We start from the raw sequence: 57671 nt of genomic DNA, 5'->3' as shown, positions 1-57671 counted from the left end.
CGATTTTTTCTACCGATATGCAATCCCCTCTGGGATTTTTTATTTTAAAATACCTTCAACGGCTTGGATTGTTGTAGCATGATAGCCAGATTTTGCTTTTTCAAAAACCTGTTTTGCCCAAACTTTTCCTTCTGGAGTTTTAACCATTTCTTTATAAAGCATCATTACAGATCCAGTTCTGCTGATTCCGATTAAGAATTGCTCAATCGCAGGATAAGCCGGTTTGTATTGGTGAATTAATGCTTGAACAAACCATTGACGTTTTATAATAAAGTTACCACCTTTTGTAAAGTTGAATTCTTTATCAATTGCGTCCATTTCTGCAGTTGTAATATCAGCTGGAAGATGGTCTATAAAATGCTGTTTTTCTGCTGTAGTTGTTATTTTTTTGCTTAAACCTGCAACTCCAGTTTCTCTCCAGCTTTTTTGGATAGCATCAATCGCATCAAAATCTGCTGAACTTACAGGAAGTATGTTTGATGGAATTCCCGGCTTGTAAATCCAGTCTTCTAATTTGATTTTGTCAGCTAATGCTTTATCGCCTTTAATAAGATTTTCGTTAATGTATTTTACAAAATCTTCTGTTGTAATGGATTGAAAAGCGTGAGAATCAAAATAGTTTTTGATAAACGGATCGAATTTCTCGCGACCAACAGCGTTTTCGATAACTCTTAAAAAAGCATACCCTTTTACATACGGGATTTGGCTGATTCCATCATCAGGATTTCTTCCTGTCAAGCTTACTTTTAATCTTGTATCTGGGCTTGTATTTCCGTATTCTGCTACATTATCAACTAATTCTTTGTTGGTGATAACATTTTGCATTTCAAATTCTTTCTTTCCGAAGATTGCTTCTCCAATTCTATGTTCTACATACGTTGTGAAGCCTTCATTCAGCCAAATGTCATCCCAAGTGGCATTGGTAACTAAATTTCCACTCCAGCTGTGTCCCAATTCGTGTGCTAATAAGCTTGTTAACGAACGATCTCCTGCAATTACACCAGGAGTTAAGAAAGTAAGGTTTGGATTCTCCATTCCGCCGTAAGGAAAACTTGGTGGTAAAACCAAAACGTCGTAACGTCCCCAACGGTATGGTCCGTATAATTTTTCAGCAGCATTCACCATGTTTCCAAGTTCAGCAAATTCCCAAGCCGATTTTTTCAGCATTGATGGTTCTGCGTAAACTCCGGTTCTTTTGTCGATAGCTTGAAATTCAATATCTCCAACGGCAATTGCCATTAAATAAGATGGAATTGCTTTGTCTTGTTTAAAAGTATACACTCCAGTATCGTTTTTCTTCTGCGGATTTACAGCGCTCATAACGGCTAATAAATCTTTAGGAACGGTAACTTTTGCATTATAAGTAAAACGAACGCCTGGTGAATCCTGACAAGGAATCCAAGTACGAGACCAAACGCTTTCTCCTTGTGAGAATAAAAATGGTTTCTTTTTATCGGCTGTTTGTTCTGGTTTCAACCATTGTAAAGCAACGGCTTCTTTAGTAGTGTTGTAGTAAATATTTACTTTAGTTGTATTCGGTTCAATGGTAATATGAAGTGGTTTACCGTGGAATTCAAGATCTTTTCCAAGTTCGAATTTGGTTTCTTTTTCGTCATCACCTAAAGTTACTTTTGTAATATCTAAAGTGTTTTCGTCGAAAATAATTTCATTTCCTTTGCTGATGTTGTCAATCGTCCAAGATGCTTTTCCTGAAATAGTTTGAGTGTTAAAATCAACTTTAATGTCAAGGTCAAGATGTTTTACGACAGCCAATTCTGGTTTAGAATAACTGTGTTCGTCGACAACAGCAGTTGTTTTTTCGGTTTGTTCTTTTTTCTGGCAGGCAATTGCTGTCAGAAATAAAGTGACAAGGATTAGTTTCTTCATATTATGAGGTGTTGAATTAGGGGATGAAAATTAAACAAAAAATCCCGTTTTGAACAAACAAAACGGGATTTTATTATGAATTACATTCGATCGGCTTTGTGTGTCTTTGACTTCGCTCAGACTGACAAAGCTGAATTATGCCAACATTGTAACTGGGCTTTCGATGTATTGTTTTAAAGTTTGTAAGAACTGAGCACCAGTTGCACCGTCAATTGTTCTGTGGTCGCAAGCCAATGATAACATCATGGTGTTTCCAACTACGATTTGACCGTTTTTAACTACTGGTTTCTCAACAATTGCACCTACAGAAAGGATTGCAGAGTTTGGTTGATTGATAATTGAATTAAATTCAGTAATACCAAACATTCCTAGGTTGGAAACTGTAAATGTGCTTCCTTCCATTTCTTGTGGTCCTAATTTTTTGTTTTTAGCTCTTCCAGCAAGATCTCTTACACTTCCGCCAATTTGAGATAAACTCATAGCATCTGTAAATTTCAATACAGGAACTACTAATCCGTCTTCAACCGCTACAGCAACACCAATATTTACGTGGTGGTTGATGATAATTGCATCTTCTTTCCAAGTAGAGTTGATTTTTGGGTGTTTTTTCAATGCTAACGCACAAGCTTTGATTACCATATCGTTGAATGATACTTTTGTATCTGGAACGCTATTGATAGCAGCTCTTGCCTGCATTGCTTCGTCCATGCTTACTTCAATCACTAAGTTGTAGTGAGGAGCAGTGAATAATGATTCAGATAAACGTTTAGCAATGATTTTACGCATTTGAGAGTTTTTGATCTCTTCTGTGTAAACTTCTCCTGCAGGAACAAATACTTTTGGTGCAGATGAAGGAGCAGCTTCTTGTTTAGCAGCAGGTGCTGAAGGAGCAGTTTGTGCTTGTGCAGATGGCGTAAAGTTTTCGATATCGCTTTTTACGATACGTCCGTTTTCACCAGAACCTTTAACTTGAGATAGTTGGATTCCTTTATCAGAAGCGATTTTTTTAGCTAATGGAGAAGCTAAAATTCTTCCGTTTGAAGTTTCAGCAACAGCTTCTGGTGCTTTTTCAGCAGCAGGAGCAGCTTTTTCTTCCGTTGCAGCAGGAGCACTTGCAGTTGAAGCGCCTCCAGCAGTATAGTTTTCAGCAATTCCAGAAATATCAGTTCCTGCAGGTCCTATGATCGCTAATAAGCTGTCAACAGGAGCAGTGCTTCCTTCTTGAATTCCTATGTATAATAATGTACCAGCATTGAAAGACTCAAACTCCATAGTAGCTTTGTCAGTTTCAATTTCCGCTAAAATATCGCCTTCAGCAACAGCATCGCCAACTTTTTTCAACCAAGTAGCTACGGTACCTTCAGTCATAGTATCACTCAAACGTGGCATAGTTACTACTACAACACCCTTTGGTAATTCAGTTGCTGCTTTTGCAGGAGCGGCAGTTTCAGTTTTTGCTTCGGCAGCAGGAGCATCCGCTTTTGGAGCTTCAGCAGCAGGAGCATCGCCACCGGCTAAAAGAGCAGAAATATCTTCTCCTTCGTTACCAATGATTGCTAATAATGAATCAACAGGGGCAGTTTCTCCAGCTTGAATTCCGATATGTAAAAGAGTTCCTTCGTTAAACGATTCGAACTCCATTGTTGCTTTGTCTGTTTCAATTTCAGCAAGGATATCTCCTTCGCTAACTTTGTCGCCTACTTTTTTTAACCAAGTCGCTACCGTTCCTTCCGTCATAGTATCGCTTAAGCGAGGCATTGTTACTTTAATCGCCATAATATATTATAATTTATGAGGTGTAAATGGATAGTCTTCTTGTGCGTATACTACATCGTATAATTGTTGTAAGTCTGGATATGGAGATTCTTCAGCGAATTTCGCACATTCTTCTACTAAGTCTTTAACTCTTTGGTCAATTACATCAATTTCTTCTTGTGTAGCATATTTTTGATCCAAGATTACATCAAGTACTTGAGTAATTGGGTCAATTTTTTTGTACTCTTCCACCTCTTCTTTTGAACGGTATAACTGTGCATCAGACATAGAGTGTCCTCTGTAACGGTATGTTTTCATTTCAAGGAAAGTTGGTCCGTCTCCACGACGAGCTCTTTCGATTGCTTCGTGCATAGCTTCAGCAACTTTTACAGGGTTCATTCCGTCAACTGGTCCGCAAGGCATTTCATAACCTAAACCTAATTTCCAGATGTCAGTGTGGTTTGCAGTTCTTTCTACAGAAGTTCCCATTGCATAACCGTTGTTTTCAACGATAAATACAACTGGTAATTTCCATAACATAGCCATGTTGAAAGCTTCGTGTAAAGAACCTTGTCTTGCAGCTCCATCACCAAAGTAGGTCATAGTAACTCCGCCAGTGTTGAAGTATTTATCTGCGAAAGCAATACCAGCTCCCACAGGAATTTGAGCACCTACAATTCCGTGTCCACCATAAAAACCGTGTTCTTTAGAGAAAATGTGCATCGAACCTCCCATGCCTTTAGAAGTTCCTGTTGCTTTTCCTAAAAGTTCAGCCATTACGTTTCTTGGATCAACCCCCATACCAATTGGTTGTACGTGGTTTCTGTAAGCAGTAATCATTTTATCTTTACTCAGGTCCATAGCGTGAAGAGCTCCCGCTAATACAGCTTCTTGGCCATTATATAGGTGTAAAAAACCTCTAACTTTTTGTTGAATGTATAATGCTGCAAGTTTGTCTTCAAACTTTCTCCAAAGTAGCATGTCTTCATACCACTTTAAATATACCTCTTTTGTAACTTCTTTCATCTGAATTCTTTCTTTTGCTAAAGTTGTTTGTGTTATCAATTGTTGCCTGTAACGCAAACTAGTTTCCTCCCACAAATTTGCGCCCGAAAGGTCGGGATGCAAAAATAAGACATTACATTTAAGAACTAAAATTTAAACGCTACTTTTTGGCTTTTTTTTACAAGAACTTTTTATCAAACATAAATGGGAGCAAATTTTTTAGGGATGCTGATTTGTAAACTTCACCAATTTCACCCATAAAATAAATTTCTATAGGGGTATCTTGCTTTATTTCGTATTCTGCAATTGACTGACGGCAAGAACCGCAAGGTGGAATAGGTGCTTTGGTTTGATTAGTATCTGAAGCTGCTGTGATAGCCATTTTAAGAATTTTGGATTCTGGATACATGCTTCCAGCGTAAAAAATGGCTGTTCTTTCTGCGCATAATCCTGAAGGATAGGCGGCGTTTTCCTGATTAGATCCTAAAATTACTTTCCCATTGTCTAGTAATAAAGCGGCTCCAACTTTAAATTGAGAATACGGAGCATACGCTTTTTTACGAATTTCAACAGCCTCGCTCATTAAATCCTGTATGTCTTGTGGAAGTTCATCTATGTTGTCATAAATAGTAAATGACGATGTGATGCTTATTTCTTTCATTTTTTTAGGGGAAAAAAAATCCAAATTCCTAAAGGATTAGAAATTTGGATTGTTATTATTTTTTATGTGTTTTCTTTAATAAGTCTCGTATTTGTCGCCAAAGTTAAAGGTTAAAGAGAAACGAAGTGTATTTTCTAAAGGATTTTTAACTTTTGATGCCGAGAATAAATACGAAACGTCTACTTTCATGATGTTATATTTAAATCCTGCTCCTAAAGAGAAAAATTGTTTTGCACCTTTCATTATACTTTCGTGATAATATCCTAATCGCATTGCAAATGAATCTTGGTACATGTATTCGGCAGCAGCACTATAAGTAACTTCTTTTAGTTCTTCACTGAAACCTCCCGGTGCATCTCCAAATGATTTGAAAATTCCTTGTACCCAGCCTGTATCTTTGTATTTTTTATAGTTGGCTGCATCAGCCTCTGATTGTGAAATATCTCCATCATCAGTAAAATCTCCATCTCCATTAGCGTCATAAGGAGTTCCAGGTCCCGGAGGAGTTGGAACTAAAAGTTTAGTAAGTTCTAAACTTACGCCTACCTTATTATAATCGTCTAAGATAAAATCAAATCCTCCGCCGACTCTTAAGTTGGCCGGAAGAAAGTTTGAGCTTAAGTCATCGTTATCATAACTGATTTTCGGACCTAAATTCTGAATGTTGAAACCACCTCTCCATCTTCCGTTGAAACTGCTGTAAGCAATTTCTTCTGATTGATAAAAACCAGCAATATCTACCGCAAATGAACTTGCAGCTGAAGCATCAACTTCTCCAGAAGGGATTTTTAAATTGGATCGGATATATCTGGCAGCAACAGCCATCGAGAATGTTTCGCTTAATTTTAGTGAATACGATCCGTCTAACGCTAATTCGTTTGGATTTACTTCTCTTGTTGCTTCGTTTGGATCTCCGGTTTCTCTTAATTCGATTCCTCCAAATCCAAAATAACGGAAGCTTCCTGCAAAGGCACTTCGGTCATTAATTTTGTTGTAATACGTTAACTGTCCTAACGAAATATCGTTGGCAAGATCAGTTAAGTAAGGAGTGTAACTGATTGAAAGTCCCTGCGCATCTTCGGCAAATGCGTATTTTGCAGGATTCCACTGTTGTGAAAAAACGTCTGATGAAGTTGCAACACCTTGGTCTCCTAAACCGGCGGCTCTCGCATCAGCTGCGACTAATAGAAATGGTACTCCTGTAGTAATCGGTCGCTCAATGTTTTGGGCCTTGGCGAAAGAAAAAACTAATAAACAAATTAGTAAAGGTGATATTTTTCTCATTTTTGGGACTAATGGTATTTATGTTACAAATATATATAATATTATAGAATGACAAGTTTTTCGTATTTTTCTGCTTTTTTATTTGTTAAATTCGATTTAACGGTAAGTTTATAAATATAAACTCCTTTACCAATCCGATCTCCAAAATCATCTTTTCCGTCCCATGTTATTTCTCGTGAAAGGAAACCTTCTGTGGTAATAATTTGATTTTTTGTCCATACTACTTTTCCGGTAATGGTCATAACCTGAACCTGAACATCTAAAGGTTCGTAAGGTCTGTTATGTGAAAACCAAAACTGCGTATAGGTCGAAAACGGATTTGGGTAATTAAGAACGTGTGTTAGTGTGAGCGCTTCATCGCCAACTACTATAAATTGAATTTCACTAGTCACAGGATTGTTATAAACATCCCACGCTGTAAAAGTTATGGTGTGAAGACCCGCAGCCAGATTTCGAAGAGGAAAGCGTAGATTACCATTGGTGTAATCATCCAGTTTTGTCTGATAATAATCGTTCAAAATGTACGGATTGCTTACGTCTCCATCTAAAACAGCTGTTATATCGTGACCTATTCCGCTGGCAGTATTTATACCGTTTTCATCTTCAAGAAATGCCAATAGAAAAGGGGAGGAATTGGTTATTCCGCCCGACACAAAAGTTTCATCATTCATATATAACTTCACTTTTGGACTTATATTGTCCTGAGGTGCATTTTCATTTATTCCTCCAATTTTTATAGTACTGTTGTAGCCAGATTGATTTTCTAAGGATTGGTTCTTTTTGGCATAGAAACTAATACGGCCGTTGTCAACCGGAATTCGGATATCTCTAGGTACAACAAAGCTAAATTCAAACTGACCGTTGGTTACAGAGGCATTTCCTCTGAAGATAGTCTCGCCAAGTGTTTTGAATGACATTGTAGGGCTATATCCATCATTGTTTAGGGTTGTAGAGGTGATCATTTTGTCGAAAATTGCGGTTGCAAGTTCTCCATTATAATTGCTTAAAAGCACATTGTTTTCATCTGTGATTTCTCCCGAAATTTTAATTTTTGCCAGTGATTTTAAATCTGGAATTGGCTGCGAAATCACAATATCGTTTACTTTCGTTAAATTAATTCGCGGTTTTGGAATTGCTAACATCAAAGCAGGATCTCCTATATATACTACAACGTTGCTTGATGAGCTCGGATTTTCGTTTTTAGAGATTCTAAGAGATTCGGCAATGCTGTTGTATTGGTTTGAGCCGTATGAAAGCAGGTTTTTGCTTAGGTTATCATTGAAATTTTCGGCATTAAACTGACCAATAGTACGAATTGTGGTTAACATGGAGATAGCGCCTCCTTTCGGATTCCAAAATGTATATTCTCCGGCTGTTGGTCTTGTTGGATCGTCAAATCTTGAAAATTCGCAGGTAATAGTTATGAATAAAGGGTATTTGTATTGATTATTCAGATTTTGGCCATCTGATTTTTCCCAGATTCGCTCGCTTGCCAATCCATCCTCGCCACCATGTCCTAAATAATTAAAAACTAAAGCTCCTTTTTCGAATGCTTCAAAAATATCTGTTCTGGCTTTAGGATAACGTGATCCGCCCGCAGATGCTTCTTGTGTATAAGAATCTAAAAGGATTTTCTCTACATTAAAAAAAGGTTTTTCTGTAGAAATTACATCGGCTAAGCTGTTTTGACGAGATTGCAGTGAAGCATCCGAACTTTGATCAGAGTCATCGCTGATTAAAACAAAATTGTTTCTCCAATTTCCGTGTGATTTAACATCGTGATATTCCAAAACTTTGTTGACCATTTCTTGGGCTTGTGCGTTATCTGAAACCAGCATTCGGCCTACTGCAATATCAATTCCGCCAAACGGATATGCTACAATTCCTTCATCAGCATCCATCAGTCCGAAGAAATCATCAGATGCAAACGACGCTTCTCCTGTTGAATTACTATTTAAGGACTGATATATAGGTACAATATTGGTGTTGTTTGAAATTCGGTTTTTATAATCATACGAAGCATCTCCAAATAAATTTACATATTTAATTCTTTTATCGGGAGAAGAAGCGTTGTCGTAAATGTATTTAATGAAGTTTCTAATAGCGGCAATGTCTTGTTTTCCAGAAGAAAATTCCTGATAGATGTTTTCTAAGGGAATAACTTTTACATTTAAATTTGAATTTGTACGATGAAAACCTGCTAATCTTTCTGCTTGGGAACTTAAAGATTTTGGCGTTATGATAACATAATCAATGTCTTGAAAGCTGTTTTGGTTGTTTCTAAAAATGGTTCCTTTAAGATTTTGATTGATAACTTTTGACTGGCTTTCTTTTAAAGGGGTGTAATAATCGGCGGGATCAATGGCTATGTATTTTCTAACTTCTCCTAAATTCGCCTTAAAACTAAACGATGCTTGATTAGTATTTTCTAGTTTCAATACATTATAAAGGTCTGTTATATCCCAAATTTGCGAAATACCTGTTGCATTCCCAATAGTATAATTAGCGATTCCGGTAACAGAACCTGCGTTGTTATATTGGAATTTAAATTGTTTTCCGGTTCCTAAAAGCTTGCGTTTGGCGGTCAGGTTAATGAAATCAAGATAGCCTTTCGATCCGGGCACACCGCTGTTATTGTAAACGAGTTTTATTTTTATATTGTCTGTTCCGGTAAATGTAGTATTTGCAGGAAGACTGGCATTAAAATATTTAATTTCTGAACTTGCTGACAGACTAGGAAAATTTAAAGTTCCGATGTTTTGCCCGTTTGCCGAAACAACAAATGAAGTCGTGGTAAACGCCGCCGAAGCTGCTGTTAATTCAATTTTTACCGGCATAGTAGTATCAAGATTTGGAAAGTTAAAAGAAAATTCCTGATCTTGGTTAATATCGAAAGCTTCACCAAGCCATTGACGTCCTAGATGAACCAGATTGTTTTGGTCTATTTCGTGATATTGATAGTCATCAAACGTGTTCAGCTCTAATGTACTGCTTCCTAAAGGCTGATTTAAATTCGAAATTCGTTTTCCATCATTTCCTGAAGCGGTGATATAATAATAGGATTTCGTGTCGTATAAGTTAATATTGGTTTGGTTTTCGGAACTCCAGTTTTCGATTCCTTCACCGTAAAACAAAATATAATCTTCATTGTTAAAAGTGCCGTCGCTTTCCCCAATAACCTGGATGGCATTTTCGGCTAAATCTTCAGGGTAATAAGCGTTGTTTGCTAATGGTAGCATTCGTCCGCCGTTTCCGTAGATTTTAATTTTTCTTGGATCGCTTTTGCTGGGATCAAATCCTAAACTTTGTAAAAACGAGCGCGAAATTTTATAAACCCCTGATTTTTCAATATAAAATCGATACCATTCTCCAGAAGCTAGAACGGAGTTTGAAATAACTGCAGCTTTTTGATAAGAAGATGAATTGTTGTTCCTAGCTGTTGAATTAGTGCTGATATTGTAGGAAAAAGATCGTATGCGTTTAAAGCTGTTTCCTTCTTTTATAATAGGATAAAGAAAAAGAAAAGATTGTTTGGAATCTCTTGAAATGGTTATTTGTATACTTTCGTTTGGTTTCTCAGGGATGTTTTCAGGTGCTAAATCTCCTAAATCTGTTCGTGAAACCGACTCGTAAATTACGTTGGAAATTTGCACTGAACTGCCGTTTGAAACGTTAGACTGATTCAGATTAAGGAGTAATGTTATGTTTTTTTTAGTAGTGTCGAAGCGAAAACTGTTTCCTGAAAAGTACGGAATAATGATTTTATTATCGCCGTAATTCATCTCTTTTTTATGCTGCCAATCGATCGTTAAGCTCCCATTTATCTGAGAAAAAGAGAGAATTGGGATTAATAATATACAGATAAAAAAGGTTTGTTTCATGGGTTGAAAAATCGAAATTTAATTAAAAAATAATTAGTAAGTAAAAATATAGTATTTCATGTTACAGTAAATAATAAAAAGTATATTTTTGCGTTCGTAACTATAGGTTATTTTCTGGTAAAAAACAGCTAAATAAAATTATGAGAACAGATGTTGCTAATTAAATGTTAATTATTATATTGCAGCACCTAAATTTATCACCTAAGAATGAGTATGAAAGTAAACAAAATTGTAGTCTTGCAATTAATGATGTCAATGGTATTGATGTTGGGCACGGCTAGTTGTAGCAAAAAATCGAGTTCCTCTCACGCTTCTAGAGCAACTGGCTGGGATGTAGACAGTCAGAATGGAACAGCTGCTAGAAATGCAGGAAAGAAACAACAGGCTGGTCCTGGATTAGTTTTTGTTGAAGGAGGTACGTTTACGATGGGTAAAGTACAGGATGATGTTATGCATGATTGGAATAACACACCAACTCAACAACACGTTCAGTCATTTTACATGGATGAAACTGAAGTTACGAACGGTATGTACTTAGAATACCTAGAGTGGTTAAAGAAAGTTTTTCCACCAACAGAAGAAAATTACAAGAATATTTACGAAGGAGCATCTCCTGATACATTAGTGTGGAGAAATCGTTTAGGGTATAATGAAACGATGACTAACAACTATTTAAGACATCCTTCTTATGCTAACTATCCAGTAGTTGGTGTTAACTGGATTCAGGCTGTTGAATTTAGTAAATGGAGAACAGACCGTGTAAACGAGGCTGTTTTAGAGAAAAACGGATATTTACAAAAAGGTGCTAAAACAAATGATGTGAATGCTGAAAATGCATTTAACACTGAAGCATATTTAATGTCTCCAAGTACATCACGTGGTGGAAGCGAAGAAATTGTATTAAAGAAAAATCCAGGTGGAAGAAAACCAAAAGCTGGAAAAGATGGTGTAGTTCCTGAAGCTCAAAATGTTTATGCACAGCGTTCTTCTGGTGTTATTTTACCAGAGTACAGACTTCCTACTGAAGCAGAATGGGAATATGCAGCTGCTGCTGATGTTGGACAAAGAGAATACAACATTTATAAAGGACAAAAGAAATATCCTTGGTCTGGAGATTATACTCGTTCAGCTAAACGTAAAAACAGAGGTGATCAATTGGCTAACTTTAAACAAGGAAATGGAGATTACGGTGGAATTGCAGGATGGTCTGATGATGGTGCCGATATTACAAACGCTGTGAAAAGCTATGCTCCAAATGATTTCGGATTATATGATATGGCAGGTAACGTTGCAGAATGGGTTGCTGACGTTTACAGACCAGTTATCGATAATGAAGCAAATGATTTCAACTATTTCAGAGGAAATCAATATGCTAAAAATAAAATTGGTAAAGACGGTAAAGTTGAAATCGTTACAACATCAAATATCAAATACGATACTTTAAGTAACGGTAAAGTTATTGCAAGAAACCTTCCTGGAGAAATCGCTCAGGTTCCGGTTGACGAGCAAGAAACGTATTTGAGACAAAACTTCAGCACTAGTGATAATATCAACTACAGAGATGGTGATAAACAATCTTCAAGATATTTTGACTTTGGTGATTCTGAATCAGGTCCAAAAGCAGATCAAACAATGTACAACTCTCCTAAACACAATGTTACAACTGACAGTTTAGGTAAGATGATTAGAAAATATGATAACTCTAGTAAACGTACTACTTTAATCGATGATAAAGTAAGAGTTTACAAAGGAGGTTCTTGGAGAGATAGAGCTTACTGGTTAGATCCAGCTCAAAGAAGATACTTCCCTCAAGATATGGCAACTGATTACATTGGTTTCAGATGTGCAATGTCTAGAGTAGGTGCTAAAACTGAAAGAAAGAAATCACCAAGAAATTAAGATTTAGAAATTTCATTTAAAAAATTCCAAATTCCAAAACTGTATAATTTCAGTTCGGAATTTGGAATTTTTTTATTGCTTTTTTCTATTTTTATGGTCTATAAAAATTTATTAAATGAATATTCAGGAAATTCATAAGTTGTTCTTACAATGTACATCACTTTCAATCGATACTCGTAAAATTGAAAAGGATTCTATGTTTTTTGCTATAAAAGGCGAAAATTTTGATGCCAATACTTTTGCTCAGCAGGCACTTGATTTGGGTGCGTTATATGTTATTATTGACAATAAATCATATTGGATAGACGAAAGAACTATTGTAGTTGAAAACAGCTTAGAAACCCTTCAGGAACTAGCTAAGTTTCACCGTGCTTATTTAAAACTTCCAATTGTAGCTTTAACAGGTAGTAACGGAAAAACAACAACCAAAGAACTTATAAATGTAGTTTTATCCCAAAAGTTTAAAACTAAAGCGACAATAGGAAACTTAAACAATCATATTGGCGTACCGCTTACATTACTTTCGTTTAACAGCGAAACAGAAATTGGTATTGTTGAAATGGGAGCTAATCATAAAAAAGAAATAGAATTTTTATGTGAAATTGCGCAGCCGGATTATGGTTATATTACCAATTTTGGAAAAGCGCACTTAGAAGGTTTCGGCGGAGTAGAAGGAGTAATCCAAGGAAAGAGTGAAATGTATCAGTATTTGTCAAAAAATGGCAAAACTGTTTTTGTAAATCTTGAAGATCCAATTCAGATTGAAAAATCAGCCGGGATACAATCTTTCACTTTTGGAATTAATAAAGAAAATGCAGATTTTAATATAAAAAGTATTGAAGCGAATCCTTTTGTGAAGATAAACTACAATAATTTTGTAGTTGAATCTCATTTAATAGGGCTTTATAATGCTAATAATATAAATGCTGCTGTTGCGATAGGAAAATACTTTAAGGTAGAAGATATGGCTATAAAAAACGCTATTGAAAACTATATTCCAGCCAATAACCGATCTCAATTATTGAAAAAAGGTTCTAATGAAATTATTTTAGATGCATACAATGCAAATCCTAGCAGTATGGCGGTTGCAATTACAAACTTTTTGCAATTAGAAAATCAAAATAAAATCATGATTCTGGGTGATATGTTTGAGCTTGGAGAAGAAAGTCATGCAGAGCATAAGGCAATTGTGAATTCTTTAAAAGGACAAGATAAATCGGTATGTTATTTAATTGGAAAATCTTTTTATGAGAATCAAGTATTTGGAGAAAATATAAAGTTTTTTGAAACATTTGATGCATTTGCAGCGTTCTTAAAAACAATTCATTTCAACGAAAATACAATTCTGATTAAAGGTTCTAGAGGAATGGCTTTGGAACGAACTTTAGAATACATTTCATAATAAAAAGCCATTCAAACGAATGGCTTTTTGTTTTTAAATACTCATCAAGAATCCGATTAAATTTTCTTTTTTGTTTAATCCAAGTTTCTTTCTCAAACGGTAACGTGCCAGCTCAACACCACCGGTTGAAATATTCATGATTTCAGCAATTTCCTTAGTTGACATATTCATCAATAAATAAGTTGATAAATCAAGCTCTCGAGGAGATATTGTTGGGTATTTTTCTTTTAAACGCTTTAGGAACTCAAAATGCACGTTTTTAATGTGTTTTTCTAAGTCTTTCCAGCTTTTGTCGGTATTTACTTCCTTTACAATACTTTTATTGAGTTTGCTTACTTGGAATTTTGTCGAATCATCAAGAGCTTCAATGTCGATTTCTTTAAGTTTATGAATGATTCCATTAAGAATCTTATTTTTCTTAACGACTTGTAGAGAATTATTTACTAACTCTTTATCTTTTGCTAAAATTTTAATCTGAAGCTTATCATTTTTCAATTTTTCAATCTCTTTTTCAAGATCGTATTGTTCTTGTCTAATTTTTGATTCCTTTTCCAGATAAAGTCTTCTTTGTTCGATAGTTTCGTAATACTTATTTTTTCTAATTTTCATTTTAATTCTATTCGAAATTCCATAAACCGCTATGATTAAAAGAATAAAATAAAGCATATATGCCAAAAAATGTCTGTACCATGGCGGAGAAATTGTAAATGATATTGTCGAAGCATCAGACTGCACACCATAACTGTTTCTTACCTTAACTTTCATGATATAATCGCCTTCGCGAAGATTTGTGTACTCTTTTATTGAAATGGTAGACCAATTGCTCCATTTTTCATCAAAAGGTTCTAATTGATACGAAAACTGTACATTTTCGAGGTTTTCATATGTGGGTGAAGAAAATGTAAAACGGACATGGTTAGAAGAATAAGGAATTCTGATATTCTCAATTTTGTTTTGATTATTTCCTAATGTTATAGTATCACCTGGAAAAGAAAAACTTCGAATAAAAGCTTTCGGTTTACCTCCAAAATTATTTAAAAGTTCAGCATCATAATGGGCAAGACCATCTGTTAAGCCAATAAAAATATTGTTTGTGTCAATAGTATTTACAGATAAATAATTGCTTACAAGGTTTCCTGTGAGATTTGAAAAAGGAGAAACAATATTTTTGTAGCCATTTTTGTCCTTCATTAAAACACCTAAAGATTCATCAAATGCATACCATAAATTAGACTGGCTGTCTTCGCTTAGTGCATTTATAACGGGAATATTTTTGAATAAACTGCTTAAGTGTTTGTCTTCATAAAACAATTCCTGTTCTGTTGAATATTTATAGAAATGATTATGAGTCTGAAAATAGATTTTTCCGTCAATTTTTTGAAGGCTTCCTATATTTTTATAGAAAGGAGTTAGTCTATCTATTTTTTTAATACTTGAAAATCTTGACAAATCTTCACTTAAAGTCATACGGTAAATAGATTCATCTTTTTTAAGCCATAAATATGAATTGTCAAGTTCAAAACTGTTAGATGATTTGTCAAATCCAGCAATTTGATTTTTGTACACCAAACCACTGCCAGTTTTTTCAAAAATGGCAAAACCATCATAATTAGAACCTATAAAAAATCCTGGGTGACTTGGTATTTTTTTGAATCCGAAATATCCCTTAGAGTCGATTACATGAGTTACTTTTCCTCCTTTTATAGAAAGTGCTCCTCTGTTATTGGCACAAATTAGTTCATTATCTATTACTTGTACATTCCATGACTGTGCGGTTGTTCCTTCTACAAGCTTAAAAACATCTTGTTTGAAATTGTTTTCCCATGAATGATAAAAAACACCTTGGTTGGTTGCAACATATAAATTTCCCTGATAAATAACAGAAGCATATACGGTACTAATATCATAACTAAATCCAAAATAAGTAAATGGAGAGCTTTGATTAACGTATGCGATACCGTTATCAAGTCCAAGCCATAAATTGTTTTTATTGTCAATAAATGAAGTTAAAACAGTATTGTTCTGTAATCCTTTCTTTCTATTTATGTGCTGAATGATTTTTCCGTTATAATCGCAGATGATAATTCCATCCAAAACCGAATTTAAAACAATGAATTTGTTGTTGATTATTACGCCTCCTAATGAATTATTTTTTTTGATGAAGTTATTGGCTTCAGTATTCCAAGGAGTAAGCGTATGGTTCTCGTATATAAAAAGTCCCTTTTCGAGTGTTACAATTAAAGTTTTGTCTTTGCCAATAGAATGCATGGCCCATATCTCGGTATTATTTAAGCTCTTAGTATTTGGTAAAGCGAAAAGCTTTCCGTTTCTGTATTCTAAAATTCCCTGATCTTCATCCTGAAAATATAATTTGTTATTTACAACGAATGAGAATTGAAAACGTCTTGGTGCTTTTAATATAGAAAGTTTGTTGTCTTTAAAAATATAAGCCCTTGCAAATGATTGAAAAATAGTCTGGTTGTCAATAGTGTGTATCTTCCAGATAAAGTCAATTATTTTGATTTTATTTTTATCAACTTTTTTGGCAAGTGAGGTGTACTGAAGTTTTCCTTTAGTATTAGGTTGGAAGTACCCAAATTCATTATATCCGCCTACGAAGATTTTTCCGGAGTTATCAATTTTTAAACATCTAACAGAGGTTAAATTAGGCAATGTATATTTTCGCCAAGATGCCCCATCAAACTGCAAAAGCCCATTATTGTTGGCAAAATATAGATTTCCGTTTTTGTCCTGTCCTATACTCCAGTTTTGAGTTCCTCCTTTATATTCGTTACGCTTGTAATTTCTTACATCTGGAAGTCCGATGTTTTTTACTTGTGCAAAAAAAGAAATTGTGAATAATGTAAAAAAAGTAATATAAAAATATGATATTGTTAATTTCATTAATTATTCGATTTATTTTGTTTTTGTATGGTTAAAGTGCTTATTTTTAAGTGTTTGTAAAATTATTTCTAGTACTATCACGTTGTAGAAACACATTTCGTTTATAAAAATAATGAATCTTATATTATTGTAGTGTTTATTTTTACAATTAACATTTTCATAACATCTTATTTTTTGTTTTTAAATTATTTAAAATCAATTATTTATAAAAAAAATGATGTGTTTTTGTAATGTAATAAATTTTCATTTGATGTGTTTTTGTAGTGAAATTTAAATGTTGATAGTAAAAATTTTAGATTATTATTGCATCAAATTACTAATTAATTAACCAAAATTTTTAGAAAAATGAAATTAACAAAATTACTTGTTTTTTGTATTTCATCTTTGTTATTCTCGGTTATAGCAGTGGCTCAGGATGTCACAGTAAACGGGGTTATAAATGATGAAAGTGGGATGCCTGTTCCAGGTGCAACAGTTTTATTAAAAGGTACTACTAAATCGACTGCGTCTGATTTTGATGGTAAGTTTCAAATTCAAGTACCTTCTAATGGAACACTGACTGTTACTTTTATAGGTTATGCTACAGTAAATGAAGCTGTAAATGGAAGAACAAAAATTGCTATCCAATTAAAGCCTGAATCTCAGTCATTAAATGAAGTTGTAGTAGTAGGATACGGAACTCAAAAGAAAGCAGTTGTTACAGGTGCAATTTCAAGCGTTAAGGCTGCGGACTTAGAGAAAGTGCCAAACGGAAGAGTTGAACAAGCGTTACAAGGTCGTGTTGCCGGTGTAACAATCGCTTCAAGTTCAGGTCAGCCAGGTTCTGGATCTACAATTCGTGTACGTGGTATCACCACTTTTGGTGATGGTGGAAATAACCCTCTTTGGGTTGTTGACGGTAACGTTGTTGATGCTGGTGGAATTGGTTTTTTAAATCAGTCAGATATCGAATCTATCGAGGTACTTAAAGATGCTGCTTCTGCTGCAATCTACGGTACACGTGCTGCGACAGGGGTTATTTTAGTAACAACTAAAAAAGGTAAATCAGGTAAAATTACAGTAAACTATAATGGTTTTGCAGGTGTATCTTCTCCAGCAAAAAAATTAGATTTATTGAATGCTACTGAGTATGCTACCATAATGAACGAAAAATCAGTTGCTGACGGAGGTGGAATCTTATATTCTAATCCAGCAGCATTTGGAAAAGGAACAAACTGGCAAGATGCTATTTTTAACGACAGCGCTTTCAGATACACTCACGAATTAAGTATTAGTGGTGGTGGAGAATTTTCTACATTCTATGCTTCTTTCGGTATTCAAGATCAAGAAGGTATCGTGGCAACAGAAATTTCTAATTACACAAAAAAGAATTTCCGTTTAAACTCTACTCATAAAATTTCTAAATATTTCACATTCGGACAAACTTTTGGATATACAAGACAAAAAACTGTTGGAATTGGAAATACAAACAGTGAGTTTGGAGGTCCTTTAAGTTCGGCTATAAACCTTGATCCATTAACTCCGCTTGTAGTTACAGATCCTGCTGTTGCAAATGCTGCACCTTATTCTACAAACCCTGTAGTTCGTGACGCAAACGGAAATCCTTACGGAATTTCAAGCGTTGTTGGTCAAGAAATGACAAACCCATTAGGTTATATCCAGACAAGATTAGGAAGATACGGATGGTCTGATGATTTTGTTGGAAACGCGTATTTAGAAGCTATTATTACTCCACACTTAAAAGTTAGATCTACATTAGGAGGTAAACTTTCTTACTGGGGAGATAAAGGATTTACTCCTGTATATTTCTTAAGTTCAAACGTGAATGTTCTTAAAAACAGTTATTATCAAAATAATAATAAATCGTTTAACTGGAACATTGAAAACGTAATTACATATTCTAACAAATTTGGAGATCACAACTTAAGTGTTTTAGCTGGTCAAGGATCATATGTTGATAATATTGGTGGATATGTTGGAGCTACAATGTTTGGTTTGCCTATTACAAGCTACAAAGATGCTTCGTTCAAATTTGATATTCCACAAGCAGACAGAAACAGTGCTACAGATGATTTCATCCAGCATAAAGTAACATCTTTATTTGGTCGTTTAAACTACGATTATATGGAGAAATATCTTGTAACTGGAGTTATTCGTCGTGATGGATCTACTCGTTTTGGAGAGAATCATAAATTTGGAGTTTTCCCATCATTCTCTTTAGGATGGGTAGTTTCTAAAGAAGGTTTCTGGAAAGAAAATAATGCTGTAAATTCATTAAAAATTAGAGGAGGTTACGGAGTTGTAGGTAACGACCAAGTTGCTGACTTTAGATATATTTCATTAGTATCTGGAGGTTATAATTATTCTTTCGGAAATGCAGGTGCTATTACAACAGGTTATGCTAACGTAACTCTCGATAACCCTGATTTGAAATGGGAAGAAACTTCTCAAGCAAGTATTGGTCTTGATGCAAGAATTTTCAATGATTTCAATTTAACATTAGATTTCTACAAAAAGAAAACTACTGGTATCTTAAGACCAGTTGTAATTCCAGGATATGTTGGGGTTGCCGAACAGCCATGGGCTAACGTTGCTGATATGAACAACAGCGGTATCGAATTTGAATTAAGCTGGAAGAAAAAACTTGGTGATTTTAACTTAGGAGTTAACGGAAACGTAGCTTATCTTAAAAATGAAATTACTTACGTTGGTGCTTCTAATACTTTCATTATTGGTGATGCTTCATTCCAATCTATGGGACCTGTTACAAGAACTCAAGTTGGACATTCATACAATGAATTCTACGGATACAAAACTGCTGGAATCTTCCAAAACCAAGCAGAGATTAATGCTTACAGAAATGCATCAGGTGGTTTAATTCAACCAAATGCAAAACCAGGTGACTTCCGTTGGGTTGATAACAATGGCGACGGATCTATTTCTGATGATGACAAACAATTCTTAGGAACAAGTATTCCTAAATATACTTTCGGTTTAACACTTAACTTAGATTACAAAGGATTTGACTTTATGACATTCATCCAAGGTGCTGCAGGAAGCAAAATCTTCCAAGGATTACGCAGATTGGATATCTTGAATGCAAACTATCAAACAGAAGCTTTGGGTCGTTGGACAGGAGAAGGTACTTCAAATGATTACCCAAGACTTGCTAACAATGATAGTAATGGTAACTTCAGCAAAATGTCTGATTTCTATTTAGAAAGCGGTGATTATGCTCGTTTAAAAATCGTTCAATTAGGTTACACTCTTCCAGTTAATATTTCTTCTAATATTGGAGCTGATAAAATCCGTTTCTACCTAACTGGTGAGAACTTATTTACGATCACAAAATACACAGGATATGATCCAGAAATTGGAGGACAGGTATTTGGTGTAGACAGAGGTGTTTATCCACAAGCAAGAACTTTCATGCTTGGAGCGAACGTACAATTTTAATACTTAAAGAATCATGAAAAATAAATTTAAATACATATACGTTGTCATTGCTTTGGCTGCTTTAGGATCTTGTTCTGAAGACTTCGTAAGCGTTGACCCAAAAGGATCTTTCTTATCTACTAGTTATTATAAAGATGAACAGCAAGCTACTGCTGCTCTTGTTGGAGTTTACGATCCGTTAAGAAAAAACACCGGTGGTTTTGAGAACATGGTGGCTATGCTGAATGCCGGTTCTGATGATTTCTACGCTGGTGGTGGTGGAGCTTCTGATGGTATGGGAATTCAAAATTTCTCGACACATTCATTAACATCTTTAATTATTCCTGGAAGTTTCTGGAATGATCACTATCAAGGCGTTTACAGAGCAAACGTTTTGTTATCAAAAATGTCTGGAGTTAATATGTCAGATGCTTTAAAAGTTAGATTCACAGGAGAAGCTAAAGCATTAAGAGCATTATATTACTTCAATTTAGTTAGAATGTTTAAAAACATTCCGTTGATTTTAGAGCCTCTTACAACATCTACAATGTTAAATGTAGAGCAGGCGGCACCTACAGCTATATATGCTCAAATTGAAAAAGATTTAGTAGAAGCAATTCCAGCTTTACCAACTAGTGTTGATGCTGAAACAGGATCTGGACGTTTAACTAGAGGAGCTGCTCAAGCTTTACTAGGAAAAGTTTATTTATATGATGGAAAAAATGCCGAAGCTGCAGCTGTTCTTGCACAAGTAAACGGTACTCCAGGACAGCCAAATCAATACGGGAACAAATTACTTACTAATTTCAATGATTTATGGGTTGTAGCTAACAAATTCAATTCTGAGTCACTTCTTGAAGTATCTCACACTAGTGCAGGTAACTCTGACTGGGGATTCTGGGGTTCAGGAAGAGACGAAGGAAATTCATTAAACGTAATGGTTGGACCTCGTGGATACTCAAGACCAGCAAACTCTCCTGCTGCTGACCTTCCATCTGGATGGAGCTTTAGTGTTCCAACTCAAAAATTATACGATGCAATGAAAAATGACCCTCGATTTGCTGCGACTATTTTTGATTTAAAAGCTTTAAAAGCAGCTGGAGAAGCAGACTATATTCCAGGTTATCAAGATACTGGTTATTTCTTGAATAAATTCCTTCCAAGAAAATCAGACGTTCGTACAGGTGGTGGAGCTGCAGAGTTGAATTACAAACAAAACTCTTATGTAATTAGATTAGCAGATACTTATTTGCTAGAAGCTGAAGCATTAGGAGCTACTGGAACAAGAGCTCAGGCATTATTAGATGCTGTTAGAGCTAGAGTTGGTCTTCCATCAATCCCTGTAACATTGGCTGCGATTAAAAATGAAAGAAGAATGGAACTTGCTGGTGAAGGGCATAGATTCTTCGACTTAGTAAGATGGGGTGATGCTGCTACAGCTTTAGCTGATAGAGGATTCAACGCAGGTACTGACGAAATTTTCCCAATTCCTTATGTAGAATTAACAGGGACTAAATTGAAACAGAACCCTAATTACCAATAAAAACAAAAACTACTATCTAACCAAAAACCAAAAACAAAAATGAACCTAAGTATTAATTTTAAAAAAGGGATGTACCTAATGCTGGCTTTAGCATTAGGTTCGCTTACTGGCTGCGACGATGATCCAGCTAATAATGGTCTGACAGCTTCAAGTGTTGATGCATCATTTACTGTAACGCCAGTTGCAGGTGCTGTAAATACATATCTTTTAACTGCACAGCCGAAAGGAGTTATTGCATCAAAATGGAATACTGGCGATGGAACCTATCAAGGTAAAATGATCGAGACTATTTCTTTACCAGATGCAGGAACTTACACAATCACTCATACTGCAATTGCGGCAGGAGGGGCAACAGCTAATGCTACGGCTCAGGTTGTAGTAGCAAATTCTGATCCTGCAAAAGGAAACCTTGTAAAAGGCGGCTCTTTTGTAACTGCAGAAGATAGAGCAAACTGGAAAAAAGTGATCTACAATGCTGGTGCTGATTGGACTTATAGCGATAAAGGAGCTACAGTTAGTGGTGGACATGCTGGAATTTATCAAGCGATTGATGTTGTAAAAGACAGAGAATATACGATTGATATGACAATTTCTGGTGGTGCTTCTTCTGATATGTGGTTTGAAGTTTACGCAGGTAAATCTGATCCAGCTACAACTTCCGGAGATTATAAAGACGGAGGAACTGTTATGGGATTAAACACTTGGGGTGGTTGCGGAAATGCTCCGGTATCAGGCAAATTATCTGCTATTGGATGTGTTAAAAATGCTTCAAAAGATGCTATTAGCAATGTTGTTAAATTCGATATCACCGGAAAAGTTTATCTAATGATAAGAAGTGGTGGTGGAATTGCGGCAGGAGGAATCACCATCAAAAGTGTTGAATTTAGAGGAAAATAAAGTTTAAGTTAAGTTTAAGTTTGGTTGTAAATAGCCCATAATCATTATGAGTATGGGCTATTTTTAAATCCTTAAGCATCAAGGAAATCAGTTTCTGAATAAAAACTTCTATTTAGAATTAAAAAATAGGGAAAAAGAATGAAAAAAAATACTTTAAAATTTCTGTGCTGTTTGTTTTCTATAACGGCTTTTGCCCAACAGACAAAGGGGAAAAAGGAATTTACAACCAATGGGAAGAAAATAGCAGTTTATACTACAGCTGAAAATTCAAATTTAAGATTAACACCAACAGATAATCTGTCATTTTCAGCTTCTAAACAACCTCTTGAAACTGAAATCTGCGTTTTTGTAGAACCATCTAAAAAGTTTCAGACTTTTATGGGAATTGGAGGCGCGATAACTGATGCGAGTGCCGAAATTTTTGCTAAACTTTCAAAAGAAAAACAAAATGAATTTCTAAATGCCTACTATGATAAACAAAAAGGTATTGGCTATTCTTTGCTAAGAACCACGATACAAAGCTCTGATTTTAGCAGTGGAAGCTATTCTTATATCGAAGAAGGCGATAAGGAATTAAAAACGTTTACTATTGATCACGATAGACAATTTCGCATTCCGTTAATCAAACAAGCGATCCAGACTGCAGGAGGTAAATTATTAACCTATGTAGCACCATGGTCTCCAAACGCTTTTATGAAAAGCAATAAAAATGTATTAAAAGGCGGAACCTTATTACCAGAATACTATCAAACTTGGGCTAATTTTTATGCTAAGTTTATAAAAGAATATCAAAAAGAGGGAATTCCTATTTGGGGAACCTCAACTCAAAATGAACCAATGGCTGTTCAAACTTGGGAATCCTGTATTTATACAGCCGAAGCCGAAAGAGACTTTATTAAAAATTTCCTTGGACCAACACTTAAAAAAGAAAAACTTGGAAATGTAAAAATCATTGCATGGGATCATAACCGTGATTTAATGAACCAAAGAGCAAACGTAATTTATTCTGATCCAGAAGCTGCAAAATATGTTTGGGGAATTGGATTTCACTGGTACGAAAACTGGTCTGGTGGAGACCCAATGTTTGAAAACGTTGGAAAAGTAAACGAAGCATATCCAAATAAAAAAATACTTTTTACAGAAGGCTGTGTTGAAAAATTCGATGCTTCAAAATATCAGTTTTGGGGTAACGGCGAAAGATATGGAACTTCTATGATTAATGATTTTAATAATGGAACTGTTGGATGGACAGACTGGAACATTCTGTTGGATCAAAATGGAGGACCAAATCATGTTGGAAATTTCTGTTTTGCACCTATACACGCTGATACCAATACAGGACAATTAATCTATACGCCTTCATATTATTATATTGGACATTTTTCAAAATTCATCCGACTAAATGCCGTTAGAGTAAGTTCTGCAGTAAGCCGAAGCGGATTACTAAGTACTTCATTCTTAAATGCAGATGGCACTATGGCAACGATTGTAATGAATAAAACGGACAAAGAAATAACCTATAATTTGATTATAGCAGCAGAGAAAACTGTGGTAAAAATCCCTGCGCACGCTATTCAAACACTTGTTTATTAATATTTTTTGAGTTAATCCGGGGGTTGGTTTGAATCATCCATATCAGCCCCTAATTTTTAAGTATGCATAGTAAATAATGAAATCTATAAATAGAATCATATTAATCCCGATATTAATCTTGCAGGTAACTTGTTGTTTGGCACAAAAAACAACAAAGACTACTAATAACGCTTCTAAACCAAAAAATAATACAAAAATTACGGTCTATACTACAGCCGAAAACACTGATCTAAGATTATCATCCTCTAATAACCTTATTTCAAAATCATCTTCACAACAAAAAAAATCAACAGTAACTATAACCTTAGATACTGAAAAAACGGATCAGACATTTTTGGGAATTGGCGGTGCTATTACAGACGCTAGTGCCGAAGTTTTTGCTAAACTGTCTCCCAAAAAACAAAAAGAATTCCTTACAGCGTATTACGATAAAAGCAAAGGTATTGGCTATACGTTAGCCAGAACCAATATCCACAGCTGTGATTTTAGCAGTGATAGTTACACATATGTTACCGAGGGCGATAAAGACCTAAAAACCTTCAGTATCGATCATGATAAAAAATATAGAATACCATTAATAAAAAGCGCAATGCAAACAGCCGGCGGAAAACTAACGTTATTTGTCAGTCCATGGAGTCCCCCAGCTTTTATGAAAGACAATAATGATATTTTACACGGCGGCGTTTTGTTGCCTGAATTCGCACAATCATGGGCAGACTATTATGTTAAGTTTATTAATGCCTATGAAAAGGAAGGAATTCCGGTTTGGGGATTAACCATTCAGAATGAACCAATGGCAAAACAACGTTGGGAATCTTGCATTTATACCCCTGAAGCCGAAAGAGATTTTCTGAAAAACTTTCTGGGACCAACTTTACAAAAAAAAGGACTTGGTTCTAAAAACGTAATCATCTGGGATCATAACCGCGGTGATATGTTAACACAAAGAGCCAATTTAGTTTTCTCAGACCCAGAAGTTTCTAAATATGCTTGGGGAATTGGATTTCACTGGTACGAAACTTGGAATGGAGGAACACCTAAATTTGAAGCTGTAGGAGAAGTGCATAAAGCTTTTCCAAACAAAAATTTACTTTTTACAGAAGGCTGTATTGAAAAATTTGATGCATCTAGATTTCAATTCTGGGGAAATGCAGAACGATACGGGCTAAATATGATCAACGATTTCAATAATGGAACTGTTGGCTGGACAGATTGGAACATTCTTCTAGATCAAAACGGAGGACCAAATCATGTTGGAAACTTCTGTTTTGCACCAATTCATGCTGATATAACCAAAGATGAACTTATCTATACTCCGATGTACTACTATATCGGACACTTTTCAAAATTCATCCGTCCGAATGCAAAAAGAATACTCGAAGACGTAAGCGATAAAAAAATCATAAGCACTTCTTTTAAAAACTCTGATGACAAAGTAGTTACTATTGTCATGAACCAATCAGACGAAGAAGTGGTTTACACCTTAATAAACCACAATTTACAAAATACTATAACTATCCCGGCACATGCTATACAAACTATTGTGTACTAACTGCTGACCTTAAAAAACTATGAATATGAAAGTAAATTTGAAAAACACTATAAAAGTACTGTTCTTCTCAATGGCAGTATTTTCTCAAGTAAAATGTTCGACATCAAATGATGCCGTTGATCCAGTTGTAAACCCGCCAGTAGACCCACCAGTTGTGGTAACAAATGATGTTGATTTTTGGTTAACAAAAGGCGATCAAAGTGTTTTACTTGGAAAACAAAGCGGGACTTTAGGATTTGGAACAACTTACAATACTTATGCAAATATTGAAGTAAATGAATCTCAGAAATACCAAACCATTGACGGTTTCGGATATACCCTAACAGGTGGAAGTGTTGAAGTAATCAATCAGTTAAATGCATCTAAGAGAAGTGCACTTTTACAAGAACTATTTGGTTCAGGAACTAATTCAATTGGAGTAAGCTACATTAGAATTAGTATTGGAGCTTCTGATTTAAATGCTGCACCTTTTACTTATAATGATCTTGCAACAGGAGAAACAGATTTAACTCTCGCTAAATTTAGTTTAGAAAAAGACAAAGCGGTCATTGCAATGTTAAAAGAAATTCTGGCTATTAATCCGAAAATTTTAATTCTAGCAACTCCTTGGTCTGCACCAATTTGGATGAAAGATAAAGACAGTTTTATTGGAGGAAAATTGAAAACAGAATATTACGATGTTTACGCAAAATATTTTGTAAAATACATTCAATTAATGAAAGCCGAAGGAATTACAATCGATGCTGTAACTCCTCAAAACGAACCTTTACATGACGGAAACAATCCAAGTATGTACATGTCTGCAGCAGATCAGGCCAATTTTATTAAAAATAGTTTAGGACCTGCATTTAAAGCAGCGAACTTAAGCGTAAAAATCATTGCTTACGATCACAACTGTGATAATCCAAACTATCCAAAAGCAATTTTGGCTGATGCCGATGCGTTTCCTTTTGTAGATGGTTCTGCTTTCCATTTATATGCTGGAGATATTAGCGCTCTTACAAATGTTTACAATTCTTATCCAACTAAAAATGTATATTTTACAGAGCAGTGGACTTCGTCAACAGGTGATTTTGCAGGCGATTTAAAATGGCATCTTAGAAATGTTGTAATTGGATCAATGAGAAATTACAGTAGAAATGCCCTAGAATGGAACGTGGCTAACAACGGATCTTTTGAGCCTCATACACAAGGAGGATGCACAATGTGTAAAGGAGCTATAACTATAACTTCAACTGATAATTTTCAGCGTAATGTAGCCTATTACATTATTGCACATGCTTCAAAATTTGTTCCAGCTGGTTCAACTAGAATTGCAAGTAACAATAGCGGAAATTTACAGAATGTTGCTTTTGTAACCCCTTCAGGATCAAAAGTACTGATTGTTGAAAATGACGGTTCAACAAATGAAATCTTCAACATTAAATTCAACGGAAAATGGGTTACCACTTCTCTGCCTGCAGGAGGAGTAGGAACGTACACATGGAAATAAAAAACAAAAAGTGAGTAAAATATTTTCAGATGAAAAAAATACTAATCACACTACAGCTTTTAGTTTCCATCGCATCTTTTGGACAAGGATTTCTGCATAGAGACGGACAAAAAATTGTTGACGGAAACGGAAAAAATATCATTCTGAGAGGCTTGGGACTTGGGGGATGGATGGTGCAGGAAGGATACATGCTCCAGACCCAGCCGTTTGCAAGTCCACAATATCAGATTAGACAAAAAATTCAAGATGTTATTGGCGAACAAGGAACAAAAGAATTCTATGCAGCATATAAAGCAAACGGAATCACAAAACGAGATGTTGATTCTTTAGCAGTATGGGGATTCAATTCAATTCGTCTTCCAATGCATTATAACCTGTATACACCGCCAATCGAACAGGAAAAAAATGGTGAGATCACTTGGATTGAAGAAGGTTTCAAAATGACTGACGATTTGCTGAAATGGTGTGAAGCCAATAAAATGTATCTTATTTTAGACTTACATGCAGCACCTGGCGGACAAGGAAATGATGCCGCAATATCAGATTACGATACCACAAAACCATCTCTTTGGGAAAGCGAAGCCAATCAGAAAAAAATGATTGCTTTATGGAAAAAACTCGCTTCACGTTACAGAGACAGCCAATGGATTGGAGGTTACGATATTATCAACGAACCAAATTGGAATTTTACAGGATCAAATAAAAATGGATGCGATGAAAACTTAAACGGTCCATTAAGAGATTTACTGGTTGCCATTACAAAAGCAATTCGTGAAGTCGATACCAATCACATGGTCATTATCGAAGGAAACTGCTGGGGAAACAATTACAACGGAATTTTTCCTTTATGGGATGAGAATATGGCATTGAGTTTTCATAAATATTGGAACTACAACACCAAAGAATCAATCCAGAAAATGCTTGATTACAGAACACAATACAATGTGCCAATCTGGTTAGGAGAAAGCGGAGAAAATTCAAATGTATGGTTTAAAGACGCTTTGACTTTAGTTGAAAGCAACAACATTGGATGGGCGTTCTGGCCAATGAAAAAAATCGAAAATATTGCCGGAGTAACCTCAGTAACCAAAATTCCAGAATACGATGTTTTATTGAAATATTGGAAAGATGGGGGTCAAAAACCATCTCCTGAATTTGCCAAAAAAGCATTAATGAAAATGGCAGATAACTATAAAATGCAAAACGTAACTGTTAAGCCAGATGTTATCGATGCCATGTTTAGACAAGTTCAGACCAATGATACAAAAGCCTATAAAAAACATGTAATTCCTGGAAAAATAGCAGCAGTTCATTATGATTTAGGGACAAACGGATATGCCTATTCAGACAAAGATTTTATAAACTACCGAGTAGAAACCAACAAATTTGACGAATGGAACCGCGGTAATACCATGAGAAATGATGGTGTAGATATTCTGCCTTGTAAAGATAAAGGCTCAAACGGCTATCAAGTTTCATTTATTGAAGATGGAGAATGGCTTCAGTTTACAGCTCAAGTTAAAACACAAGGAAAATATAATGTTGCTATTCGTTATTCATCTGAAAAAGAAGGAAAACTTTACTTAGAAACCAATGGAGAAAAATCAAGTACACTTACATTACCAGCAACAGGAGGAAAAGACAAATGGAAAACCATTATTCTATCTGGTGTAGTTTTAAAAACAGGAGAAAATAAAATCAAAACCGTTTTTGAACAAGGTGGCTTTAATTTGAATTATCTAGAATTTTTAAATGGACAAAAAAAAGCCTCTAAAAAATAATTACAAATGAAAAAAATCAAAAATATTATGAACAGAGCAGGAATATTGACATTTATTTTATTGCTGATTTTTCAGTCTTGCAGCAGCAGTAATGATGGTTCAGATGAAGGCGCGGTTAATCCCGCTCCATCAAATTTGTCAGTTCAGGTAGAAGTAGTAGGTAAAACCGCAGCGACTCCTGAAGGAGATGGAAGTGGAAAAATCAACTTAAAAATTACAGCATCAAATGCGGTTTCATACAAAGTATTGATTGATAATCAGCTTAAAGAAATTACAAGTACTGATTTCACATATACATTTACAGCTTCTGGTACAAAAAAATATCCCATAATTGTTTCAGCCTACAATGCTGCCGGACAATTTATTAGTTCATCAACTTCAGTAAATATTTTTGTAGCCAGAAAAATACTTTGGCAGGATGAATTTGATGTTGATGGTACTCCCGATACATCCAAATGGGGATACAATACAGGAACTGGGGACGGATGGGGAAATAACGAATTAGAATATTATACCAATCGCCCTGAAAATGTAATTGTGTCAAATGGAACTTTAAAAATTAAAGCCATCAAAGAAGAGTATATGGGAAGCCACTATACCTCTGCAAGAATGCTGACAAAAGGAAAATTTTCATTTAAATACGGTCGTGCAGAAGTTCGTGCCAAATTACCAGTTGGAGGCGGAACATGGCCTGCCTTCTGGATGCTTGGCGATAATATTGATACTGCAGGATGGCCATTGTGTGGAGAAGTTGATATTTTGGAATCAGTAGGGAATAATCCGAATGTAAACCATTCATCACTTCATTCTCCAGGACGCTCAGGTAATACGCCTGATACAGCAACTACAACAGTGCCAAATTCAGCAACAGAATTTCACGTTTATGCGGCAGACTGGTCGGCAGAAAGCATTAAATTTTATGTAGACGATAAATTATTTTACACATATGCAAATTCGGCTTCGACACCTTTCAATCAAAAATTCTTTCTGATTTTAAATCTAGCCATGGGAGGAAATTTTGGAGGAACAGTTGATCCTAATTTTACAAATGCAACTTTCGAAGTAGATTATGTAAGAGTGTATAATTAACATAACTTTTAAATAAGTTTTTTTCTTTCAGGCTTTGGAAACATTAGCTTTACGGATCAAAATTTTTTAAAGATGAAAAAAATAAATTCAATTGTTTTAGTAGTAATACTGCTTTTGGTAAGCGGTACATTTTATGGTCAGACTTTAAAAATCATGACCTACAATATTCGTTTAGATGTTGCTTCAGATGGAGAAAATGCATGGCCCAACCGTAAAGATTATTTTACTTCACAAATACAATTTTATAGTCCAGATATTTTTGGAGTTCAAGAAGCAACACCAAACCAGGTTATTGATATTGCATCAGCATTAACAAATTACGACAAATTTGGAGTAGGACGTGAAGAAGGAGGATTAGGAGAAGCCTGCACCATTTATTATAAGAAAGACCGTTTTAAAGTATTAGATTCTAATACATTCTGGCTGTCAGAAACACCAAACGTGGTTTCAAGAGGCTGGGATGCAGCCTGTAACCGAGTTTGTACGTATGGGCTTTTTAAAGATCTAAAAACAAAAAAGACATTCTATGTTTTTAATTTGCATTTAGATCACATGGGCGAAGTGGCAAGAGTCAAAGGTGTGGAGCTGGTTCTTTCAAAAATAGCAACATTAAACACAAAAAATTATCCAGCTTTTTTAATGGGTGACTTTAACTCGGAACCAGAAACTGCTCAAATTGCTGCAATTAAAAAAGTAATGGATGACACCAAAGATGTTTCAAAAGAAAAACCATTTGGGCCATCAGGAACATTCAACGATTTTAAACACAATGAGCCTGTAACATTATTACTGGATTATATTTTTATTTCAAAAAACAGCGGACTCAAAATTCAAAAACATGCAGTGCTGAGTGATTCTAAAGATTTAAAATATCCCTCGGACCATTTACCTGTATTAATAGAAATAGATTAAAAATGAAAAACATCAACAGAAAACTTCAAATCTTACTTTTACTGCCTCTTATTGCGGTGCAGATAAAATGCGGATCTTCAAAAAGTGTTGCATCCAATTCTGGAAAAGCAGAATCATGGATTACAACAACAGATGAAACTTCAAAACTTCAAAAACAAACTGATTTAGTTTTTAGTTCAGAAACTAACGCAAACCAAACAATTGAGATCGATCCTTCTCAAACATTTCAAACCGTAGAAGGATTTGGATTTTCTTTGACAGGAGGAAGTGCTCAAACCATTTTGAAATTGGATAAAGCCAAAAGAGAAGCCTTGCTTCAGGAATTATTCTCTAGAAAAAAGGATGCAATTGGTTTAAGTTACCTTAGAATTAGTATTGGAGCATCTGATTTGAATGAGAAAGTTTTTTCGTATGATGACATGCCGGAAGGACAAACCGATTTAAAATTAGAACATTTCAACCTAGGGCCAGATTTAAACGATGTGATTCCGGTTTTACAAGATATTTTAAAAATAAATCCTAACATTAAAATAATGGGTTCTCCATGGTCGCCACCAGTTTGGATGAAAGATAATGGAAGCTCAAAAGGAGGAAGTTTACAACCTAAATATTATGAGGTGTATGCTCAGTATTTTGTAAAATATATCCAAGCAATGAAATCACACGGAATCGTTATTGACGCTATTACGCCTCAAAACGAACCGTTGCATCCAGGGAACAATCCAAGTTTATTAATGCTGGCAGAACAACAAGCAGATTTTATTGGAAATCATTTAGGACCAGCATTTAAAGCTGCAGGAATTAAAACTAAAATCATAGTGTACGACCATAACTGTAACAAACCAGAATATCCTTTGACAGTTTTAAGAGATAGCAAAGCAAATCCGTTTGTAACAGGTTCAGCTTTCCACTTGTACGAAGGAGATATCAGCGCCTTATCAACAGTTCATAATGAATTTCCAAATAAAGATTTATACTTTACAGAACAATATACAGGATCAAAAAGCAGTTTTGAAAATGATTTAAAATGGACAGTAAAAAATGTTGTGATTGGTTCAATGCGTAACTGGAGTAAAAATGCCCTATCATGGGGATTAGCAAACGATGAAAATTATAAACCTTTTACACCAGGCGGTTGTACCACTTGTAAAGGTGCTTTAATGATTGATCAAAATCAAAATATCAAAAGAGAAGTAGGATATTATATTATCGGACATGCTTCTAAATTTGTTCCAGAAGGTTCTGTGAGAATTGGAAGTAATGTGAGCGGAAACCTTCATAATGTTGCTTTTAAAACACCACAAGGACAAATTGTTTTGATCGTAGAAAATGATGGAGCTTCAGCAGAAACATTCAATATAAAATACAATCAAAAACAAATTTCAACTTCATTAAATGCAGGTGCAGTAGCCACTTACGTTTGGTAACAAAACTAACTTCATGAAAAAAATAACCACATTTGCCTTGTTGATGGTTTCGCTTCTTGCGACGGCACAACAGCAGACAATAGATCAGAAAGTAAATGATCTGTTGAAAAAAATGACAATTGAGGAAAAAATTGGCCAGCTTAACCAATACACTGGAGATAATCAGGCAACAGGACCAATTACCATTAATCCTAACAAACAATCGGAAATCAAAGCGGGTTTGGTTGGTTCGATGCTGAATATCATCGGAACAAAATATACCAGACAATATCAGGAATTGGCGATGCAGTCTCGTTTAAAAATTCCGTTGTTGTTTGGTCAAGACGTTATTCACGGATATAAAACTACTTTTCCCCTTCCTTTAGCCGAAGCTGCAAGCTGGGATTTACAAGCTATCGAACAAGGAGCCAGAGTAGCAGCTGAAGAAGCGTCTGCAAGTGGAATTCACTGGACATTTGCTCCAATGGTTGATATTAGCCGTGATCCAAGATGGGGACGCGTAATGGAAGGTGCTGGAGAAGATACTTATCTAGGTTCTAAAATTGCATACGCAAGAGTAAAAGGTTTTCAAGGAAATAAACTAGGAGATTTAAATTCAGTAATGGCCTGTGTAAAACACTTCGCTGCATATGGAGCAGGAGTTGGAGGAAGAGATTACAACTCAGTTGACATGAGCGAAAGAATGCTTTGGGAAACGTATTTACCACCTTTTAAAGCGGCTTTAGATGCGGGTGCAGCCACATTCATGAATTCATTTAATGACTTAAACGGAATTCCTGCAACTGGAAATGTACATTTACAACGTGACATTTTAAAAGGAAAATGGAACTTTCAAGGATTCGTAGTTTCTGACTGGGGATCAATTGGAGAAATGGTGGCACACGGCTATTCTAAAGACCTTAAAGAAGCTGCTTACTCTGCGATTACGGCAGGAAGCGATATGGATATGGAAAGTAATGCATACCGTTATAATCTGGCAGAATTAGTTAAAGAAGGAAGAGTTTCTATTGATTTAGTTGATGATGCTGTAAGACGTATTCTCCGCAAGAAATTTGAATTAGGTTTATTTGATGATCCATACCGATATTCTAATGATAAACGAGCTGAAAAAGTTTTAGGAAATCCTGAAAACAGAAAAGCAGCACGTGAAATGGCAGAAAAAAGTATCGTGTTGCTGAAAAACGAAAACCAGACTTTACCGCTTTCAAAAGACACTAAAACCATTGCATTTATTGGTCCGATGGCAAAAGAATATAAAGCCAATATGGGATTTTGGGCTGTAGAACTTCCTGAAGTAAACTACGACAAATGGGTAGTTTCGCAATGGGATGGTTTACAAAACAAAGTAGGCAAAAACACGAAACTGCTTTATGCAAAAGGTTGTGAAGTAGACGGAGATAATAAAGACGGATTTGCAGAAGCTGTAGCAGTTGCAAAACAAGCCGATGTTGTAATTTTAAGTATTGGTGAAAGACACAATATGAGCGGTGAAGCAAAAAGCCGAAGCGATTTGCACATTCCAGGTGTTCAGGAAGATTTAGTAAAAGCTGTTATGGCAACCGGAAAACCTGTTGTGGTTTTAATAAATGCAGGAAGACCTCTTGTATTTAACTGGACAGCAGATAATGCTCCTGCAGTGGTATACACTTGGTGGTTAGGAACTGAAGCTGGAAATGCTATTGCAAATGTTTTATTTGGAGATTACAACCCATCAGGGAAATTACCAATGACATTCCCAAGAGAAGTAGGACAAGTGCCAATTTATTACAACCATTTCAGCACAGGAAGACCAGCTAAAGATGAAAATGCTACCAACTATGTTTCGGCATATATTGATTTAAAAAACTCACCTAAATTTCCTTTCGGATATGGTTTGAGCTATACAAAATTCAATTATTCTGATTTGAAACTTTCTTCAACGAAAATAAAAAGCAACGAAACAATTAAAGTTTCATTTACATTATCAAATGTTGGAAAAGTCGCTGGAGAAGAAGTAGCACAATTATACCTAAAAGATAAATTTGGATCTGTAGTACGTCCGGTTTTAGAATTAAGAGATTTCCAGAAAGTGAAATTAAATGCAGGAGAATCTAAAACAATCGAATTTACAATCGACAAAGAAAAACTTTCATTCTACAACAATAAATTAGAGTGGACAACAGAACCTGGTGACTTTGAACTTATGATTGGTTCTTCATCAGCAGATATTAAATTAAGATCAGATTTTGAATTACTTGCAAATTAGTGAAATGAAAAACGGGGCCTTTAAAGCCCCGTTTTTTATACTATTATTTCAAGCGTTTTTTGAAACTGTATTTCAGCATATTCAGTAATCCTTGTTCGATAATATCAATTCCAATACCAAAATTACTGTCAGCAACCGTATGATGCGCATTTCTAAAATCTTCAAAATCTTTCAGTGGAATTTCCAGATTTACCAATGGTTTGTAATCAATAAATATTGAAGCACCGTTTTTAGTTACTTTTTTACGGCTTGTATAATCAAAATAAGGATTATTGATTGTACTTTCCTGTATTGTATACTTTTCTTGAACATCTATTTTTTCATCAGTCGTTAGATGAATTTCATACTTCTCGTTATCAAAATTATGCCAGAAAGGAATGTCTGTATGCATAAAATCACGAGCATTATTTTTAACCAGATTGCGGTCGAAATACATTAAAAAACGATTCTTTTGCTGATCTGTAAAATATGGATTTTCGATTGAAGAGTAGTACTGAATCGTAAATTCGTTCAGCTTTTTATCATCGCTTACAATTTCAATAACAGCATCTTTAAAAATAGTTCTGATGTCAGTTCCGTTTCTGTCATTTGAATAATTAAGAGTATAAAACAAGAAATTATTCCAGCTGTCAATTATCTCTCTTTTATTTGTATTCTTGAAATATTTACGCATATAATTGGCACGATTTCCTTTGTAAGTCGTAACCAGTTTTAATTGGCCTTTGTTATTTTGAGCGCTGAAATCTACCTTTTCATTAATTCCATAATACGCAAATTTATGAGGTTCTCTAACTTGTAATCCCTGATTTGGTTTTACTTCAAGATAATGCAGAAAATAAATAAAACCGCGATTTTCAACTAACCCGAATTCATCTCTAGACGTTGCATCTATAAAATACGTTTCGCCTTTATAATTGATTTTTAAAATCACATGATTAAAAGTCAATAGAGATGGCAAATAATGCGTGATGTAGTGATCTGTATTAAAATTTACCAATACTACAGAAGAATCAATATTGATGTAATCTAAAACAACTTTTAATAAAACCGATTTTGCTTTACAATCACCCTGTTTGTTCTCATATGTTACCGATGGTTCCTGCGGTTTGTGACCGTTCATTTCATCAGCATTAAAAATATAATAAACATGATTCTGTACATAATCGATTGCAAATTGCAGCTGTTCATCTTTATCAGTAATGGCATCTAATTTTTCGACAAGCTTTGGAGCAAATTCCTTTAAAGAAGCTTTATTATAGATTTCTTCGTAAAGAGGAGCAATATAATTAGCGAGATCAATCCAGTTACTATCAGTCGCAAAATCTATAAAAGGCGCAACTTCTCTGTTAGTGTCAAAAAAGTTGATATAGTTTTCTTTTTCAATTACAAATCGCTCGCCTTGTTTCAGATAATTAATTTCTGGTTCTAAAACATTTCCTTCCTCATCTCTAAAAAAAGCTTTTTTGTAAGCAATTGGATCCTTACGATCATTGATAAAACTGAATTTATAATTTCCGTAAGCCCAATAAGTGCTTGGTGTTACGTAAACGTATTTAAGAAATTCTTTTCGCATAAAATCACGATCTGTAAATACCTTTACTCGTGAATCTTCAGTGATTAATACATCATAAAGACGCAGATCTTTAATCGTAATATTTACTTTTTTGTTGCTGCTTAAAACGCCGCCTTCACTTTGATTTTCGCTGTCAAGAACCTTTATTTTAGTATCTGCAATTTTGTCAATTAAAACACCATCTCTTAAAACACTTATTCTATGAATGATGTAAGTTTCATTTTCTTCGACCACAACATCTCTTACAGATGCACTTTCAAGGTTTGAAGGTTCATTAAGCGTATAAGCAACGCAGGCGTATTCGCTGTTTCCATTATCATTGGTATAATAAACCTTATCTAGAAAGTAGCAGAAATCCCTTCCTTCCTCAACTTGTTTGTTTGAGAAATCAGATTCTTTTATATATTCAATTAGTTGATTGTCATCGATGTTAGGAGCCCAGCTTTCAGGTTTCTGGATTTTGTAATTTTCTACTTCTACAGTATTTTCCATACATATAATTTTAATGGTGTATATTCTTACTTTGTTAAAAAACAAAAATATATAATTATGACAGATTTTACGCAATTATTTCTTTAAAAAAAGCTATAAAAAAACCTCACTATAAAGTGAGGCTGCGTATAAAAACCAAAATAATTATTACAATTATTTCAGGACAGTGTTAATGAAATCCATTGCTCCAATTCCTTTGTAAGAAGCATATAAAGCTTTGTCAAACGCTTCGCGTTTTGCTTTTTTATCTTTTATTTCGGTTTCAACAATCATTTCATTGAAAATTCTTTCCTGCTCCTCGCTATATTTCAAAGAAGCTTCTAAAAGATAAGTTTTAGATACAAACCCGAATGAAGTCCAGATTTTGGTTCTAATTTTTTGATTGATATTTTTTAACGGATTGGTAATCATAATTTCCCTTGCATTAACTAATTCTTCGACTTAAAATAAACATTACAAAAATAAATTAAAAAGTAATCTTTTTCCTTCTTTTTATTTTAAATTTAACAATTTGAAATTCAAATGTGTTATTATGACGCAATGTACTTATTTTTTTAATTCAATTTGTAATTTTAACTAAAATTGTGATTTATACACTTTTCTTTTTTTTACTTATTATGAAGTTTAAAGAACTAAATTTAAGATGAGTCTTCTTTTTTTAAAAATGAAGTAAATTTGTAAACTATTAGTAATAACCATTCATTTAAATCTAATGCTGAAATATATTATAGAAAACAACGATAAATACCAGCCGGGTCTTTCAATAGACTGCGTGATTTTTGGGTTTCATAATAATCAGCTGAAGGTATTGTTAATTAAAGTACCGCATAATGAAAGCTGGTCACTGCCAGGAGGATTTGTTCCTATTAATCAGGATATAGATACTGCAGCAGTAACCGTTTTAAATGAAAGAACCGGAGTTGAAGGTGTCTTTTTAAGACAATTTGCGACGTTTGGAAAAATTAAACGCAACGATAATCATTTTGGGAATGAAGTCTTAAAATATCTGGATATAAAACCCGAAGAAGGAAAATGGCTCACTCAGCGTTTTGTTACCATAGGATATTATGCTTTAGTTGATTTTTTAAAAATCATTCCAACAAAAGCCAGCGTTCATGAAAAAATTGAATGGATTGACCATAAAGAAGTTCCTGAGCTGATTTTAGACCACAAAGAAATTCTCGATAAGGCTCTTGATACGTTAAGAATTGAATTGAATTTAATGCCAGTTGGATATAATTTGCTTCCGGAGAAATTCACAATTCCAGAACTTCAAAAACTATATGAAACAATTTTGGACAAAAAGCTTGACCGAAGAAACTTCTTGAGAAAAATAACCAATATAGGTATTTTGACTAAACTGGAAGAAAAGAAAAACAATGTGGCACACAAAGCACCAAATTTATATTCTTTTGATAAAGAAAAGTACGATGAAGTTCTTAAAAATGGATTAAATCAAGGTTGGTAAAATTTATTTAGAACAAATCAGCAAGCTTTAAAAATACCGAGCTGCGGAATAATTACCTCACAATAGTTCTAAAAGTCAAATTTACTCTTGGTTTTTGAGTTGATTTTGTTGGCGGAAGACGATGCAGCCAATGCGTTTGTGTTTGATCTTTCATAACCAATAAACTGCCATGTTCCAAAATCATATAAACTGTTTCTTTAGTTTCTTTATGTTTAAAAGCAAATTTACGTTCGGCACCAAAACTGACCGATCCAATTGCACCATTTTTCTTTAAATCTTTTTCAGCATCGCTGTGCCACGCCATTCCTTCTTCTCCTGAATGATATAAATTTAGCAGACAAGAATTAAAAGTTTCACCTGTTTTTTCTTCAATGATTTTCTTTAATTCTAAAAGTTCTGGAGTCCAAGGCAATGCTTTTTTGGTGGTATTCGAATACGTATATTCAAATTCTTGATCGCCGTACCAAGCTACTTTTCGCTTGGTTAAAATTAATTTTCCAAAAATGATTGCTTCGTCATTTTTCCATTCGATTGTATTTAGCAAAATATCGCGGTAGAAATCGGCCTTATCTCTAGAGAATAATTTCCCGTAATAATTCACCGTTCCATCTTTTGGAAGCAGATTAGTTGTTTCGTTTATTTGAGGATTAAATAAGTCCATTTTTCCATTTTTGATATTCCAATTTCATACAATGTCCGCAAGGTCTGAAGCCATTTTTTCTTGCTTCATTTTCAGATAAAAAGAAAACCCGATTTTCACGTTTCATCCTTTTCCCCGAAGAACATTTCAATGTTCCGTAGATTTTTAATTTCTGGTTGCCACCGAAACAAATTTCGCCTTTTTTAATTTTACGAAACAATTCAGAATCGGTTATTTTTTGATGATTAATCATAAAAGTGTACGTTTTGTAATGTAGAGACGCACTGCAGTGCGTCTAACGTTTTGTTTTTTCGCCACGAATTCACAAATTATTATTTTAAAATCTTTGCGATTATTTATTCGAATTAATTCGAATAATATAAGATTGAGTATGTAAAAGAATAATTCGTGAATTCGTGGCAAAAAAAAAATATTCACGAAAGAGCATCATGGAAAATAATTCCCAACGTATGTCGTTCTCCAGAATGAATTTCGCTTACACCATGTTTCATATTCACGCGATAATATCCTTTTGTGCCTTTTACTGGTCTGAAATTGGTTGTGAAAACCAAAATGTCTCCCTTTTTAGGTTTTAAAACAATGGCTTTTGATTGTGCTCTTGGAGTTTGTTGCGTTAAAACAAATTCTCCTCCAGTAAAATCTTCATCAGGTTCATTTAGAAAAAGTACAATTTGAATTGGAAAATAAACATCTCCATATAAATCCTGATGCAATGTGTTGAATCCGCCTTTGCCATATTTTAAAATTAAAACAGTTGCTTTGAGCTGATTGTTGTCATGACATTGCTGTAATAATTCAGCATGTGTTTTTGGGAAAACAGTATTGATATTCAAAGCTTTCATCCATGTATTGGCAATTGGAGCCAGTTTTGGATAAATCGAAGAACGAAGATTCTGAATTAAATCTGGCAACGGATAATTGAAATATCGGTATTCACCCAATCCAAAACGATGACGTTCCATAACAACCGTTTTTCGATATAAATTCGGATTGTCATAATCGAATTTCAGGTCTTCACATTGTTCGTTATTGAGGATATTTGGAATAATAGCAAAACCATTTTGGTGCATAGATTCGGTGATGCTTTCCCAGTTTTGAGAAGCAATTTTTGATTGTATATTTTGCATAAGATTTAGATTTTTTTTTCGCCACGAATTCACGAATTTTCTTTTTAAACACTTTATCAAAATATTATTCGAATAATTCGAATATATAATCGCATAGATTAAAAAAATAATTCGTGAATTGCTTCGCCTGTTCGCTATCGCTCGAGTCGTGGCGGAAAAACTTAAGGATTTATTTGCGCGCCTTCCCAGCCGATAATAGCTGTTTTTCTGGTATTTCCCCACATGTAACCGCCAAATGTTCCAGAAGATTGAATAACGCGGTGACACGGAATTAAAAACGCAACAGGATTACTTCCAATTGCTGTCCCAACGGCGCGGGATGCATTTGGTTTTTGAATTTGATTCGCAATAGAACCATACGTAGAAAGTTGTCCCATTGGAATTTTAAGCAAGGCTTCCCAAACTTTCAATTGAAAATCAGTTCCTTTTAAATGCAGTTTAATTTCAGATAATTTACTCCAATCATTTTGAAAAATGAACAAGGCATTTTGTTGCGATAAATCCAGTTTTTTAGAAAATTGAGCATTTGGAAATTTATCTCTTAAAACAATAAATCCAGTTGTTTCATCTTCGGCAAAAGCCATAAAACAAACACCTTTTTGGGTCGATGCGACAATAATATTTCCAAATGGACTTTCGGCAAAACTGTAATTGATTTCCAGATTTTTTCCTCCGTTTTTATATTCTGCCGGAGTCATTCCTTCGATATTTACAAATAAATCATGTAAACGGCTTGTTCCTGAAAGTCCAGTTTCAAAAGCAGTTTCAGAAATAGTAGCCTGATTTTCTTTCAGTAACTTTTTGGCGTGTTCGATGCTTGTATATTGTAAAAACTTTTTCGGACTCGTGCCTGCCCATTCACTAAAAAGCCGCTGAAAGTGAAATGGACTTAAATGTACTTTTTCCGCGACTTGATCTAAATTGGGCTGATCTTTAAAATTAGCTTTGATATAATCTATAGCTTCGGCGATACGATTATAATTGATGGTTTCTTGTGTGTTCATCTTCATTCAATTTTATAATACAAATATCGATTGGTTTTTAAAGGTATAAAATCCGAAACTTGCTTTGTTTTTCTCTGCCACAAAGGCGCGAAGGCACAAAGTTTTTTCGGTATTCTCACTCTAAGCGAATTTGAAAGACAGTAACGATTAGTAAAAATAAAACTTTGTGTCTTAGCGACTTTGTGAGATTATTAGAAAATTCTTCATAGTTTACTTTAATTACAAAGGTAGCTTTAAAGCAGAAATAAATTATTTAAAAATATCTTTTGCGGCAGAAATACCGATCAATTTATAACCGTTTTCGGTTCTTAAAAATTCAAAATGATCTTGTTTAAAATCAGCTTTGTTTTTTGGATTTATGATGATGCTTTTAATTGGGTAAAGCCAATCTTTTGATTCATTACAGTTATTGAAATAAACGCTATATTGACTCGATTCGAAAATAAAGGGATTCAATCCATCAGAAGAAATAAAATAATCTGTTTTTGGATTTTTAAGTTCCTGAAGTTTTAACTTTAAATAGGGATAATTTTGATTGATGAATTTCGTTTTGGACTCACTTATCCATCCATTTGGTTCTTTCCAATAGGTGATTTTATCAAAAGAATGTTTTTCTAAATTGGCTTTCGATAAATCAGAAAGCAAAGTGTTTTTCAGCCAATATTTAAATTCTTTCTCATAATTAATAAAGGAATAATATAAACCATCAACCCCCAGAAAACTATCTCTTGTTTCGTCTTTACTGGGTTCTTTTGATTTTTCTAAAGAATAAAAATTCAAATTGTCAGTAAATGAGAAATTTTCAATGAGGACTTTGTTGTTGGTATCGATTAAAAATTCTTTTCCGCCTTTCCAGAAAAAATGTTCACCGTCTTGTTCTTTAACAGCATCTTTTAAAACAACAACCATCCCATTTCTAGCTTTGGTTAAAGAACTGTATTGTGCTGGAATTACAATTTTTCCATCACTATTAAACATGCCCATTTTATCGCTTTTACGATCTGTAAATCGTATGAAGCCTTCGTTTTCGCAATCTGGACTATTATCAAAAACATATAAGCTGTCGCGTCCCACTATTTTTCCTTGTTTGGTTAGATAGTAGCTTTTCCATTTTCCGTTTTCATCTTCAGAAACAGCTATTATATTTTCAAATTTACGAGCAGTTGTAAAACCTGTAAATTTTGGTTCTATTTTGATTACTCCGTTTTGATCTTTAAACCCGACTAATGTAGTGTCTCTGTTCGGAAATGCTGTCCAAATGTCACTGCTTTGTGCAAAAGCTAAACTGTTAAAGAGAAAAAATGTAAACAGGATGAAAACCTTTTTCATAAAGATGTATTTATCAGAAATAAATTTTTCTGTGTTATTTTAGAATTTCAAATTTAAAGTTATAGACTAAAAAATGTTGTAAATGTCTTGTTAAATTATTTTTTTTGGCAAATTACATCAAAAAGAAAACCCGACAAGTTTTAAAAACCTGTCGGGTTTGAGATGTATTTCTGAAAATCAGAAATCTATAATCTTAAATCCAAAATAGATTAGTATCTGTAGTACTCTGGTTTGAATGGACCTAGAACTTCAACACCAATGTAAGCTGCTTGATCTTCTCTAAGAACCTCAAGCTCAACACCTAATTTAGCTAAGTGTAAAGCAGCTACTTTTTCATCTAAATGTTTTGGTAACATGTAAACTTCGTTTTTGTAAGCTGCGCTGTTGTTCCATAATTCGATTTGAGCTAAAGTCTGGTTTGTAAATGAGTTACTCATTACGAAACTTGGGTGACCTGTAGCACAACCAAGGTTAACTAAACGACCTTCAGCCAAAATGATGATATCTTTTCCAGCGATAGTATATTTGTCAACCTGAGGTTTGATTTCGATTTTAGAAGCACCGTGGTTTTTGTTTAACCAAGCCATGTCAATTTCGTTATCAAAGTGTCCGATGTTACAAACAACAGTTTTATCTTTCATTTTTTCGAAGTGGCTTCCCACAACGATATCTTTATTTCCTGTAGTTGTAATGATGATATCAGCATTAGCAATTACAGTATCTAATTTTTTAACTTCGTAACCGTCCATTGCAGCTTGTAAAGCACAAATTGGATCGATTTCAGTAACCGTTACAATAGAACCAGCACCTCTAAAAGAAGCCGCAGTTCCTTTTCCAACGTCACCGTATCCACAAACAACCACTCTTTTTCCTGCTAACATTAAGTCAGTTGCACGACGAATAGCATCTACAGCAGATTCTTTACATCCGTATTTGTTATCAAATTTAGATTTAGTAACAGAATCGTTAATGTTGATTGCAGGCATTGGAAGAGTTCCAGCTTTTACTCTTTCGTAAAGTCTGTGAACACCAGTTGTAGTTTCTTCAGAAAGACCTTTAATTCCAGGAACTAACTCTGGGTAACGATCGATAACCATGTTAGTTAAATCTCCACCGTCATCTAAGATCATATTTAATGGTTTTCTGTCTTCGCCAAAGAATAAAGTCTGCTCAATACACCAGTCAAATTCTTCTTCATTTAAACCTTTCCAAGCATAAACTGAGATTCCAGCAGCGGCAATAGCAGCAGCAGCTTGATCCTGTGTAGAGAAAATATTGCAAGAAGACCAAGTAACTTCTGCACCAAGAGCAATTAAAGTTTCGATTAAAACAGCAGTTTGAATCGTCATGTGTAAACATCCAGCGATACGCGCACCTTTAAGAGGTTGTTCGTCTTTGTATTCAGCGCGAAGTGCCATTAAACCTGGCATTTCAGCTTCAGCTAGTTCAATTTCTTTTCTTCCCCAAGCCGCTAGAGAAATGTCTTTTACTTTGAAAGCCACATAAGGCGTAGTTGTAGTACTCATTTATATTATATTTGTATAATTGTAAAATTTTTTGCAAATTTAAGGAATAGCTTTTGAATTTTACTATTTTCTGTAAGATTTGTGAAATCTTTAATTTCTTAATCTTTAGAATGTTAGTTTAAAAATCGTTTTGAACCATATAAGAGATATAAGTTCATTAAAAAAGATCTTAACTATAAACCTTTACAGAGAATTGCTTAAATTTACTTAAGAGATATTTTAACCCCAAAGTTATATTTTCTTATATCACTTATATGGTTAAAAAAAATTACAATTAACCATTCATCATTTAGAATTAAAAAGAAATGCCTCTATTTCAGACCATACAGTTTAACGAAACAACTAAAATTTTAATTTGGGAAATAACAGAATCTTTTGATGAACTGTATAGTCGTGTAACTTTAAAAGAAAAAACACAGAAAAGATTAGACGGAATGAAATCTCAAATGCATCAACGTGCTTTTTTGAGTGTTCGTATGCTGATTCAGGAAATGGGCTTTACAGATAAAGATCTGCATTATGACGAATTTGGGAAACCATATTTCGATTGTCATAATTATATTTCAATTACGCATTCCTATCATTTTGCGGCCATAATTATAAGTCATGAAACCGTTGGAATTGATATGGAATTACAACGCGAAAAAATTCAGAGAATCGCAGATAAATTTACAGATTTTGAATGTGATTATTTAAATCCATCATCTACCGAAGAATACATAAAAAAACTTACCGTAATCTGGGGAGCAAAAGAAGCGATCTTTAAAATCAGAAATGAAAAAGGAATCAGTTTTAAAGACCATATCAACGTAGATAATTTTTCTTTAGAAGAAACCCAAACGCACGCAAGTCTTCATTTTGATGATTTGATTAAGGATTTTGATGTGCATTACCAAGAAATCAAATCTGATAATTTTGATGGTAAGTTTACTTTGGTTTATGCTTTTGAAAAATAAATTCCAAATTCCAATTTTAGGAATGTTGTCATTCCGCCGCAAGGAGAAATCGCACAAGAAATTCCGCCATTTGTTAGATAAGTTAGTTGGATGTTTGCTTCGTTTCTCGAAATGACATTTAAACTTCACTTTCTTTTTGACGATGCTGAAACATACTCATATATAAAAAAGTACTCATTTTTCTAGCGCGCCTTTTTAAAGTTTCTACATTTTCGCCTTCAAAATGTTCGTCTAGTGTCTGAGCCCAATGATTAAGCCAGATTCCGAATTCGTTTGCCGTGATTTTTTCATCAAAATGAGCATCAACTTCATTGTGAACAGCATGTGGATTCCCTTTGTATTTACGAACACCAAATAAATTGGTTTCCCAAAAATCTGTTAGTTTTTCTAGGTGTAAATCCCAATCGGTAATTATTTCATTAAAATAAAAGCCGATTTCTTGATCGGCTCTTATTTTGTCGTAAAATGTATTTACTAGAAAAGTAATATCGGCTCTATTTTCTATTTGTTTTTTCACAGAAAAATTGTGTTTAAAAGAATAAATAATACACTTAATACTGAGCTCAGAATTAAAAGATTAAAAACTACTTTATGTTTCATTTGAGCCAAAATTGAAGTGTTTACAAAGATACAGGCCAAAACGATAATAGCCAGCTGAATCATTTGCGGGATTGAAGTTCCATTTGCTAAAACGTACATTGCTGCAGCGCCTCCTAAACAGCTTTGTCCAATTACTGCCATTGCAGCAGAACCCATATAATTTTTGTTGAAAATGTCGAATGTTGTGTGGTATAGTGTCATGATATTCAGATTTTTATATGACAAAGGTACGTCCACATTTCCGCTCCATTTTATGATTAAAATCATAAAACAAGAACTTTTTTATCTGTATACTTTTCGGTTAATAATCTTCAATTCGCCTTTTTTCTCCAATGCTTTTATGGCTCTAATGACCGTTTCTACTCGTAAACCAGTTAAATCGCCAATTTGCTTACGGGTAAAATTAATCAAGTATCCATTTGTATCTTTTTGAAAATTGAAATAAGCAATTCCATGATCGATTAATTTTAACACACGGTGTTCTGGTTCGTGTGTCGAAATCTCAGCTGCCATAACCGATTTATAATACAAACGCTGGGCAAGATTTTCGATAATTTTAATGCTGACAGAGGAATTCTCTTCTAGTAATTTCATAAATGCAGTTTTGGGAAGAAGCATGATTTCACTGTCTTCAACCGCAATAGCATTGGCAGGGTATTTTTGGTTTAGAAATAATGGCGGTTCACCAAAAGATTGATCTTTATAAAATATGCCCTGAATAAACTCTCGTCCGTCATCATTATAGTTGCTCATTTTAATTTCGCCCGAAATGATTTGATAATAATAGGATGGCAGATTTCCTTCTTCAAAAATAATTTCGTTTTTGCCGAAAGACTTTTTTACAGCACCGTATTTTTTTAGTAATTCAGGAGCAATCATAGATTTGTTTCTTCGAGTTGGTTATAGAGACTTTACAAATATAATTCATTCAAAATAGTTCTTCTACAGCAAAAACTTTACTTTTACAGCCATTATGGAACAAAAATTACGTACCAATATCCATCAGCAAATTTTAGACGCTAAAAGTAAAGGCGAGAAATTATTAGCTATACTTTTGGACCCTGATAAAATAGTTTGGGAAAACTTAGATCATTTATTACTAAAAATAAACCAATCGCCTGCAACTCATATTTTTGTGGGAGGAAGTATTGTTCAGAGTACTATTTTAAAAGATTTAATTGCACAGTTAAAGGGAAAAACAAATCTACCGGTTGTTATTTTTCCTGGAGATCCTTCGCAGATTTCTCCGCAAGCAGATGCTATTTTGTTCCTATCATTATTGTCAGGACGTAATCCAGATTATTTAATTGAATATCAGGTTCAAGCAGCTCCAATTTTGAAAAGAACGAATCTGGAAGTTATTTCTACAGGATATATTTTAATAGAAAGCGGTAACGAAACTGCTGTAGCGCGCGTTAGTAAAACTGAACCACTCAATCGTGAAAATTTAGCTTTGGCTTTGGCAACAGCTCAAGCAGGAGAAATGCTGGGCAGTAAACTCATATATCTAGAAGCTGGAAGTGGTGCTAAAAAACCAGTGCCATTAGAGATGATTTCGCTGATTGCTCAAAACATTACAATTCCTATTATTGTTGGCGGAGGAATTGTAGATTTGCACGGAATTCAAAATGCCTATAAAGCAGGTGCTGATTTAGTGGTAATTGGAACTGCTTTTGAGAATGACAGCCATTTTTTTGAATCTTAAACCTAAAGTTTCTTATGATTGATTTTTTTTTAGAAAGCTATAAAAATGCTCCATTGTGGCATATTATACTTGAATTTTTGGTTTTTGTATGCGGTATTTTAAGCGTTTGGTTTGCTAAAAAAGAAAACATATGGGTATATCCAATGGGTTTAATTGCAACAGTAATTTCAGTATATCTTTTATATATTGCCGGATATATTGGAGACATGATTATTAATGCTTATTTCTCAATTATGAGTATATATGGCTGGTATATGTGGGCAAAAGGAGGAACAGTTGAAGACAATCTTCCCATTACCCGAACAACTTTTAATGAAAAAATAATAGGGTTATTACTGTTTATTGTAACCGTTTTTGTAGTTTTCGGGATTTATAAATATTTTGATTACGAAATTCATAAAGACAATTATGTAGATATGATTTCATCAGGAATATTCTTTGCAGGGATGTGGTACATGGCCAGAAAAAAAATAGAAAACTGGACACTCTGGATCATTGGTGATATTATTGTTGTGCCTCTTTATGCTCATCGCGGCTTAGGGATGTTGTCACTTCAATATTTAATTTTTACAATTTTAGCTATTTCAGCTTATTTAGAATGGAGAAAAATCTTAGACAGCAAAAAACAAATATCATAAAAATTGCTTTGTTTGGTCCTGAAAGTACAGGCAAAACGACTTTAGCAAAACAGCTTGCAGAGTATTATGAAACCGAATGGGTTCCTGAATTTGCACGTGATTATCTGCAAAAAAAATGGGAAGAAAACCAGCATGTTTGTAATGCCGATGATATGATGCCTATTGCGTACGGACAAGTGGCATTGGAAAATGAAAAGCTTTCTTCGGCTAAAAAATATTTGTTCTGTGATACCAATTTAATGGTTACCAAAGTTTTTTCGGAAGTATATTATGGTTTTTGCGATCCGCTTTTAAATGAAGCGGCATTGGAACACGATTATGATTTATTTTTTTTAACGAATATTGATGTTCCTTGGGAAAAAGATGATATTAGGGATAAAGCTGAAGGAAGAGAAACTGTATTTTCTGTTTTCAAACAAACCTTAATAAATACTAAAAAACCTTTTATAACACTTTCTGGAAATAAAGAAAGCCGTTTGGCAAAAGCAACAGCTATTATTGATGCCTTAAGTGTTTTGAAAGAAAAAGGATTGTCCTCAAAAGACTTTGTTGAAATTTATAATCACGGAATCTCTTCTGATGATATTTTAAAACAATTAAAATTTTTTAAAAAAGGAATTGCTAAAAGTAACTTAATAAGTCCAGCTACTGTAAATAATGGTATTTTAAGTTTAACAGAATCAGATTTTGAAAAGAAAGCAGCCTTTTTTGACAGCCAAAAAGAGGAATTAAAAATTAAAAAATTTGTTCCGGCTTCAGGTGCTGCAACCCGAATGTATAAATTTCTAGCAGCCTTTTTAAATGATTTCGACATTAAAAAGGAAACGATAAATGCCTATATCAATCGAAATAACGATAAAGAACTTGCTATTTTTATTATTGGAATGGAGAAATTTCCGTTTTTTGATGAGGTAGATAAAAAACTAAGAGAAATTTATCCTGATTTTGAAAGCTTAGAAAGAGATTTTAAAAACTATTATTTCATAAAATTATTATTGTCGCCGGAATATTTTAATTCGGCCAATAAACCGAAGGCAGTTTTACCATTTCATCAGTATGTCGATCATATTGCAAATCCAATTGAAGAGCATTTAAATGAATGTGTACATTATGCAACATCAAAAAATGTTTCAAATCTTCATTTCACCGTTTCAGAAATTCATCAAAATTTATTTGAAAAAGCCGTAGATGAAGTAAGAGAGAAAATTGAAAAACCTTCAGGAGTACAAATAAATATTGGGTATTCTTATCAAAATAAAAGTACAGATTCGATAAATGTTGATGCCAAGAATAAGATCGTTAGAAGTTCAAATGGAAATCTAATCTTTAGACCGGGCGGACACGGAGCTTTAATTGAAAACCTAAATAATTTGGATGCAGATATAATCTTTATTAAAAACATCGATAATGTAATCCAAAACCACATTGATAAAATTACTTTATATAAAAAAGCTTTAGGCGGAGTGTTGATTGAAGTACAGCAAAAAGTTTTTAAATATTTAAAAGTTATTGAAGACCAACAGATAAATGAAGATTCTTTGTCTGATCTTACTGAGTTTTTATCGAAAAAGCTGAATATTGAATTAGGAAAAGACTTTCATAAATTCACTTTTGAAAATAAAATAAACAAAATTAAAGAAGTATTAGACCGCCCAATCAGAGTTTGTGGAATGGTTAGAAATGAAGGCGAACCCGGTGGAGGACCGTTCTGGATAATGAATCGAAAAGGAGAAATATCACTTCAAATTGTGGAAACGTCTCAAGTAGATTTATCAAATAAAAAACAACTTGAAATTCTCGAAGAAGCGACACATTTTAATCCTGTAGACTTGGTCTGCGGAATTAAAAATTATAAAGGGCAGAAATTTGATTTAAAAGAATTTGTAGATCATAAATCTGGATTTATTGTTGAAAAAAGTGTTGAAGGAAAACCAGTAAGAAGTTACGAGCTTCCAGGATTATGGAATGGTTCGATGGCAAATTGGCTGACCGTTTTTGTTGCAGTGCCGCTTATCACTTTTAATCCTGTAAAAACGGTAAATGATTTATTAAAACCGGCACACCAGCCACAATAATGGATAACGATAAAATCATATCAGAATTAAACTTTAAAGCCGTTAGAAGCAGTGGTGCGGGCGGACAGAATGTGAACAAAGTTTCATCAAAAGTCATTTTGTCTTTTGATCTCGAAAATTCACAAGCGTTATCTGATGATGAAAAGTTATTATTAAAAGAAAATTTATCGGCAAGATTAACTTCAGAAAACATCTTGATTTTAAATTGTGACGAAGACCAAAGCCAGCTCAAAAATAAAGAAATTGTCACTAAACGATTTTTTGAAATCCTTAAAAAAGGATTGTATGTTCCAAAGGTTAGAAAAGCTACAAAAGTTCCAAAGTCTGTAATCAAAAAAAGAATCAAGGATAAAAAGAATCTTTCTGATTTAAAACAATCCCGCAAGAAACCAAATTTAGATTAGATCCCAATACTTAGTTCCAAATTCCAAAAACAGCTTTAAAAGCATTTCAATGGAATTTGGAATTTCTTTTTTGGAGTTTTAAATATTTTAACATTACCTTTGCACTGTCTCAAAGGGGTGCTCTAAATAACGAGCTGAGATCATACCCAAAGAACCTGAGCGAGTAATGTTGCTAAGGGAAAACGACACTATCGAGCGTGCACACTTTATTTTGTCGTGAAACACATTTATTAATTTAACAAAAGAATAATTCCCCCTTTTATTCGTAATTTTTTACGAATGAAAACTTTATTTAAAGGTACTTTTAAAGGTACAAAGCTGCAAAGGCGCAAAGGTTCAAAGCTGATCCAAAAGTCGTCTGTTTTATTTCTTTCTTCTATTTTCTTTCCTCTATTCTCTTTTGCACAACAGCAAGACTCTACCAAAGTAAATTCTCTTGATGAGGTTTTGGTTTCGGCAGTTCGTGTGACTTCTAAAACACCAGTTACGTTTAGTAATATGGATAAAAAAGAGATTAAATACAGAAATCTGGGTCAAGATATTCCAGTTTTAATGAACTATCTTCCTTCGGTGGTTACAACATCTGATGCAGGAGGCGGAATAGGGTATACTGGAATCAGAGTCCGCGGAAGCGATGCAACCCGTGTAAACGTTACCATCAACGGGATTCCATATAACGATGCAGAAAGTCAGGGAACTTTTTGGGTAAATATGCCTGATTTTGCATCTTCTGTCGAAAGTCTTCAGCTGCAGCGTGGTGTTGGAACATCAACAAATGGTTCAGGTGCTTTTGGTGCCAGTTTAAATATGCTGACTGATAGTTATGCTTCTAAAGCCAATGGAGAAATTTCAAGTTCTTACGGAAGTTTTAACTCGATGAAAAACACCGTAAAATTCAGTACAGGATTATTAAATGATCATTTTGAAGTTGCTGGACGCTTGTCTGCCATTAAATCTGATGGATATGTTGATCGTGCAAGTTCTGATTTGAAATCGTATTTCCTTCAAGGAACGTATGTTGGGAAAACCACATTAATCAAAGCTTTGGTTTTTGGCGGAACCGAAAAAACATACCAATCTTGGAACGGAATTGATGCTCAAACCTTAAATTCAGACCGAACATTCAATTCGGCTGGAATGTATACAGATGAGGCTGGAAATGTTCGTTTTTATGATAATGAAACTGATAATTACAAACAAAACCATTATCAGCTGCATTGGAGCGAATCACTTTCGGATAAATGGAGTACAAATCTTGCTTTTCATTACACAAAAGGTCAGGGATATTACGAAAATTACAAAGAAGATGCTGAAATGTCTGATTATAATTTAAATCCTGTTGGAACTATTACCACAACAGATTTAGTACGTCAGAAATGGTTAGACAATGATTTTTACGGAACAACCTTTTCAGTAAAATATAAAGAAGAAAAACTAGACGCTATTTTTGGCGGAGGCTGGAACAAATACGAAGGCGATCATTACGGAAAAGTAATCTGGGCCAGATACGCATCACAGTCAGAACTTGGAGATCATTATTATGATGATTTCTCGACAAAAACAGACGGAAATATTTTTGCAAAAGCCAATTATCAATTAACTGAAAAATTGAGTTTTTATGGTGATTTACAATATCGTAGAGTTCATTACAAAGCCAATAGCTATGAAACAGGTATAGTAGATGATACTTTTGATTTCTTTAATCCAAAAGCAGGATTAAATTTCGAAATCAACCAAAAAAATACCTTATACTTTTCGTACGCTCGTGCCAATCGCGAACCTAACAGAACTGATTATGAAGGCGGAAATGTAAAACCTGAAAAATTAAACGATTTTGAATTTGGATGGAGATTTAATTCAGAGAAATTTCAGTTGAATTCTAACCTTTATTATATGGGGTACAAAGACCAATTAATCTTAACAGGAAGATTAGATGATGTTGGAAACCCAATTCGTGCCAATACCGAGAAAAGTTATCGTTTAGGTTTTGAATTTGATGCAACTATTTTACTTTCAGAAAAATTCACACTTCGACCAAACTTTACTTTAAGCAGTAATAAAAATGTTGATCTGGCTGTAGAAGGACAATATTATGGAACAACTAAAATTGCCTATTCTCCAGAAGTAATTGCAGGAAATATTATTGTTTACAAACCTATTGACAGATTGTATATTTCATTATTACAAAAATATGTGGGAGAACAGTATATGAATAATATCGAATTACCTTCGGCAAAACTGGCTGATTACTTTGTAAACGATTTGAATATCTCTTACGAAATACAACCAAAATCAGTATTTAAATCTATTACGATTACGGGTTTGGTAAATAATATTTTAGATAAAAAATATGTTTCAAACGGAGCGATGTGGGATATCTATCCTTATTATTATCCGCAGGCAGGAATTAATTTCTTAGCTGGATTGAGTCTGAAATTCTAAAATAAAAAAAGCCTGAATTTCAGGCTTTTTTTATGTTTTAATTGTAAACGTGAATTACAGTTCCGCTTACTTGAACTTTATATTGTTTTAAAGGATATTCTTTATTTCCTAATCCGGTAAATAAACTGTAAGAAGTTTTGTCGCAGGAACATACAGCATTTATACCGTCAATTGTCATGGCCGTGCAAGAACTGATTTCCTGATTTGGGCAGGCAGCGTCAAAGGCATTGTATCCGCTTCCGGTATTAAAAATAATAATTCCCTTTGCACCATAATTTGGAACAATAACACCATTACTTGCATACTTAAGATTAGAATACAAAGGAAGATTCATATCTACAGATAAATTAACGGCATAGCTTGGTATATAAGGGTTTTTATTATTACGGTCACTTTCGCTGCAAGCAGAAAGGGCACAAACAAAGACGATTAAAAGCCAGATTTTTTTCATTATTTTAATAAGAATTAGTGAAACAAAAATAATTTATTTAGATTTGATTTTTATATGATTAACATATAATTATGTACTATTAAAAATAATAGTATATTTGTAATACAAAATCCCGTCCCGATGGGATTTTTTCTATTTATATAAACGATGAAGTTATGAGTAAAGTATCTTATTACACCGCAGACGGTTTAAAAAAATTAAAAGATGAATTAGAGCATTTAAAAAGTGTAATGCGTCCTAAGGCATCTCAAGATATAGCAGACGCAAGAGACAAAGGAGATTTATCTGAAAATGCTGAATACGATGCTGCAAAAGAAGCGCAGGGTTTATTAGAAATGAGAATTGCTAAACTTGAAGAAGTGTATGCAAACGCAAGATTAATTGACGAATCACAATTAGATGTTTCTAAAGTTTTGGTGCTTTCAAATGTGAAAATTAAAAACCAAAGCAACGGAATGGAAATGAAATATACACTTGTTGCAGAAAGTGAAGCCGATTTAAAATCTGGAAAAATATCAGTTACTTCCCCTATTGGAAAAGGTTTACTTGGGAAATCTGTGGGTGAAATTGCTGAAATCACTGTTCCTAACGGTACTTTGAAATTCGAAATCCTTGAAATCACAAGAGAATAAATTTTTTATAGTTTAACCGTTGAATCGTTAAATCGGTTAAACGATTAACCAAATAAACGAATAAACAATGGCATCAATATTCACGAAAATAGTAAACGGAGAAATTCCAGCATATAAAATAGCGGAAGACGATAACTATTTGGCTTTTTTAGATGTAAACCCAAATGCGAAAGGACACACGCTTTGTATTCCGAAACAAGAAATCGATAAGATTTTTGATATGGATGACGAGCTGTATTTAGGATTAATGAAGTTCTCTAAGAAAGTGGCGGCAGCTTTAGAAAAAACAGTTCCTTGCAAGAGAATCGGAATTGCGGTTGTTGGCTTAGAAGTACCTCATGCACATGTACATTTGATTCCGTTGAATCATATGGATGAAATGCGTTTTATAAACAAAGTTTCACTTTCAAAAGAAGAATTTGAAGCATTGGCAAAAGATATTCAATCAAATCTTTAAGAGACTTTACAGTATAAAAAAAACACCAGTTCGAGATTTTGAATTGGTGTTTTTTTATGCTTTTTATTTAAACTGGATTGTTGATTTTATATAAAATTTGAAACGTAGTTCCTTTTCCAATTTCAGAATGCAAAACCTTGATTTTTCCATTGTGATATTCCTCAACGATTCTCTTTGTTAAAGAAAGTCCTAATCCCCAGCCGCGTTTTTTAGTCGTAAATCCGGGTTCAAAAATAGTTCTGAACTGATTTTTGGGAATACCGCTTCCAGAATCCTTTACGTTAATTTTTATATGATGGGAATCCTGTTCAATCTTAATATCCAAAGTTCCTTTTCCTTTCATCGCATCAATGGCATTTTTGATTAAATTCTCGATTGTCCAGCTGTGAAGCGTAGGATTTATGAATGCAAATAGAGGTTTCTGAGGTGCATGATACGTAAATTCGACTTGTTTAGAAAAACGGGATTGCAAATATTCATACGTATTCAAAGTTTCCGAAACAATATCATGAGATTCTAAAACTGGAACAGAACCAATCTTAGAAAAACGATCGGTTATAGTTTGCAAACGTTCAACATCTTTTTCTATTTCCGTTGTAATAGACTGATCAATGTCTTCGGTTTTCAATATCTCAATCCACCCAATTAAAGAGGATAAAGGCGTTCCAATTTGATGTGCCGTTTCTTTCGCCATTCCAGCCCACAATTTGTTTTGCGTCGCCATTTTAGTGCTTTTGTAGAAATTATAAATCAAAGCCCCAAATAAAAATATAATAAGCAGTAAAGCAACCGGATAGTATTTTAGTTTATTGAGTAAAGCTGAATTTCCGTAGTATAAAGTTTGGTATTTTCCCGGAGCATATTCAAAAGTTATTGGCTCATTTTCATTTTTTAGCTTATTCAAAAATCCCTTTATTTTCTTAGGATCATTTAGAATTTCATTTGGTACATTTTTAGAGCTGACCACTTTATCATATAATATTAACACAACAGGAATGGAAGTATTGTTGCTGAAAATCTGTAGAGGAAGTTCTACATCTGTATTTTCATCGGCATTCACAATTGTAATCTGCGCATTTACAAACAGTTTCATTTTTAATCGTTCCTCATTTTTGAATATTTGGAAGAATGTATACGTATTCCAGAGAATCAGAGAAATGATCAAAAAGGAAATGAATATGATTATCCAACGGGTTGTATTTCTACTTTCGGCAAAGCGCATAAACTAATTTTTGAGGTATAAATATAACGAAATAAACACATTTTATATTTTGCGAGGCTTTAAAAGATTTGTTTTTATCTGCTCAAACTATTTTCGGAAATTAAACCATTTCTCTACTTTTGTAACTGCCAAAATGAGGTTTGGTTAAATAGAAAAATTATGATTAGCATCAATCCAAAAGAGATACCTACAGCACAACTGCAAGGTTATCTGCAAAGTGCAGTAGGACCAAGACCAATTGCGTTTGCAAGTACAATAAGCGAAAAAGGAATTCCTAATTTATCGCCATTTAGTTTCTTCAACGTGTTTAGTGCTAATCCGCCAATTCTCGTTTTTTCGCCTTCAAGACGTGTTCGTGACAATACCGTTAAACATACTCTGATTAATGCCGAAGCGACCAAAGAAGTAGTAATCAATGTTGTAAACTACGATTTGGTACAACAAACGTCGTTGGCAAGTACAGAATATGGAGACGGCGTAAATGAATTTATTAAAGCCGGATTAACACAAATTCCGTCTGATTTGGTAAAACCATATCGTGTAAAAGAATCTCCAGTTCAATTTGAATGCAAGATTACACAAATTATTCCGTTAGGAACAGAAGGAGGAGCTGGAAACCTGATTTTGTGTGAAGTAGTAAAAATTCATATCAACGAATCGATTTTAGACGAGAACGGCGCAATCGATCAGCATAAAATTGATTTGGTTTCAAGATTGGGAGGAAATTGGTATTCGAGATCGAATCAAGGACTATTTGAAGTAGCAAAACCGCTTACAACATTAGGTGTTGGAGTAGATGCCATTCCGAATTTTGTGAAGGAAAGTCCTGTGTTTAACGGAAATGACTTAGGAAAATTAGGAAACATTGAAGCCTTGCCTACAACGGAAGAAGTTACTATATTTGTGAAAGAAAATTTTTCTGTAAAAGGAGTTTTAAGCTCAGACGATCAGAAAAAAGTACATTTAGAAGCCAAAAAATATCTCGATAAAGAAGATGTTATCTCAGCGTGGAAAGTGCTTTTAGCTAAAAAATAAATGAATAGAAACAATAAATAATTATAGACGAAGATGGAAGTTATAGGAAAAGTAAAAGTGGTAAATCCTGAGCAGCAAGTTAGTGCTTCATTCAAAAAAAGAGAATTAGTAGTAACTACAGATGAGCAGTATCCACAGCACATTTTAATCGAATTTACACAAGATAAATGCGATTTATTGAGTAGCTATAAACAAGGAGATGCAGTAAAAGTTTCTATCAATTTAAGAGGAAGAGAATGGGTTAACCCACAAGGAGAAACTAGATATTTCAATAGTATTCAAGGTTGGAGAATCGAAAGATTAGCTCCAGAAGGACCTGCGCAAGGAGCGCCAATGCCAGCGGCAGAAACTTTTGCGCCAGCAACAAACATTAACGAAGACGAACCAGACGATTTACCGTTCTAAGAGTTTAGAAATTCCAATATTGAAATTCCAAATTCCAATTCATTCGACTGAATCTGGAGTTTGGAATTTTATTTTTTGATTTAGTTTTTATCATTTTAATTGAAAGGAGAAAGGGTAAAATTTCAGAAATTTGGAATTTTAAGATTGGAATTTAAAATTTGACCATTAAAAAATGTATTATTTATTCAACGATTTATTTTTTCCGCCAGTAACAGAAGCAGATGAAGAAGGTGTCTTGGCAATCGGTGGCGATTTAAGTTCAGAACGTTTGCTATTGGCTTATAAAAGCGGTATTTTTCCTTGGTTTAATGAGGGAGAACCTATTTTGTGGTGGGCACCAGATCCGAGAATGGTTTTGTTTTTTGATGAATTGGTGATATCCAAAAGCATGAAAAAGATTCTCAATAAGAAAATTTTTAAGGTTACTTACAACAAAAATTTTAGAGAAGTAATTTCAAATTGCCAGCAGATAAAACGAGAAGGCCAAAACGGAACTTGGATTTCTGATGAAATGATCGAAGCATACTGCAAGTTAAACGAAGAAGGAGTTGCAAAATCTGTTGAGGTTTGGCAAGATGACGTCTTAGTTGGCGGTTTATATGGAATTGATTTAGGAAAAGGAAATGTTTTTTGTGGTGAAAGTATGTTTTCAAAAGTTTCAAATGCCTCAAAAACAGCTTTTATTGCTTTAGCCTTATATTTGAAGAAAGAAAAATACAAATTACTCGATTGTCAGGTTTATAACCCTCATTTAGAAAGTTTAGGTTGCCGCGAAATTGATCGCGAAGAATTTATGTCCATTTTAAAAAGCAAATAGAAATGAGT

At 34.2% G+C, this 57671-nt stretch carries 46 protein-coding genes (1 of these 46 running past the window's edge); 26 read left to right on the top strand and 20 right to left on the bottom strand.

Annotation, left to right across the window (positions count from 1 at the left end; all coding sequences use genetic code 11):
* Positions 1-39: 39 nt before the first annotated feature.
* From P2W75_RS02250 to porU, 6 genes are all read right to left on the bottom strand, one after another.
* Positions 40-1887: a hydrolase/aminopeptidase gene (locus P2W75_RS02250; protein WP_276378743.1), complete on the bottom strand. Its 1848-nt coding sequence runs from the start codon at positions 1885-1887 to the stop codon at positions 40-42.
* 135 nt (positions 1888-2022) lie between these two features.
* A complete protein-coding gene (locus tag P2W75_RS02245) occupies positions 2023-3663 on the bottom strand; it encodes a pyruvate dehydrogenase complex dihydrolipoamide acetyltransferase (protein WP_276378742.1) in 1641 nt (546 codons plus the stop codon).
* 6 nt (positions 3664-3669) lie between these two features.
* Positions 3670-4668 carry a pyruvate dehydrogenase (acetyl-transferring) E1 component subunit alpha gene (gene pdhA, locus P2W75_RS02240; RefSeq protein WP_207297915.1) on the bottom strand — a complete coding sequence of 333 codons (999 nt, stop codon included), beginning with the start codon at positions 4666-4668 and terminating at the stop codon, positions 3670-3672.
* 157 nt (positions 4669-4825) lie between these two features.
* Positions 4826-5308 (bottom strand): cytidine deaminase, encoded by a 483-nt coding sequence (gene cdd, locus P2W75_RS02235; protein ID WP_207297914.1) that lies wholly within the window; start codon positions 5306-5308, stop codon positions 4826-4828.
* Between the two features lie 75 nt (positions 5309-5383).
* Entirely contained in the window at positions 5384-6592 is a 1209-nt protein-coding gene (porV, locus tag P2W75_RS02230) for a type IX secretion system outer membrane channel protein PorV (RefSeq protein ID WP_207297913.1), read from the bottom strand.
* Between the two features lie 41 nt (positions 6593-6633).
* Positions 6634-10473, bottom strand: a complete 3840-nt coding sequence (gene porU / locus P2W75_RS02225) for a type IX secretion system sortase PorU (protein WP_276378741.1) — start codon at positions 10471-10473, stop codon at positions 6634-6636.
* Between the two features lie 213 nt (positions 10474-10686).
* Here porU and gldJ point away from each other — a divergent pair, with 213 nt between their 5' ends.
* Positions 10687-12372 carry a gliding motility lipoprotein GldJ gene (gene gldJ / locus P2W75_RS02220; RefSeq protein WP_207298665.1) on the top strand — a complete coding sequence of 562 codons (1686 nt, stop codon included), beginning with the start codon at positions 10687-10689 and terminating at the stop codon, positions 12370-12372.
* A gap of 115 nt (positions 12373-12487) precedes the next feature.
* Positions 12488-13774 carry a UDP-N-acetylmuramoyl-tripeptide--D-alanyl-D-alanine ligase gene (gene murF, locus P2W75_RS02215; protein WP_276378740.1) on the top strand — a complete coding sequence of 429 codons (1287 nt, stop codon included), beginning with the start codon at positions 12488-12490 and terminating at the stop codon, positions 13772-13774.
* A 33-nt stretch (positions 13775-13807) separates the two neighbouring features.
* Here the strand turns inward: murF and P2W75_RS02210 are convergent, their stop codons facing one another.
* Entirely contained in the window at positions 13808-16678 is a 2871-nt protein-coding gene (locus P2W75_RS02210; protein ID WP_276378739.1) for a triple tyrosine motif-containing protein, read from the bottom strand.
* A 345-nt stretch (positions 16679-17023) separates the two neighbouring features.
* On the opposite strand from P2W75_RS02210, the gene P2W75_RS02205 reads away from it, so the two are divergent.
* From P2W75_RS02205 to P2W75_RS02155, 11 genes are all read left to right on the top strand, one after another.
* Positions 17024-20134, top strand: coding sequence for a TonB-dependent receptor (locus tag P2W75_RS02205; RefSeq protein WP_276378738.1), 3111 nt, complete (start codon positions 17024-17026; stop codon positions 20132-20134).
* A 13-nt stretch (positions 20135-20147) separates the two neighbouring features.
* A complete protein-coding gene (locus P2W75_RS02200; protein ID WP_276378737.1) occupies positions 20148-21656 on the top strand; it encodes a RagB/SusD family nutrient uptake outer membrane protein in 1509 nt (502 codons plus the stop codon).
* 39 nt (positions 21657-21695) lie between these two features.
* Positions 21696-22553, top strand: a complete 858-nt coding sequence (locus P2W75_RS02195) for a hypothetical protein (RefSeq protein ID WP_276378736.1) — start codon at positions 21696-21698, stop codon at positions 22551-22553.
* A gap of 138 nt (positions 22554-22691) precedes the next feature.
* The gene (locus P2W75_RS02190; RefSeq protein ID WP_276378735.1) at positions 22692-24146 is read left to right on the top strand and encodes a glycoside hydrolase family 30 protein; all 1455 of its coding nucleotides are present in this window, start codon (positions 22692-22694) and stop codon (positions 24144-24146) included.
* A 76-nt stretch (positions 24147-24222) separates the two neighbouring features.
* Entirely contained in the window at positions 24223-25698 is a 1476-nt protein-coding gene (locus P2W75_RS02185) for a glycoside hydrolase family 30 protein (RefSeq protein ID WP_276378734.1), read from the top strand.
* Between the two features lie 25 nt (positions 25699-25723).
* The gene (locus P2W75_RS02180) at positions 25724-27190 is read left to right on the top strand and encodes a glycoside hydrolase family 30 beta sandwich domain-containing protein (protein WP_276378733.1); all 1467 of its coding nucleotides are present in this window, start codon (positions 25724-25726) and stop codon (positions 27188-27190) included.
* A gap of 29 nt (positions 27191-27219) precedes the next feature.
* Positions 27220-28971, top strand: coding sequence for a cellulase family glycosylhydrolase (locus P2W75_RS02175; protein WP_276378732.1), 1752 nt, complete (start codon positions 27220-27222; stop codon positions 28969-28971).
* 6 nt (positions 28972-28977) lie between these two features.
* A complete protein-coding gene (locus P2W75_RS02170) occupies positions 28978-30060 on the top strand; it encodes a glycoside hydrolase family 16 protein (protein ID WP_276378731.1) in 1083 nt (360 codons plus the stop codon).
* Between the two features lie 72 nt (positions 30061-30132).
* A complete protein-coding gene (locus P2W75_RS02165; RefSeq protein ID WP_276378730.1) occupies positions 30133-30972 on the top strand; it encodes an endonuclease/exonuclease/phosphatase family protein in 840 nt (279 codons plus the stop codon).
* Positions 30973-30974: 2 nt separating this feature from the next.
* Positions 30975-32399, top strand: a complete 1425-nt coding sequence (locus P2W75_RS02160; RefSeq protein ID WP_276378729.1) for a glycoside hydrolase family 30 beta sandwich domain-containing protein — start codon at positions 30975-30977, stop codon at positions 32397-32399.
* Between the two features lie 13 nt (positions 32400-32412).
* Positions 32413-34644 carry a glycoside hydrolase family 3 N-terminal domain-containing protein gene (locus tag P2W75_RS02155; RefSeq protein WP_276378728.1) on the top strand — a complete coding sequence of 744 codons (2232 nt, stop codon included), beginning with the start codon at positions 32413-32415 and terminating at the stop codon, positions 34642-34644.
* A gap of 43 nt (positions 34645-34687) precedes the next feature.
* On the opposite strand, the gene P2W75_RS02150 is transcribed toward P2W75_RS02155, so the two are convergent.
* Together P2W75_RS02150 and P2W75_RS02145 are read right to left on the bottom strand one after the other, a co-directional pair.
* The gene (locus P2W75_RS02150) at positions 34688-36709 is read right to left on the bottom strand and encodes a hypothetical protein (RefSeq protein ID WP_276378727.1); all 2022 of its coding nucleotides are present in this window, start codon (positions 36707-36709) and stop codon (positions 34688-34690) included.
* Between the two features lie 153 nt (positions 36710-36862).
* Complete coding sequence (locus P2W75_RS02145; RefSeq protein WP_207297896.1) at positions 36863-37120, bottom strand: hypothetical protein; 258 nt, start codon at positions 37118-37120, stop codon at positions 36863-36865.
* Positions 37121-37421: 301 nt separating this feature from the next.
* Between P2W75_RS02145 and P2W75_RS02140 the strand changes: the two genes are divergently transcribed.
* Positions 37422-38177: an NUDIX domain-containing protein gene (locus tag P2W75_RS02140; protein WP_276378726.1), complete on the top strand. Its 756-nt coding sequence runs from the start codon at positions 37422-37424 to the stop codon at positions 38175-38177.
* A gap of 52 nt (positions 38178-38229) precedes the next feature.
* Here P2W75_RS02140 and P2W75_RS02135 read toward each other — a convergent pair whose 3' ends face one another.
* The 6 genes from P2W75_RS02135 to ahcY all read right to left on the bottom strand — a co-directional run bounded on the left by P2W75_RS02135 (position 38230) and on the right by ahcY (position 43824).
* Positions 38230-38838 carry an alpha-ketoglutarate-dependent dioxygenase AlkB gene (locus P2W75_RS02135; protein ID WP_276378725.1) on the bottom strand — a complete coding sequence of 203 codons (609 nt, stop codon included), beginning with the start codon at positions 38836-38838 and terminating at the stop codon, positions 38230-38232.
* The gene (locus tag P2W75_RS02130) at positions 38825-39070 is read right to left on the bottom strand and encodes an Ada metal-binding domain-containing protein (RefSeq protein ID WP_276378724.1); all 246 of its coding nucleotides are present in this window, start codon (positions 39068-39070) and stop codon (positions 38825-38827) included. The genes P2W75_RS02135 and P2W75_RS02130 overlap by 14 nt, the downstream gene beginning before the upstream one ends.
* 181 nt (positions 39071-39251) lie before the next feature.
* The gene (locus P2W75_RS02125) at positions 39252-39965 is read right to left on the bottom strand and encodes a 2OG-Fe(II) oxygenase (protein WP_276378722.1); all 714 of its coding nucleotides are present in this window, start codon (positions 39963-39965) and stop codon (positions 39252-39254) included.
* Positions 39966-40126: 161 nt separating this feature from the next.
* Positions 40127-40969, bottom strand: coding sequence for a methylated-DNA--[protein]-cysteine S-methyltransferase (locus P2W75_RS02120; RefSeq protein WP_276378721.1), 843 nt, complete (start codon positions 40967-40969; stop codon positions 40127-40129).
* A gap of 249 nt (positions 40970-41218) precedes the next feature.
* Entirely contained in the window at positions 41219-42298 is a 1080-nt protein-coding gene (locus P2W75_RS02115) for a WG repeat-containing protein (protein WP_276378720.1), read from the bottom strand.
* Positions 42299-42507: 209 nt separating this feature from the next.
* Positions 42508-43824 (bottom strand): adenosylhomocysteinase, encoded by a 1317-nt coding sequence (gene ahcY / locus P2W75_RS02110; protein WP_276378719.1) that lies wholly within the window; start codon positions 43822-43824, stop codon positions 42508-42510.
* A gap of 305 nt (positions 43825-44129) precedes the next feature.
* Between ahcY and P2W75_RS02105 the strand changes: the two genes are divergently transcribed.
* Complete coding sequence (locus tag P2W75_RS02105) at positions 44130-44780, top strand: 4'-phosphopantetheinyl transferase superfamily protein (protein ID WP_276378718.1); 651 nt, start codon at positions 44130-44132, stop codon at positions 44778-44780.
* A gap of 118 nt (positions 44781-44898) precedes the next feature.
* Here P2W75_RS02105 and P2W75_RS02100 read toward each other — a convergent pair whose 3' ends face one another.
* The 3 genes from P2W75_RS02100 to P2W75_RS02090 are packed head-to-tail and all read right to left on the bottom strand — an operon-like array spanning position 44899 to position 46259.
* The gene (locus P2W75_RS02100) at positions 44899-45297 is read right to left on the bottom strand and encodes a group III truncated hemoglobin (RefSeq protein ID WP_276378717.1); all 399 of its coding nucleotides are present in this window, start codon (positions 45295-45297) and stop codon (positions 44899-44901) included.
* Entirely contained in the window at positions 45294-45647 is a 354-nt protein-coding gene (locus P2W75_RS02095) for a hypothetical protein (protein WP_239023272.1), read from the bottom strand. The genes P2W75_RS02100 and P2W75_RS02095 overlap by 4 nt, the downstream gene beginning before the upstream one ends.
* Before the next feature lie 15 nt (positions 45648-45662).
* On the bottom strand, positions 45663-46259 hold the full coding sequence (locus P2W75_RS02090; protein WP_276378716.1) for a Crp/Fnr family transcriptional regulator: 597 nt from the start codon (positions 46257-46259) through the stop codon (positions 45663-45665).
* Between the two features lie 94 nt (positions 46260-46353).
* Here P2W75_RS02090 and P2W75_RS02085 point away from each other — a divergent pair, with 94 nt between their 5' ends.
* From P2W75_RS02085 to P2W75_RS02065, 5 genes are all read left to right on the top strand, one after another.
* Positions 46354-47085 carry a geranylgeranylglyceryl/heptaprenylglyceryl phosphate synthase gene (locus tag P2W75_RS02085; RefSeq protein ID WP_276378715.1) on the top strand — a complete coding sequence of 244 codons (732 nt, stop codon included), beginning with the start codon at positions 46354-46356 and terminating at the stop codon, positions 47083-47085.
* A 14-nt stretch (positions 47086-47099) separates the two neighbouring features.
* A complete protein-coding gene (gene pnuC / locus P2W75_RS02080) occupies positions 47100-47723 on the top strand; it encodes a nicotinamide riboside transporter PnuC (RefSeq protein ID WP_276378714.1) in 624 nt (207 codons plus the stop codon).
* Complete coding sequence (locus tag P2W75_RS02075) at positions 47684-49798, top strand: DUF4301 family protein (protein ID WP_276378713.1); 2115 nt, start codon at positions 47684-47686, stop codon at positions 49796-49798. Before pnuC ends, P2W75_RS02075 begins: the two co-directional genes overlap by 40 nt.
* On the top strand, positions 49798-50202 hold the full coding sequence (gene arfB, locus P2W75_RS02070) for an alternative ribosome rescue aminoacyl-tRNA hydrolase ArfB (RefSeq protein ID WP_276378712.1): 405 nt from the start codon (positions 49798-49800) through the stop codon (positions 50200-50202). The genes P2W75_RS02075 and arfB overlap by 1 nt, the downstream gene beginning before the upstream one ends.
* Before the next feature lie 279 nt (positions 50203-50481).
* Positions 50482-52644: a TonB-dependent receptor gene (locus P2W75_RS02065; protein ID WP_207297827.1), complete on the top strand. Its 2163-nt coding sequence runs from the start codon at positions 50482-50484 to the stop codon at positions 52642-52644.
* Between the two features lie 37 nt (positions 52645-52681).
* Here P2W75_RS02065 and P2W75_RS02060 read toward each other — a convergent pair whose 3' ends face one another.
* Positions 52682-53095 carry a hypothetical protein gene (locus P2W75_RS02060; protein ID WP_276378711.1) on the bottom strand — a complete coding sequence of 138 codons (414 nt, stop codon included), beginning with the start codon at positions 53093-53095 and terminating at the stop codon, positions 52682-52684.
* A gap of 155 nt (positions 53096-53250) precedes the next feature.
* On the opposite strand from P2W75_RS02060, the gene greA reads away from it, so the two are divergent.
* On the top strand, positions 53251-53727 hold the full coding sequence (greA, locus tag P2W75_RS02055) for a transcription elongation factor GreA (RefSeq protein ID WP_207297825.1): 477 nt from the start codon (positions 53251-53253) through the stop codon (positions 53725-53727).
* A 67-nt stretch (positions 53728-53794) separates the two neighbouring features.
* The gene (locus tag P2W75_RS02050; protein WP_276378710.1) at positions 53795-54184 is read left to right on the top strand and encodes an HIT family protein; all 390 of its coding nucleotides are present in this window, start codon (positions 53795-53797) and stop codon (positions 54182-54184) included.
* Between the two features lie 67 nt (positions 54185-54251).
* Here P2W75_RS02050 and P2W75_RS02045 read toward each other — a convergent pair whose 3' ends face one another.
* The gene (locus P2W75_RS02045) at positions 54252-55406 is read right to left on the bottom strand and encodes a PAS domain-containing sensor histidine kinase (protein ID WP_276378709.1); all 1155 of its coding nucleotides are present in this window, start codon (positions 55404-55406) and stop codon (positions 54252-54254) included.
* A 159-nt stretch (positions 55407-55565) separates the two neighbouring features.
* Between P2W75_RS02045 and P2W75_RS02040 the strand changes: the two genes are divergently transcribed.
* The 4 genes from P2W75_RS02040 to P2W75_RS02025 all read left to right on the top strand — a co-directional run.
* Positions 55566-56441 (top strand): flavin reductase family protein, encoded by an 876-nt coding sequence (locus P2W75_RS02040; RefSeq protein ID WP_207297822.1) that lies wholly within the window; start codon positions 55566-55568, stop codon positions 56439-56441.
* Positions 56442-56474: 33 nt separating this feature from the next.
* Positions 56475-56846, top strand: coding sequence for a DUF3127 domain-containing protein (locus tag P2W75_RS02035; protein WP_276378708.1), 372 nt, complete (start codon positions 56475-56477; stop codon positions 56844-56846).
* Positions 56847-57018: 172 nt separating this feature from the next.
* Entirely contained in the window at positions 57019-57663 is a 645-nt protein-coding gene (aat, locus tag P2W75_RS02030) for a leucyl/phenylalanyl-tRNA--protein transferase (RefSeq protein WP_276378707.1), read from the top strand.
* A 2-nt stretch (positions 57664-57665) separates the two neighbouring features.
* Positions 57666-57671, top strand: the beginning of a protein-coding gene (locus P2W75_RS02025; protein ID WP_276378705.1) for an MOSC domain-containing protein. Its footprint extends 789 nt past the window's final position; only the first 6 of its 795 coding nucleotides appear in the window; it begins with the start codon at positions 57666-57668; its stop codon lies beyond the right edge, outside the window.

The sequence above is a fragment of the Flavobacterium sp. H4147 genome, assembly GCF_029360735.1.
In the GTDB taxonomy this organism is placed as follows: Bacteria; Bacteroidota; Bacteroidia; order Flavobacteriales; family Flavobacteriaceae; genus Flavobacterium; species Flavobacterium endoglycinae.
The sequence above is the reverse complement of the archived record's forward strand: the minus strand, read 5'-3'. Positions and strand labels throughout refer to the sequence as shown.

Coding starts and splice junctions, on each gene's coding strand:
- P2W75_RS02250 (WP_276378743.1), bottom strand. CDS start 1,887: ATGAAGAAACTAATCCTTGTCACTTTATTTCTGACAGCAATTGCCTGC.
- P2W75_RS02245 (WP_276378742.1), bottom strand. CDS start 3,663: ATGGCGATTAAAGTAACAATGCCTCGCTTAAGCGATACTATGACGGAA.
- pdhA (WP_207297915.1), bottom strand. CDS start 4,668: ATGAAAGAAGTTACAAAAGAGGTATATTTAAAGTGGTATGAAGACATG.
- cdd (WP_207297914.1), bottom strand. CDS start 5,308: ATGAAAGAAATAAGCATCACATCGTCATTTACTATTTATGACAACATA.
- porV (WP_207297913.1), bottom strand. CDS start 6,592: ATGAGAAAAATATCACCTTTACTAATTTGTTTATTAGTTTTTTCTTTC.
- porU (WP_276378741.1), bottom strand. CDS start 10,473: ATGAAACAAACCTTTTTTATCTGTATATTATTAATCCCAATTCTCTCT.
- gldJ (WP_207298665.1), top strand. CDS start 10,687: ATGAAAGTAAACAAAATTGTAGTCTTGCAATTAATGATGTCAATGGTA.
- murF (WP_276378740.1), top strand. CDS start 12,488: ATGAATATTCAGGAAATTCATAAGTTGTTCTTACAATGTACATCACTT.
- P2W75_RS02210 (WP_276378739.1), bottom strand. CDS start 16,678: ATGAAATTAACAATATCATATTTTTATATTACTTTTTTTACATTATTC.
- P2W75_RS02205 (WP_276378738.1), top strand. CDS start 17,024: ATGAAATTAACAAAATTACTTGTTTTTTGTATTTCATCTTTGTTATTC.
- P2W75_RS02200 (WP_276378737.1), top strand. CDS start 20,148: ATGAAAAATAAATTTAAATACATATACGTTGTCATTGCTTTGGCTGCT.
- P2W75_RS02195 (WP_276378736.1), top strand. CDS start 21,696: ATGAACCTAAGTATTAATTTTAAAAAAGGGATGTACCTAATGCTGGCT.
- P2W75_RS02190 (WP_276378735.1), top strand. CDS start 22,692: ATGAAAAAAAATACTTTAAAATTTCTGTGCTGTTTGTTTTCTATAACG.
- P2W75_RS02185 (WP_276378734.1), top strand. CDS start 24,223: ATGAAATCTATAAATAGAATCATATTAATCCCGATATTAATCTTGCAG.
- P2W75_RS02180 (WP_276378733.1), top strand. CDS start 25,724: ATGAAAGTAAATTTGAAAAACACTATAAAAGTACTGTTCTTCTCAATG.
- P2W75_RS02175 (WP_276378732.1), top strand. CDS start 27,220: ATGAAAAAAATACTAATCACACTACAGCTTTTAGTTTCCATCGCATCT.
- P2W75_RS02170 (WP_276378731.1), top strand. CDS start 28,978: ATGAAAAAAATCAAAAATATTATGAACAGAGCAGGAATATTGACATTT.
- P2W75_RS02165 (WP_276378730.1), top strand. CDS start 30,133: ATGAAAAAAATAAATTCAATTGTTTTAGTAGTAATACTGCTTTTGGTA.
- P2W75_RS02160 (WP_276378729.1), top strand. CDS start 30,975: ATGAAAAACATCAACAGAAAACTTCAAATCTTACTTTTACTGCCTCTT.
- P2W75_RS02155 (WP_276378728.1), top strand. CDS start 32,413: ATGAAAAAAATAACCACATTTGCCTTGTTGATGGTTTCGCTTCTTGCG.
- P2W75_RS02150 (WP_276378727.1), bottom strand. CDS start 36,709: ATGGAAAATACTGTAGAAGTAGAAAATTACAAAATCCAGAAACCTGAA.
- P2W75_RS02145 (WP_207297896.1), bottom strand. CDS start 37,120: ATGATTACCAATCCGTTAAAAAATATCAATCAAAAAATTAGAACCAAA.
- P2W75_RS02140 (WP_276378726.1), top strand. CDS start 37,422: ATGCTGAAATATATTATAGAAAACAACGATAAATACCAGCCGGGTCTT.
- P2W75_RS02135 (WP_276378725.1), bottom strand. CDS start 38,838: ATGGACTTATTTAATCCTCAAATAAACGAAACAACTAATCTGCTTCCA.
- P2W75_RS02130 (WP_276378724.1), bottom strand. CDS start 39,070: ATGATTAATCATCAAAAAATAACCGATTCTGAATTGTTTCGTAAAATT.
- P2W75_RS02125 (WP_276378722.1), bottom strand. CDS start 39,965: ATGCAAAATATACAATCAAAAATTGCTTCTCAAAACTGGGAAAGCATC.
- P2W75_RS02120 (WP_276378721.1), bottom strand. CDS start 40,969: ATGAACACACAAGAAACCATCAATTATAATCGTATCGCCGAAGCTATA.
- P2W75_RS02115 (WP_276378720.1), bottom strand. CDS start 42,298: ATGAAAAAGGTTTTCATCCTGTTTACATTTTTTCTCTTTAACAGTTTA.
- ahcY (WP_276378719.1), bottom strand. CDS start 43,824: ATGAGTACTACAACTACGCCTTATGTGGCTTTCAAAGTAAAAGACATT.
- P2W75_RS02105 (WP_276378718.1), top strand. CDS start 44,130: ATGCCTCTATTTCAGACCATACAGTTTAACGAAACAACTAAAATTTTA.
- P2W75_RS02095 (WP_239023272.1), bottom strand. CDS start 45,647: ATGATTTTAATCATAAAATGGAGCGGAAATGTGGACGTACCTTTGTCA.
- P2W75_RS02090 (WP_276378716.1), bottom strand. CDS start 46,259: ATGATTGCTCCTGAATTACTAAAAAAATACGGTGCTGTAAAAAAGTCT.
- P2W75_RS02085 (WP_276378715.1), top strand. CDS start 46,354: ATGGAACAAAAATTACGTACCAATATCCATCAGCAAATTTTAGACGCT.
- pnuC (WP_276378714.1), top strand. CDS start 47,100: ATGATTGATTTTTTTTTAGAAAGCTATAAAAATGCTCCATTGTGGCAT.
- P2W75_RS02075 (WP_276378713.1), top strand. CDS start 47,684: ATGGAGAAAAATCTTAGACAGCAAAAAACAAATATCATAAAAATTGCT.
- arfB (WP_276378712.1), top strand. CDS start 49,798: ATGGATAACGATAAAATCATATCAGAATTAAACTTTAAAGCCGTTAGA.
- P2W75_RS02065 (WP_207297827.1), top strand. CDS start 50,482: ATGAAAACTTTATTTAAAGGTACTTTTAAAGGTACAAAGCTGCAAAGG.
- P2W75_RS02060 (WP_276378711.1), bottom strand. CDS start 53,095: ATGAAAAAAATCTGGCTTTTAATCGTCTTTGTTTGTGCCCTTTCTGCT.
- greA (WP_207297825.1), top strand. CDS start 53,251: ATGAGTAAAGTATCTTATTACACCGCAGACGGTTTAAAAAAATTAAAA.
- P2W75_RS02050 (WP_276378710.1), top strand. CDS start 53,795: ATGGCATCAATATTCACGAAAATAGTAAACGGAGAAATTCCAGCATAT.
- P2W75_RS02045 (WP_276378709.1), bottom strand. CDS start 55,406: ATGCGCTTTGCCGAAAGTAGAAATACAACCCGTTGGATAATCATATTC.
- P2W75_RS02040 (WP_207297822.1), top strand. CDS start 55,566: ATGATTAGCATCAATCCAAAAGAGATACCTACAGCACAACTGCAAGGT.
- P2W75_RS02035 (WP_276378708.1), top strand. CDS start 56,475: ATGGAAGTTATAGGAAAAGTAAAAGTGGTAAATCCTGAGCAGCAAGTT.
- aat (WP_276378707.1), top strand. CDS start 57,019: ATGTATTATTTATTCAACGATTTATTTTTTCCGCCAGTAACAGAAGCA.